Here is a 56838-nt window from a genome sequence, read left to right as displayed (position 1 = left end):
CACTGCTCGGCGGACAGCTCGTCGAACGGGACGCTGTTGAAGATGCCCGCGTTGCTCACCACGGCGTCCAGTCGCCCGAAGCGCTCCACGGCCAGCCCGACGATCGCGTCGCCCCCCTCCGGGCTGGCGACCGAGTCGTGCGAGGCCACCGCAACCCCTCCGGCGCTTTCGATTTCGGCGACGACCTCGTCGGCGACGCTGGGGTCGGCGCCGTCACCGTGCATGGCGCCACCCAGGTCGTTGACGACGACGGCGGCTCCGCGCCGGGCCAGCTCGAGCGCGTACAACCGGCCCAATCCTCGTCCCGCCCCCGTGACGATGGCGACCTGGTCGGTGAAACCGATCATGTGGCGACACCTTTCGCCTGAGTGACGCGCGCGCCGAGCTCGGCGAGGTATTCGTCGGGGCCGCCGAGGAATTCGCTCCAGCCCAGCAGCCGCTTGAGAAAGAGGTGGGCGTCGTGCTCCCAGGTGTAGCCGATCCCGCCGAACACCTGGATCGCGGTGTCGCCCACGGTGGCCAGCCGCCCGGCGAACGCCTTGGCGCGCAGCGCCGCCAGGTGCCGCTCGTCGGGATCCGCGTTATCGGCGGCCCACAACGCGTGGATGACGCCGCTGCGGGCCAGTTCGACGGTTTCGTACATGTCGACGCATAGGTGCTGAACCGCCTGGAACGAGCCGATCGGCTGCCCGAATTGCTTTCGCACCTTGGCGTATTCGATGGCCAGCTGCATGACGGCGCGGGCGGCGCCGAGCGCGTCGGCGGCCATGGCGATGAGCACGTCGTCGACGGCCGCCGTGACGGCCTCTGGGGACGGGCTGGCGAGCAGTCGGGCGGCGGGGTCGTCGAGGCTCACCCGAGAGCGCTTGCGGGTCTGGTCGATCCCGGGTTCGGGTGTCACCGATACGCCGTCGGAGTTTGTATCGACGGCGAAAAGCCCAATGCCGTCGCGGTGTTCGGCGAGCACCAGCAGGATGTCGGCGGCGGCGGCGTCGGGCACGGCCACCGCCGGCGAGCAGACGCAAAAGCCCCCATTTCGGGGCGAAATGAGGGGCTTTTGCTGGGGGCACCTCCCGCTTGCGGGGGACTGCTCGCCAAGGGAAGCGACCGTCGCGATCGTGGTGCCGTCGGCGATTCCGGCGAGTAGCTCGGCGCCCGCGGCGCCCGCGCCGGCCCGGGTCAGCAGCCGCGTCGCGGCCACCGCGCTCGACAGCCACGGCCCCGGATGCAGGGCGGCGCCGAGCTCTTCGGCGACGACGCCGGCCTCGACCATCGTCATGCCCGCCCCGCCGTATGCCTCGGGCACCTGCAGGCCGGTCGCGCCCAGGCCTGCCAGGCCCTGCCACACCGCGTCGTCGACGCCGGTCGGATCGTCCAGCAGCGGCCGCACGTGCCCGGAGATCGGCGCTTTCTCGGCGAGAAAGCGCCGGACGGTGTCGCGCAGCGCGACCTGCTCTTCGCTCAGCTCGAGGTTCATTTGCGCGGCAGCCCCAGGACGCGCTGGGCGGTGATGTTCTTGTTGATCTGCGTGGTGCCGCCGGCGATCGTCAGCGAGCGCGACGTCAGCCGGTAGTCCGCCCAGCGCTTCGGCCCGCGCGCGCCCAGCACGTCGAAGGCCAGCGCGGCCAGGTCCTGCCCGATCTCGCCCCACACCGTCTTGGCCAGGCTCGCGGTTCCGAATGCGGCCATGTCCGAGCCGCCGTGCAGCGTCGCCGAAATCGAGCGCTGGCACAGCACTTCCAGATACTTAATGCGCACCGCCAACTCGCCGAGGCGGCGCACGGTGACGGGGTCCTGCCCGGCGTCGGCCGCGGCGAAGTCCGCCACCAGCTCCTCCAGCCGGACCTGCAGCTCGGCGTACAGCCGTGCCGCCCCGGCGCGCTCGTGGCTGAGCGTGGTGGTGGCGACCTGCCAGCCTCCGTTGAGCGGGCCGAGCAACGCGTCCGCGGGCACGCGCGCGTCGTGGAAGAACACCTCGGCGAAGTCGGCGTCGCCGTTGAGCGTGACCAGCGGGCGGACCTTGATGCCGGGTAGCTTCATGTCGACGATCAGGCAGGAGATCCCCTGGTGCTTGGGGACATCGGGGTCGGTGCGCACGTACAGCTGGCACCAGTCGGCCCGATGCCCCAGCGACGTCCAGATCTTCTGGCCGTTGACGACGAAATCGTCCCCGTCGCGCACCGCACGGGTGCGCAGCGACGCCAGATCGGAGCCGGCCTCGGGTTCCGACATGCCCTGACACCAGATGTCGTCGGCCCGCATCATGCGGGGGAGCAGCGTCTTCTTCTGCGCCTCGGTGCCGTACTGCATGATCGCCGGGGCGATGTTGTTCATGCCGATGACGTTGAGCGGCAACGGCGCCCGTGCACGGGTGGTCTCCTCGGTGTAGACCAGCTGTTCGAGCACCGTCGCGCCGCGGCCGCCGTACTCCTCCGGCCAGGAGACGGCCGCCCATCCGGCATCGGCCATTGTCGCGTTCCAGACGCGCAGCGCCTCGAACGCGGTGTCGTCGCGGCCGGTAGGCCGGCGGGCGGCGATCAGCGCGTCGGTCAGGTTCGCCGACAGCCAGGCGCGCAGCTCATCTCGGAAGCGTTCCACTTCCGGCGGGTAGGAGAAGTCCACGTCTGCTATTCGACCTCACGCGATTGACTGCGGCCAAGCCAAGGCGGACTTTACGTTGGAACAGATATTTGGTCAACGCCGTCACACGCCAGCGGTCGGCCGCAGGGAGGGATCCGCGGTGTCGTGGCGCGGCGTCGCGCACCCAGAGTCGTCGCTCTCATCCACGGCGCGTGGCGTCCTTCCTGATTGACTGCGCTGCCAGCGGACTTTACGGTGGAACAGATATTTGGTCGATCATGATCGGCGCGGCCGGGAGGTTACCAGCGTGGCAGACGACGCGCCCGGCGACCGGTTGCAGGCGCTGGGCATGCTGGCTTCCGTGCTCGCCGGCCGGCCCGTCGCGGTGGCCCCGCTGCCGCCGGGTGAACCCGCGTGGACCGACGGCCGGACGATCCACCTCGATACCGCGGGACGGGCCTTGCAGGCCGTGGCCGTGCAGGCGTCGTTGATCGCCGCGGGCAGCCTGGACGCCGACGTCGTGCGCCCGCTGGTCCGCCATCCGAAGCTGGCCCGGCGCTACCTGGCGATCGAGGGGCACCGCGCGCTGGTCGCCAACGCCGACCTGCTGCCGCGCGGCCTGGCGTCGCTGGGCAACCGCGAGATCGCCGGCCGCAGTGACTCGCCGGCGGCCTCGCTGCGGATCGCCGACGGCCGGTCCGCGATCGACGATCCGGCGCCGGAGTTCGGCGTGATCCGCCCGGCCAAGGTGCTGGCCGCGTACCCCAAACGGCCTGAGCAGCAGGAAGAAACGCGTCCGCAACACGTCCCGCGCAGCCGGGGCAGGACCGAACTCGAGGAGCTCGACGAGCTTGATGATGGCGAGGTCGACGATTCCGACGACCCGGATCTGTTCACCAGCCCGATCGGCGGCGGCGGCTTCATCGGCAAGTGGCTGAAGAAGATGTTGTCGTCCGCACGGAAGACCGGCAGCGGCGGCGGGCCGCCCGGCGCGGACGCCCCGACACATCGCACCAACTCCGCCAAACGCGGCCTGCACGCCGTGTCGTCGCTGGCCTCGTCCTCGAGCGACGACGAACAGGCCGACAAGGCGGCCCAGGCCGCGCAGGCGGACGGTGTGCGGTACCCGGAATGGGACGCGACGCGCAAGCGGTACCGGCCCGCCTGGTGCACCGTGCGCGAGGTCGAACCGGAGATCAAGGCGCACGCGACCCAGGCCATCGAGGGCGCCATCGGCGTCCGGCGGCCGCTGTCACGACTCGGGATGGGACTGCACCGCCGTCATCGCCAGGCGCAGGGCGACGACATCGACATCGACGCGGCGGTCGAAGCCCGCGTCGAGGTGCGGGCGGGCTCGGTGCCCGACGAGGCGGTGTACCTCGACAGCCTGCGGCGCCGGCGTGACCTGTCGGTGTTGCTGCTGCTGGATGTGTCGGGGTCGGCCGCGGAACCGGGCACGGTTGGGCGCACGGTGCATGAGCAGCAGCGGGCGGCCGTCGCCAACCTCGCCGTCGCGCTGCACGACCTCGGTGACCGGGTGGCGCTCTATGCGTACTACTCACAGGGGCGCGGCGCGGTGAGCATGGTGCCCGTGAAGCGATTCGACGACCACCTCGACACCCGCGTCATCCGGCGGCTCAACAGCTTAGAACCCGGCGCGTACTCACGCCTCGGTGCGGCCATCAGGCACGGCTCGACCGTCCTGGAGGCGCGCGGCGGCACCTCCCGGCGGCTGCTGGTCGTGCTGTCCGACGGACTCGCCTACGACCACGGGTACGAGCGGGCCTACGGTGCCGCGGACGCGCGCCGCGCCCTGACCGAGGCCCGCCGCCGGGGCACCGGCTGTGTCTGCCTGACCGTCGGCGCGGGAACGGATGTGGCGTCGCTGCGAAAGGTGTTCGGCAGCGCCGCACATGCGACGGTGGCGCGCCCGGAACAACTCGCCGGGGTGATCGGACCGCTGTTCCGGTCCGCGCTGCGCTCGGCGGAGGTGCGGCGCCGGGTGTCCTGATTGAAACAAACATCTGTTCCGGTTACGCTCTTGAATCAACACGGTGGGAGAAGGGGAGTTATGGCCAACGAGTCCGGACTCGCGCACCGCAATGGCGTGACCGGTGAGGCGGTGCGGGTGCGGCCCTATTACCAGGCGATCGGCAACGAGGAGGCCATCTTCAAGGCGGCCTACCGCCAGGGCCTGGCACTGGTCCTCAAGGGGCCGACGGGCTGCGGCAAGACCCGCTTCGTCGAGGCCATGGCCCACGACCTCGGCCGGCCGCTGATCACCGTCGCCTGCCATGACGACCTCACCACGGCAGACCTGGTCGGACGGTATCTGCTGCGCGGCGACGAGACGGTGTGGGTGGACGGACCGCTCACCAAGGCGGTGCGCGAGGGTGCGATCTGCTACCTCGACGAGGTCGTGGAGGCCCGGCAGGACACCACCGTGGTGCTGCATCCGCTGGCGGACTACCGGCGGCAGCTTCCGATCGAGCGGTTGGGCGTGACCCTGGACGCGGCACCCGGATTCGGTTTGGTGGTGTCCTACAACCCCGGCTATCAGAGCGTGCTCAAGGACCTCAAGGATTCCACCCGGCAGCGCATGGTCGCCGTCGAATTCGGTTTCCCCGCAGCCGATGTCGAGGAGGGGATCGTCGCGCACGAGGCGGATGTGGACGCCGCCACCGCGGCCGAGCTGGTGCGCTTCGGGCAGGCCATCCGGCGCCTGGAAACCGGCGGGCTGCGTGAGGTCGCGTCGACGCGCGTGCTCATCGCGGCGGGCCGGCTGGTCGCCGAGGGCCTCACCCTTCCGGAGGCGGCGCGCGCCGCGATCGCCGGGCCGCTCACCGACGACGTGGCCGTGGGCCGGGCCCTCGGCGAGATGGTCGAGGTGTATCTCGGTGGGGGCGCCGGGAGCTGACACGTCCGAACAAATATTAGGTTTAGCGAGCATTTAACCGGGAGGCCGCCAAATGTCCTACGAGAGCACCGCGGAGCCGATCAAGGTCGGCTACCTGATGGACTTCAAGCTCCCGCCAGGCTTTCCGGAGGACTTGTTCGCTTCGTTCACTCAGACTTTCGACCTAATTTTCGAGGAGGCGGTCGCCCAAGGCGTGATGGACCGCCCCGTGCAGATGATCTATCGCGAGGTCGAAGGCCTGCCCAAGGGGTCGGTCAAAGCGGTGATCGATGCCTATGGCGAATTGGTCGACGAGGGCTGCCTTGTGGTCTTCGGTCCGAACATCACCGACAACTGCGTGCCGTTGCGCGAAGCGATCGAGGAACGGTTCAAGGTGCCCGCGATCAGCGTGACGGGCACCGACGACTGGCTGGGTGAGTGGACCTTCGCATTCCCCCAGGGATCGATGACCGATGAGCCGATCTTCCTGGCCGACCTCATTGCCAAGCGCGGACTCGCCGAAATCGGCGTCCTTGTCGAGCAGAGCCTCATCGGTGAGAGCTACCTCAAGAATCTGCGAAGTGCGTGTCGGCGCAAGGGCATTCGGATCGTGGCGGAAGTCGCCGTCGCACAGACGGCCCAGGACATCAACGACGCGGTCCGCACCCTGCACGATGCCAAGGCTGAGGCGATCGTGCACCTGGGATTCGGCTTCGGGATCGTGTTCATCAACCCTGCGCTGCAGGCGGTCGACTGGGATCCGCCCCGCTTCACCACCACCGCGTGGCAGAACGCGTGGGTCAACCCGATCATGTGGAACGCGTTCATGGGCTGGATCGGTGTCGACCAGTACGACGAGGCGAACAAGATCGGGCAGAACTTCCTCGACGCCTACGCGAAGAAGTACGACGGCAGTCGTCCCGAATTCTGTGTGACGGTGGTCAATCGGGACGTCGCCGCGACGCTGGTGCGGGCTTTCTCCGACGCGCATCCGCTGAGCCCGCGCGGCGTCAAGGAGGCGTTGGAGCGGGTCAAGATGATGCCCGCCGCTTCGGGCGCACCCGGCACCCGGGTGTCGTTCGGCAAATGGACCCGTCGGGCCTGGATGGGCGCCGGCTATCTGGTGGCGCGGACGCTGGACGCCGACGGCACCAACTCCCACCTGGTCGATCGCTTCGGAGAGGACGACTGAACACATGGCAGCACCGGTGAAGTCAGACGAGACGACTGCCAAGACGCGCGAAGGCAGGAGATGGGGCCCGTGGATCGCCGGCGCCGCACTGGCGGCGTTCGCGCTCTTCTTCATCGTGAACTGCCGCACCGCCCTCGACCCGCGCGTCGCCAACCCGAACGTGGAAGGCCGGCCGCGACCGGTCAGATTCACGTTCGGCCTGGACTACATCACGTTCTTGGACAGCGCCACCGCGGTGGCGCTGGTCGTGCTGCTGGTGGTGTTCATCCGGGGCTGGCGGCGCAATCCGGGTAGTCCGGCGATGCTGATGTTCCTGTGCACCACGCTGATCGTCTGGCAGGACCCGATCATGAACTGGTCGCCGTTCGCGGTCTACAACCCCGACCTCATCCACTGGCCGGAGTCGTGGCCGTTGGTGTCGCTTTCGCCGACGGTGGAACCGTTCGTCGTATTCGGTTATGTGATGTTCTATTTCGGCCCCTACTTCCCGGGGGTCTGGATCCTGCGCAAGCTGCAGGCGAGAAAAGGCCCGGAGGCTTTTGTATCGCGGCACCCCCTGGTCTGCCTGGGCACGATAGTCCTGGTGATCGGGTTCGTCATGGATGCCTTGTTGGAGAACACGTTGGTCCACTGGGGGATGTACATCTATTCCCAGGTGATTCCGTGGGGTTCGATATTCACCGGCACGACCTTCCAGTTCCCGCTGATCTGGGAGTCGTTTTCGGTGACCTTCGTGATGATCCCGGCGGCGATCCTGTGCTACCGCGACGACACGGGCAAGTCGGTGGCCGAGAAGCTGGCCGCGAAGGCCAAGGTCTTCCCGAGCCGGCCGGTGCTCGGCACGTTCCTGGTGATGTTCGTCATCATCAACGTGTCCTACTTCGCCTACGGCGCGTGGTTCTGGGCCATCAAAGTGAGCCACGCAGCCACCTCGGTCGCCTGCCCTTGGCCGTATCCGGAAGCCAAAGTGTATGACCCGCAAGGCTATTACGAAAAGGCGGGCGCGCAGGGGCCCTACTCGGTGGGCATCTGGTCGACGTGGGCCAGCGGGGAGCCCAACGGGCGGCCGCACGTCGACCCGCCGCCACCTGGCCAGGGCGCCTGCGCATCCCCGAGCCGGCATGGGTGAGCCGCGCGCCGTCGTCATCACCGGCGCGTCCCGCGGTCTGGGCTTCGCGTCGGCGGTGCGCCTCTACCGGGAGGGCTGGCGCGTGGTGGCGGCGATGCGCACGCCCGAGAAGGGAATGGCGTTGCTGCGCAGCGAAACCGGAGCCGACGCGGACGACGGGCGGCTGATCGGCGTCCAGCTCGACCTCACGGACTTCACGTCGGTCGCGGCCGCCGCCAAGGCGATCGAGGATGCCGTCGGCGCGCCCTACGCCCTGGTCCACAACGCCGGCATCTCGTCGGCCGGCATGGTGGAAGAGACCGATGTGGCGTTGTGGCAGAACATGTTCGCCACCCACGTCATCGGCCCCGTCGAATTGACGAAGGCGTTGTTACCCGCCATGCGGGCGGCGGGTGAGGGCCGCGTCGTAATGGTCGCCAGCACGGCCGGGGTGCGCGGTCAGCCCGGTACCGCGCCGTACTCCGCGGCAAAGGGCGCGCTGGAGCGGTGGGGCGAGTCGCTGGCGTGCGAGATCGCGCCGTTCGGGCTGGGCGTCACCGTCCTGGTGACCGGTACGTACGACACCGACATCATCACCGATGCGGGCACCACCGATGACCGCAACTTCAGCGGCCCCTACGCCCGACTGCACACCACGATGAACACCCGCGGGCGGTTCGCGATGCGCTTCGCCAGGGCGCCCGAACGGTTCACCGACGGCCTGGTCAAGGCGCTCGCCGACACTGGCCCGTTCCGCCGTCGCGGGGTGGGCCCGGACGCCTCGATGCTGTTGGCGTCCAACCGGATTCTCCCCGCCATCGGCATGCACCACATGTCGCGGGTCGTGCTGGGCATCCCCCGGCAGGGTTCGATGCGGGAGGGGGCATGGCCGCTGACGGTCGGCCAGAAAGCGATGGTGGCTGTCGCACGCGTGCTGCCGGCGCCGCTATTGCAGCGCCTGGCCGCGCTGAAGAAGAAGGACTAAGGAGCACTGATGGAACAGCTTTTCGACGACCTGGCGGACTTCGGCGCCTTCGACGACGCGATCTCCGGCGACGTGCGCGACCCGTACACCGAGCTGGCGCGGCTGCGCCGCGAGGAACCGGTGCAGCGGCTCGAGACGTCGGGGGCGCTTCCGCACGAGGAGTCGCTGCCGATGTTCATCGTGTACCGCCACGAGGACGTCCAACAGATGCTGCGCGACAACGAGACGTTCTCCTCGGCGGCCGTCATCGCGGCGTTCGGTCCGGTGCTGGGTGAGGGCGTGATGCTCGGCATGGACGAACCGATCCACGGCCGGCTGCGGTCATTGGTGTCGAAGGCGTTCTCGCAGAAGTCTTTAGCGCGGTATCAAGACGAGCTGGTCGCACGGGTGGCCAACGGCCTGATCGACAAGTTCGCGCCCAACGGCAAGGCGGATCTGGTGAAGGAGTTCACCTTCGACTATCCGAGCCAGATCATCGCGGGCCTGCTGGGCCTGCCGGAGGAGGACTACCCGCAGTTCCAGCGCTGGTCGATCTCGCTGCTGAGTTGGCTGATGAACCCCGAACGCGGACTGGCGGCCGCGGCGGCGCTGTGCGAGTACTTCGCGCCGATCCTCGAGGCGCGGCGCGCCGAGCCGCGCGACGACCTGATCAGCGCCCTCGGCGCGGCCGAGATCGACGGCCAGAAGCTTGCCGACGAGGAAATCTTCTCCTTCCTCCGGCTGCTGCTGCCCGCCGGCGTGGAAACCACGTACCGGTCGCTGGGGAGCCTGCTGCTGGGACTGCTGTCCGATCCCGCGCAGCTGGACGCCGTCCGCGCGGACCGGTCGCTGCTGCCGCAGGCGATCGAGGAGGGCGTGCGCTGGGAGCCGCCGCTGCTCACCATCACCCGGGTGGCGACCCGCGACACCGAACTCGGCGGGGTGGCGATCCCGGCCGGCGCCACGGTGATGCCGATGCTGGGCTCGGCGAACCGGCAGGAGGATCGCTATCCCGATCCCGACACGTTCAACATTCACCGGCAGGCGCGGGCCCATCTGGGCTGGGGACACGGCGTCCACGTCTGCCTGGGCATGCACCTCGCGCGGCTCGAGATGCGCACCGCGATCAACCTGCTGCTGGACCGGCTGCCGAACTTGCGGCTCGACCCCGACGCCGACGACCCGCACGTCCGCGGGCAGGTCTTCCGATCGCCGACGTCGGTGCCGGTGGTGTTCGATCCTCAGTAGTCAGGCCCCGAAAAACCTGGCAGCTTGCCAATCGGCTAGTTTCCAGTAAGGCTCTCCGTAGCCCTTCGTACGAGTCAACAGAGAGTGACAAATATGACCGACGCTGTAAAGGTCCGATTCGAGCCGAAGATGATGATCGACGGCAAGCTCGTCGACGGCCAGGCCGGCACCTTCACGAACATCAACCCCGCGACCGAGGAGTCCCTCGGCGAGGTCGCCGACGCGTCGAAGGAAGACATGCACCGGGCCATCGATGCCGCCCGGCGCGCCTTCGACGAGACCGACTGGTCGACCAACCGCGAGTTGCGCAAGCGGTGCCTGCTGCAGCTGCACGACGCGATCGAGGAGGAGAAGGAGGAGCTGCGCGAGGAGCTCATCCTCGAGGTCGGCGCTCCCCGGGCGATCACGTTCGGCCCCCAGCTGGATGCGCCGCTGGCCGACGGGTTGAAGTACCCGGCCCGCCTGATCGACGAGTACGCGTGGGAGACCGACCTCGGTGACCGGGTGATCAGCCTCACCGGCACGAACACCACCATCAAGGTCTGGCGCGAGCCGGTGGGCGTGGTCGGCGCGATCGTGCCGTGGAACTTCCCGTTCGAGGTCACCATCAACAAGCTCGGCCAGGCGCTCGGGACCGGCAACACCGTCGTGCTCAAGCCCGCGCCCAACACGCCGTTCAACGCGACCCGGCTGGGTCGGCTGATCGCCGAGAAGACCGACATCCCGGCGGGCGTCGTCAACGTCGTCACCGCGTCGGATCACTTTGTGGGTGAGGAACTTACGCTGTCGCCCAAGGTCGACCTGATCTCGTTCACCGGGTCGACGGTGGTCGGCAAGCGGATCATGGAAAAGGGCGCGGCCACCATGAAGCGGCTGTTCCTCGAACTCGGCGGCAAGTCGGCCACGATCGTGTTGGAAGACGCCGACTTCGGGATGGGCTGTGCGATCGGCATTGCCCCCTGCATGCACGCGGGGCAGGGCTGCGCCAACCCGACGCGGATGCTGCTGCCGCGGTCGCGCTACGAGGAGGGGGTGGCGATCCTCAAGAGCATCTACGAGAACGTCACCTGTGGCGACCCGCAGGATCCCGGAACCCTGTGCGGGCCGGTCATTTCGGAGCGGCAGCGCGACCGCGTGATGGGTTACATCCGCAAGGGTGTCGAGGAAGGCGCCACCGCCCTGGTCGGCGGCCCGGACGCCGAAACCGGTTTCGACAAGGGATACTTCGTCCGCCCGACGCTTTTCACCGATGTCGACAACTCGATGACGATCGCCCAGGAAGAGATCTTCGGCCCGGTGCTGTCGGTCATCCCGTTCGACGACGAGGAGGACGCGATCCGCATCGCCAACGACAGCAAGTACGGCCTGGCCGGCAACGTGATGTCGGGTTCGCTGGAACGCTCGCTGGCCGTGGCGCGCCGGATCAAGGCCGGCTTCATGGGCGTCAACGGTGGCGCCGCGTACGCCGCCGACGCCCCCTTCGGGGGGTACAAGGACAGCGGGGTGGGCCGCCAGAACGGCATCGCCGGTTTCGACCAGTACACCGAGATCAAGTCGGTGGGGTATCCCGCCGGGTAAGCGGGGCTAGGGATTTGGCGCCGTCGGCGGCGGGCTGGCTGCGTGTTGGCCGTCGCGAGGGGCCTCAAATTGCATGTCGGCGCCGCGACGGGCCTCAAAATGTGGCGTCGACCGGTGTTTTCCTGCGATTTTGAGCGCCCTCGCGAGGGCTGGCTGCACCCTGGCCGCCGCGCCATACCACCCCCGGCCGCCGCCCGGCCAACCCCTTGGTTGACAATCGATTCAAGTCGCTATTTCCCAAGCATGTGTCAAAGGAGACCCACTCATGGCTGAAGCCGTCATCGTCGAGGCAGTACGTTCACCCGTCGGCAAGCGCAACGGAGGACTGTCGGGGGTGCACCCCGCCGAGCTGTCCGCGCAGGTCCTCAACGGTCTGGTCACCAAGGCCGGCATCGACCCCGAGCTCGTCGACGACGTCATCTGGGGTTGCGTCATGCAGGCCGGTGAGCAGGCCCTCGACATCGGCCGCACCGCGCTGCTGACGGCGGGCTGGCCGGAGACCGTGCCGGGCGTGACCGTCGACCGCCAGTGCGGCTCGAGCCAGCAGTCGGTGCACTTCGCCGCGGCCGGCGTGGTGGCCGGCCACTACGACGTCGTCGTCGCCGGCGGTGTGGAGTCGATGTCCCGCACCCCGATGGGCGCGTCGCTGGCCAACGGCGGACGGCCGTACCCGGACGCGTTCCTGAGCCGCTACGAGGGCAAGATCCCCAACCAGGGCATCGGCGCGGAGATGATCGCCGAGCAGTGGGGACTGTCCCGCCTCGACCTGGACCAGTTCTCCCTGGACTCGCACGAGAAGGCCGCCGCCGCACAGGATTCCGGTGCCTTTGACGACCAGATCGTGGGCATTAAGGACTCCGAAGGCAACACCGTGCTCAAGGACGAGGGCATCCGCCGGGGCACCCCGATGGAGAAGATGGCCTCGCTGAAGCCGGCGTTCAAGGAGGACGGTGTGATCCACGCCGGCAACTCCTCGCAGATCTCCGACGGCTCGGCCGCCCTGTTGTTCATGTCCGCCGAGAAGGCCAAGGAGCTGGGCGCCAAGCCGATCGCCCGGGTGCACACCGCCACGCTGGCCGGTGCCGACCCGGTGATCATGCTGACCGCGCCGATCCCCGCCACCCAGAAGGTGCTCAAGCGCTCCGGCCTGTCCATCGGCGACATCGGCGCGTACGAGGTGAACGAGGCCTTCGCGCCGGTCCCGATGGCGTGGCTCAAGGACATCGGCGCCGACGAGAGCAGGCTCAACCCCAACGGCGGCGCGATCGCGCTGGGCCACCCGCTCGGCGGATCGGGCGCGCGGATCATGACCACGCTGCTTTACCACATGCGGGACAAGGGAATTCAGTACGGCCTGCAGACCATGTGTGAGGGCGGTGGCCAGGCGAACGCCACCATTCTGGAACTCCTGTGACAGATGCCGGGCAACCCGGTGCTCTCGTCGAGCACCGGGGCAACGTCCTGGTCATCACGATCAACCGGCCGGAGGCCCGCAACGCGGTGAACGCGGCCGTCAGCATCGGCGTCGGGGATGCGCTGGAGGCGGCGCAGAACGACCCCGACGTGCGGGCGGTCGTGCTCACCGGTGCCGGTGACAAGTCCTTCTGCGCCGGGGCCGACCTCAAGGCGATCTCGAGACGGGAGAACATCTACCACCCGGACCGCCCGGAATGGGGCTTCGCCGGCTACGTGCACCATTTCACCGACAAACCCACCATTGCGGCGGTCAACGGCACCGCGCTGGGCGGGGGGACGGAGCTGGCGCTGGCCAGCGATCTGGTGGTGGCCGACGAGCGCGCGCAATTCGGGCTGCCGGAGGTCAAGCGCGGGCTGATCGCCGCCGCCGGCGGTGTCTTCCGGATCATGGACCAGCTGCCCCGCAAGGTGGCGATGGAACTGCTGATGACGGGTGAGCCGCTGACGGCGGCCCAGGCCTGCGAATGGGGCCTGATCAACAAGGTGGTCTCGGCGGGTTCGGCGCTGGACGCGGCGCTCGCGCTGGCCGCGCGGGTCACCGCGAACGCGCCGCTGTCGGTGCAGGCCAGCAAGCGCATCGCCTACGGCGTCGACGACGGCGTCATCGTCGCCGACGAGCCGGGCTGGGCTCGCACCATGAACGAGATGCGGACGCTCATCCGGTCCGAAGACGCCCGCGAGGGGCCGCTGGCGTTCGCCGAGAAGCGCGAACCGGTCTGGAAGGCCCGCTAGGACGCCAGAACGTTGACGCCGAAGCGGAACAGCCCGGGCAGCAGCGTGCCCGCCGGAACGATCGTGCGCCGCACCGGGCGGGGCGCGCTGGCCAGCACCAGGCCGCGGGTAAGCCAGCGGTAGTTGCGGGTAACCCGGTGCCACGCAGCCTCATACGACGAAGGTGCATCGTCGACGATGGCGCGCACGGCCGCGCCGGCCTGCTTGACGGCCAGACTGATGCCCTCGCCGGTCAGGGCGTCCTCGTAGCCCGCCGCGTCGCCGACCAGCAGCACGCGCCCGGCGACCCGGCGCGAAACCACTTGCCGCAGTGGGCCACAACCGCGCGCCGGCCCGTGGCTCACCTCGCGCAGTCGCTGGGCTAGCTGCGGAAACCATTCCAGCGAGGGCTGGCCGCGGGACAGAATCGCCACGCCGACAAGGTCCGGTTCCACGGGCGTGATGTATGCCTCGCCCCAGCGGGACCAGTGCACCTCGACGAACTCCGACCACGGCGGCACGCGGTAATGCCAACGCACGCCGTAGCGCCGCGGCGTTCCGGCCTTCGCCTTGATCCCCACGGCCCGCCGGACAGGCGAGTGCAGCCCGTCGGCCGCCACCAGCCACCTGCAGCGCATGCCGGCGGCCGCGACGCCATGAGCGTCCTGCTCGACGTCGGTCACTCGCTCCCGGATCCACTCCGTGTCTTGCTCTTTGGCCCTCGCCGCCAGCGCCGCGTGCAGCGTGGTGCGCCGCACGCCGCGCCCCGGGCCGGTGCGAAACCGCGCCTCGGCCCGACGGCGTTCACTCACGTACGCGATCCCGTGGAACGGCAGGCCGGACGGATCCACGCCGAGCGACGTCAATTCGGCCAGCCCGCCGGGCATCAGGCCCTCGCCGCACGCCTTGTCGATGGGAGTTTCCCGCGGCTCGGCGACGATCACCGAAAGCCCTTGGCTGCGAGCGTGTAATGCCGTGGCCAGACCCGCGGGACCACCGCCGACGATCAGCAGGTCGGCGTCGTAGTCCGTCATCGGTATCGCGCCGTCATCGGTATCCCAATGCGGAGTTCTCGACGCGGATGCGCACGGTCAGCAGGATCGCGTTGGCCACCGTGAAGGCGGCGGCCGTCAGCCACGCGGTGTGTACCAGCGGCAACGCGAATCCTTCGGCCACCACAGCAACATAGTTGGGGTGGTGCAGCCACCGGTAGGGGCCGCCCCGCACCAGGGGTGCGTCGGGCAGGACGATCACCCGGGAGTTCCAGCGTCGGCCCAGCGACGTGATGCACCACCAGCGCAGCCCCTGGCTGAGCACCACCACGGCCAGCATCGGCCAGCCGAGCCAGCCGAGGAACGGCCGATGCAGCAGCCAGGTCTCCAGCACGCAGCCGAGCAACAGCGCGGTGTGGATGGTGACCATCACCGGATAGTGGGCGCGGCCAACCTCCTTGCCGCCGTGGGCAAAAGACCAGTCGGCGTTGCGTTTGGATACCACCAGCTCGGCCAAGCGTTCGAACCCGACCGCCAGGATCAGCAGGTAATACACGGATCTATCACTACCACTCGAGCAGCACCAATTCCGAACAGAAGGCCGGCCCCATCGCGATCATCAGGCCGATCGACCCGGCCGGCGGCGGATCGGCCAGGTTGGCTCGAAGCACGTCGAGCACCGACACCGACGACAGGTTGCCGTTGTCGCGCAGCGAGTTTCGGGTGTGATCAAGCGCGTCCGCCGACAGCTCCAACACGCTCTCGACGGCCTCAATCACGCGCGGCCCGCCCGGGTGGCAGACCCACGTCGTCACGTCGCGTGGCGACAACCCGTGATCGCCGAGGAAGCCGCGGACGTCCTCGCCCAGGTACTTCTCGGTGACGGTTGCGACGTCCACGGACAGCACGATCCGGAAGCCGTCGCCGCCGATCCTCCAGCCCATCACGTCCTCGGTGTCGGGGTAAATGCGGCTGCGGGTGTCCAAAACCCTGGGCCCCGGACGCCCGGGCGACCGCCGCTGCGCGCCTTTGGTGATGACGGCAGCGGCGCCGTCGCCGAACAGGCTGCTCGCGACCAGGTTGGCCACCGAATTGTCCTTGCGCTGGATGGTCAGCGAGCACAGTTCGACGGCCAGCAGCGCCGCCACCTGGTTCGGAAAGGCGAGCAGGTAGTCGTGCATGCGCGCCACCCCGGCGGCGCCGGCCACACAACCCAGGCCGAACAGCGGGACGCGCTTGACGTCCTGGCGCAGCCCAACCCGCGCGGCCAGCCGTGCCTCGAGCGTCGGCACCGACAGCCCGGTCACCGTCGTCGAAAAGACGATGTCCACCTCCGAGGGCTTCACCTTGGCGTCGTCCAGCGCGGAGACCAGTGCCTGCTCGGCCAGATCCAGCGCGACGTCGATGTAGGTGTCGTTGGCCTCGCTGAACCCGCTCAGCCGGCCGTAGCGCGACAGCGGCAGCGCGGTGTGGCGGTGTTCGACCCCGCTGCTCATCGCGAACCGCCGGAACTCCGGACCGGCGAAATTGGTCAGCGCCTTGATGGTCTCGTCTTGGGTGTTGCGGTGTTGCGGAAACTTCACCGCCACTGCGGCCACGGACGGGTGTGCGCTAGTAGTTGCGGTTGATGTGGTTGCAGGCACGGAATTGTGCCGAATCTTCCTCCCCATGTAGGTACCCACGGTGCCGCCGCCGAATGGGTTCAGATGAGTTCACGGGCGTCGGCGCGGCCCCGAAATGGGTATCCGTTTCCCGTCCGCCCGCCCACGCGGGCCGCTCACACCCCAAGATAGGTTGGACTACGTGCGCATTCTCGTCACCGGTGCCACCGGCTACATCGGATCAAGACTGGTCACGGCCCTGCTGGCCGACGGTCATCAGGTGCTGGCCGCGACGCGGAGCCCGGCCCGGCTCAAACGCCTGGGTTGGTACGACGACGTGACGCCGGTGGTGCTCGACGCCACCGACGCCGAGTCGGCGCGGACCGCACTGCAATCGGTGGCTCCCGTCGACGTGGTGTATTACCTGGTCCACGCGATCGGTCAGCCCGACTTCCGCGAGGTCGACAACGCCGCGGCGGCGAACGTCGCGGCCGCGGCCCGGGACGCCGGCGTGAAGCGCATCGTCTACCTGGGCGGCTTCGTGCCCGACGACGAAACGCTGTCCGAACACCTGTCCAGCCGGGCCGAGGTGGCCGCCGCCCTGACCGTCGACGGCGGGCCGGAGCTGGTGTGGCTGGGTGCCGCGGTGATCATCGGCGCGGGGTCGACGTCGTTCGAGATGCTGCGCTATGTCGGCGACCGGTTCCCGCTGATGCCGATACCGAACTGGATGGAAAACCCGATCGACCCGATCTCCGTCCGCGACGTGCTGCACTACCTGGTCGCTGCGGCCGACCCCGACAAGGTGCCGGCGGGCGCCTATGACATCCATGGCCCCGAAACCACGTCCTACCGGGGACTGCTGCGGGCGTACGCGCGGGTCTCCGGCCGGTGGCTCGCGACGTTGCGGGTGCCCGGGGTGCACACCGCGGTGGCGTCCCGGGTCACCGGTGTCGCGCTGCCGGTGCCCCAGAGCCTGGCCGAAGACCTCGTCGAGTCGCTGGACCACCCGATGGTGGCGTCCCCCTCCGACCTGCGCGACCGGGTGCCCGACCCGCCCGGCGGCCTGCTGGGCGTCGACGACGCCATCGCGCTGGCTTTGGCGGGACGCAACAACGCGCCGCGGCCGGTCAACGGCCTGCTGGATCCGCATCAGCTCGCCGACTCCGACCCGGTGTGGGCCGGTGGTGACGCGTTGCGTATCCGGCGGCTCGCCCGGGCGGTGACGCTACCGATCGCGCGGCCCACGCTGGGGCTGGTGAACCTCGTGCCCGGCCCGCTTGCCGGGGCGCTGCGAACCGGCCTGGACATCCTGATCACCCTCACCCCGAAGGTACGTACTGCATGACCCAGACCAGCACCCCGCACCACACCAGCGTCGCCGTCGAGCTGCGCCGCGCGATCACCAACGTCGCGGTGCCGCACCACGAACCACCCGGCGTCGTGCGGCGCAGGCGCGTCGTCGTCGGGATCACGCTGGTGACGGGCGCGGTGCTGCTCGGGTTTTCGCTGCGGCGGCATCCGGGGGAGGCGAGCTTCTACTGGCTGACGCTGGCACTGGCCGCCGTGTGGCTCTCGGGTTCGTTCCTCTCCGGTCCGCTGCATCTCGGCGGCATCTGTTGGCGCGGCCGCAATCAGCGCCCGGTGATCACCGGCACGACTGTCGGGCTGTTGGTCGGGGGCGCCTTCGTGGTGGGCGGGCTGATCGCGCGGGAGATCGCGCCCGTCGCGCACTTGATCACCCAGGTGCTGCGTTACGCCAACCAGGGAGCGTTTTGGCTCGTCGTGGTGATCACGGTGGTGAACGGCGTCGCAGAAGAGGTGTTCTTCCGCGGCGCGCTCTACACCGCGCTGGGCCGGCACTACCCGGTGGCTATCTCCACGGTTTTGTATGTCATCGCCACGCTGGCCAGCGGCAACGTGATGCTGGGCTTCGCCGGGATCATTCTCGGGCTGGTGTGTGCATTCGAGCGCCGCGCCAGCGGCGGCGTGCTGGCGCCGATGCTGACCCACTTCGTGTGGGGCCTGATAATGGTGCTGGTCCTGCCGCCGCTATTCGGAGTCTGACGTCGCGGACCAGAGCCCGCAGCGCGAAGACCCATAGCGGCCGCGCGATCAACAACGACGCCCGGCCACCGATGCCGCCGGGCAGGAAGATGGCCCGCTGCGTGTAGGTGCTGCCGCCACCGATCCGGGGCAACACGGCGATGTCCAACCATGCGCGGCCCGGCAGGTGCGCCCGGATTCGCGCCCCCGGCACGGCGTCCCGTCCGACATCGTCGACGCGGCACCACCGCCGACCGTTCACGGCCTGCCCGGCGGCCTTCACGACGTGCTCACTCCTGGCGGGGAGCACGGCGGTGCGCACGTCGACGTAGACGGTCTCGCCGGCCCAGTCCGGGTCGCTGGGCAACGGTTCGCCCGGTTCCGAGTGCAGCGACGCCCACGTCGCGTCGGGCAGACCCTGCGCCGCCCTCTGCAGCGCCAATTCGACGGCTCGGCGGTAGGGGGTGAGGCCCCGCGGCGGCGGCTCGATGATCTTGTCGATGTCGAAGTCGCCCATTACCGCGTCGCATTCCAGCGATTCGATGAGCGGCCGCGCCAGGTCGGGCGGAATCGGGGTGACCGTCCCGACCCACAGGCTCGCGATCGTCGGCGTCAGGAACGGCAGCACGATCAGACGCCGCTTGCGCAGGCCCGCGACGTCGGCGTAGATGCGCATCATGTCGCCGTACTCCAGCACGTCGGGGCCGCCGATGTCCCACGTGCGCGACTCGGGCACCTCCGCCGTGGCCGCCGCGACCAGGTAATACAGCACATCGCGCGCCGCGATCGGCTGGATGCGGTTGTGCACCCACTTCGGCGTGGTCATCACCGGCAGCCGGTCGGTGAGGTGCCGGATCATCTCGAACGACGCGGACCCCGAGCCGACGACCACCCCGGCCTGCAGCACCACCGTCTCGATGCCCGACTCGATGAGGCGCTCGCCGACGGCCGTGCGGGAGGCGAGGTGCGGGGAGAGCTCACCGTGCGTCGGATGCAGCCCGCTGAGGTAGACGATGCGCCGCACCCCGGTGCGACGCGCTGCGGTCACGACGTTGTCGACGGCGCGGGCTTCCTCGTCGCCGAAGTCCTTGGCCGTGCCCATCGAATGCACCAGGTAGTAGATGACGTCGATGCCGTCGCAGGCCGCGATCAGCGAGTCGACGTCGCCGAGGTCACCCCGCGTCACCTCGGCGTCCGCGCGCCACGGCACGTGGCTCAGTTTGTCCGGATTGCGGGCCAGCGCGCGAACCTGATAGCCCTTCTGAAGCAGACGCGGTACCAGTCGCGCACCGACGTAGCCGGTGGCTCCAGTCACCAGGCAGCGAACTTGTGTCACACCCGGTGGTTCGGAGCCGCGGCCCGGCCGGATGGGTCAGGTGTCGGTGAAGCTGGGGTCTCGGCGCTCTTGGAACGCCTTGGTGCCCTCTTTGAAGTCGGGCGCCTGCAACAGGCCGGACTGCCCCTGGAACTCCCGCTCCAGCGCGACGTCCAATTCGGTCAGCGTGGCCGCGTTGATCGCGCCCTTGGTCTTGGCGAACGCCACCGCGGGGCCGTTTAACAGCCGGGTGATCACCTTGTCCACTTCGGCGTCGAACTCGTCGGCCGGATAGACCGCGCTCACCAGGCCCCAGGACAGCGCCTCGGTGGCGGTCAGCCGCTCCGGCAGCAGGGCCATCCGCATCGCCCGGATGCGGCCGACGGCGGCGGCGACCAGGGCCGAGGCGCCGCCGTCGGGCATCAACCCGATCTTCGTGAACGCGAGCATGAAGAATGCCTTCTCGGAAGCCAACACGACGTCGCAGGCCAACGCGAGGGAGACGCCGACGCCGGCCGCAGGCCCCTGCACGACGGCGACCACCGGGCGTGGCATCGCGGCGATCGCCCGGATCAGCCGGTTGATCTCCAGGATGATCTCGTCCGGCGGGACCCCGCCGCCACCGGACATGTCGTCGGCGCTGATGCCGGCGCCGGAGCTGAAGCCGCGGCCGGCACCGCCGAGTCGCACGACCTTGACCCCGAGGTCGGTGGCGGCGCGCTCCAGCGCGTCGGCCAGGCCGGTGATGACGGGGATGGTCAGCGAGTTGAGGCTGTCGGGCCGGTTGATGGTCACCGACAGGACGCCGTCGGTCAGCTCGACGTCGAGGCCCTCTACGGGGGCGAGAGTGGCAATTCCAATTTCGGACATGCGATTCACACTAAGTGACTGCTCGTTCCCGCCTCCCGCTGCGTCCCCCGCGCGATGCGTGCCCTGCTGCGCGGGTGCTGACGGTCGCGACCCGCGTGGTCCGCTGCGCTGGCGCTCGCGACACTTAAACTGCTGCGACGACACGCCGACGACGTTCGCAGTGGGTTAAGTCTCGCGGCGGGTACCGATGGCGGCGGCCCGCGTCGCCTGGCTGCGCCGCGCTCGCGGCGGGACCCGGCATGCAACCCCACCGACTGCGGCTGCGAAGATGCAATCAACCGGTTGTTAGATCCGAACGGCGTCAAAGTAGACGAAAGGTCGGTACTCCCATGGCGGGACCACTGCACGGATTGCGCGTCATCGAATTGGCCGGCATCGGCCCCGGCCCGCACGCCGCGATGATCCTGGGGGATCTGGGCGCCGACGTGGTCCGCGTCGATCGGCCGTCGGTTAATCCCGCCGGCGCCGTGCGGGACACCACGAATCGCAACCGACGCATTATCGCCGCTGACCTGAAGTCCGACGATGGCCGCCAGCTGATCCTCGACCTCGTCGCCAAGGCCGACGTGCTGATCGAGGGCTACCGGCCCGGCGTCACCGAGCGCCTCGGCCTGGGGCCCGAAGACTGCGCCAAGGTCAACGAGCGGCTGGTGTATGCCCGGATGACGGGCTGGGGTCAGACCGGTCCGCGCAGCCAGCAGGCCGGCCACGACATCAACTACATCTCGCTGAACGGCGTCCTGCACTCGATCGGCCGGGCGAACGAGCGACCGGTCCCGCCGCTGAACCTGACCGGCGACTTCGGCGGCGGCTCGATGTTCCTGCTGGTGGGCATTTTGGCCGCGCTGTGGGAGCGACAGACCTCCGGCAAGGGGCAGGTGGTGGACGCCGCGATGGTCGACGGATCCAGCGTGCTCGCCCAGATGATCTGGCAGTTCCGCGCGTCGGGGATGTGGACCGACACCCGGGGCACCAACATGCTCGACGGCGGCGCGCCCTACTACGACACCTACGAGTGCGCCGACGGTCGCTATGTCGCCGTCGGGGCGATCGAGCCGCAGTTCTACGCGGCAATGCTGACGGGGCTGGGCCTCGACGCCGCCGACCTGCCGGGTCAGAACGACGTGGCCCGCTGGCCCGAGCTACGTGCGGCCTTCACCGAGGCGTTCGGCAGCCGCGACCGCGACCACTGGGCCAAGGTGTTCGCCGAGTCGGACGCCTGCGTCACGCCGGTGCTGGCCTTCGGCGAGGTGCAGACCGAGCCGCACATCACCGAGCGCGACACCTTCTACGACCACAGCGGGAACCTGCAACCGCAGCCGGCGCCGCGGTTCTCCCGGACTGCCAACGACACGCCCCGCCCGGCTGTCGCGGTGAGCGATCCGCAGGACGTGCTCAGGGACTGGGCATAGGCTCGCGCGACGGCTCTACCGCAGTGACTCTGCGTCCAGCGCGCGGCCGAGCCGCCGCGCGACGAGCTCACCGCAGTGACTCTGCGTCCAGTGCGCGGAAGTGCGAGTAGCCATCGCAGTCAATGCAGACTCAACGCGGCGGGGCCGCCGCGCGACGAGCCCACCGCGGTGACTCTGCGTCCAGCGCGCGGAAGTGCGAGTAGCCACCGCAGTCAATGCAGACTCAACGCGGCCGGGCCGCCGCGCGACGAGCTCACCGCAGTGACTCTGCGTCCAGTGCGCGGAAGTGCGAGTAGCCACCGCAGTCAGCGCAGACTCAACGCGGCCGGGCCGCCGCGCGACCAGCCCACCGCGGTGACTCTGCGTCCAGTGCGCGGAAGTGCGAGTAGCCACCGCAGTCAATGCAGACTCAACGCGGCGGGGCCGCCGCGCGACGAGCTCAACGCAGACTCGACGCCCACAGAAAAGGAAGACCCCCCGCATCGCGGGGGGCCTCACAGGGGGAACGCAACCGAACTTATCGACGGAACCATTGCTGGACTCGGGGGTTGGCTATCAATAGCCGCGCAAACATACCCATGGCGGACTCAGCTTGCTGTCGGAAGTGGGTGCCAGTCCTCGAACTGCTCTGAGGTCTCACCCTCGACGAGCATGTCGCCGTGGTAAAGAGCCTCGAAGTCAGCCTTGATGACGTCGGCACTCGTGTCGTCGATCCACATGACCATGAGCCTATGAGCCACTTTTAAGGAATCAGTGAGTCACGATTCGGAAAATGGTGGCAATTATTACCCGTCGGTAGGGTATCGGGGCTTCACGGCCCCGGATGAACCCTCCGAGACCCGGCGTCGTACCCACAGGAGAGTTGTTTGACACCTGTAAGTTAGCGCAGTTAAGTTATCGGGACTGGTCGGTGCCCAGGGGGAGCGCGACAAGCACCGCTGCGGAGGGACGCGAGCATGCTGCAATGGATCGCACGATTGGCCATCCGAGCCCCGCGGCGCATCGTCGCGGTTGCGGTCCTCGTCTTCGTCGGAGCGGCGATCTTCGGCATCCCGGTCGCCAAGTGCCTGTCTCCCGGCGGCTTCCAGGACCCGAACTCGGAATCGGCGCGGGCGATCAACGTCCTGAGCGACAAGTTCGGGCAGAGCGGCCAGCAGATGCTGATCCTGGTGACAGCGCCCGGAGGCGTCAACAGCGAGCAGGCCCGCAAGGTCGGAACCGACCTCGCCGAGAACCTGAAGCGCTCGCCGCTGGTCTACAACGTGTCCTCCGCCTGGACGGCGCCACCCGAGGCGGCGGCGGATCTGATCAGCAAGGACGGTCGGTCGGGACTGATCGTCGTCAACATCAAAGGCGGCGAGAACAACGCGCAGACCAACGCGCAGACACTGTCCGACCAATTCGTCCATGACCGCGACGGCGTCACCGTCCTGGCCGGCGGCGCGGCGATGCAGTACGCGCAGATCAACAAGCAGAACCAGGACGACCTTCTCCTGATGGAGATGATCGCGGGGCCGCTGAGCTTCCTGGTGCTGATCTGGGTGTTCGGCGGGCTGCTCGCGGCGGCGTTGCCGATGGCGCTGGGCGCGCTGGCCGTCGTCGGCTCGATGTCGGTGCTGCGATTCGTCACGTTCTCCACCGAGGTGTCGATCTTCGCGCTGAACCTGAGCACGGCGCTGGGCCTGGCGCTCGCGATCGACTACACACTGTTGATCATCAGCCGCTACCGCGACGAGTTGGCCGAGGGCAGCGACCGGCATGAGGCGCTGATCCGGACCATGGCGACCGCCGGGCGCACGGTGCTGTTCTCGGCGACCACGGTGGCGTTGTCGATGTCGGCGACGGCGCTGTTCCCGATGTATTTCCTCAAGTCGTTCGCCTACGCCGGGGTGGCCACCGTCGCCTTCGTCGCGACCGCCGCCATCGTGGTGACGCCGGCCGCGATCGTGCTGCTGGGTGGCCGGCTGGACTCGCTGGACGTGCGCCGGTTGCTGCGGCGGATCTTCAAGCGCCCCGAGCCGGTCCATAAGCCGGTCGAGGACATGTTCTGGTATCGCTGCAGCAAGTTCGTGATGCGCCGCTGGCTACCTGTCGGCCTGGCCGTCGTCGCCCTGCTGTTGCTGCTCGGCCTGCCGTTCTTCTCGGTCAAGTGGGGTTTCCCGGACGACCGGGTGCTGCCGAGTTCGACGTCGTCACATCAGCTCGGTGACCAGCTGCGCACCAACTTCGCGCACGATTTCGCGATGACGGTGCCTGTCGTCGTCCCCGACGCCCGCAACCTGGACCCCGCGGAGCTGGACCGGTATGCCGCCGACCTGTCCCGGGTGCCCGACGTCGCGGCCGTCGCGAGCCCGACGGGGACGTTCGTCGCCGGGGAGCGCAGGGGTCCGCCGTCCGGCGCCGCCGGGCTGGCCGACGGCAGCGCATTCCTGACCGTCAACAGCACGGCGCCGGAGTTTTCGGCGGCCTCCGACAACCAGCTCAAACGACTGCACGCGGTATCCGGACCCGGCGGGCGTTCCGTCCAGATGGCGGGCGTCGCGCAGGTCAACCGCGACAGCGTCGACGCGGTGACGCAGCGGCTACCGGCGGTGCTGGGAGTGATGGCCGCGACCACGTTCGTGCTGCTGTTCCTGCTCACCGGCAGCGTGGTGCTGCCGGCGAAGGCGCTGGTGTGCAACATGCTGTCGCTGACGGCCGCGTTCGGCGCGCTGGTGTGGATCTTCCAGGACGGGCATCTCGCCGCGTTGGGGACCACGCCCAGCGGGACGCTGGTGGCGAACATGCCGGTGCTGTTGTTCTGCATTGCGTTCGGGCTGTCCATGGACTACGAGGTGTTCCTGCTGTCCCGGATCCGCGAATACTGGCTGAAGTACCGCCCGGAGAAGGCGACCGCGAAAGAGGCGCATGCCGCCAACGACGAGGCCGTGGCGCACGGTGTGGCCCGCACTGGCCGGGTGATCACCGCGGCCGCGCTGGTGATGTCGATGTCGTTCGCGGCGCTGATCGCGGCGCACGTGTCGTTCATGCGGATGTTCGGCCTCGGGCTGACGCTGGCCGTGGCCGCCGACGCCACGCTGGTCCGGATGGTCCTGGTTCCGGCGTTCATGCATGTGATGGGGCGCTGGAATTGGTGGGCGCCCAAGCCGCTGGTGTGGGTGCACGAGCGGTTCGGCATCAGCGAGGCCGGAGCCGAGCCGGCAACCGGTCCCGTGTCCGACGACGCCTCGCCCGAAGGACAGACGACACAGCACAACGGGCGTCCCGTGCACGTCACTGTCACCCGCGATGGTTAGCGTCTCCGTCACGGGCGTGCGCCGCCCCCGAGCCCGCCGCGGATCGGGCGACCGGCTCGGCCACGAAATCCTGGACGCCGCCACCGACCTGCTGCTAGAGACCGGGCAGGCCAGGGCCGTGTCGATCCGGTCGGTGGCCCAGCGCGTCGGCGTCACGCCGCCGTCGATCTATCTGCACTTCGAGGACAAGAACGCCTTGCTGGACGCGGTGTGCGCCCGCTACCTGGCCAGGCTCGACGAGGAAATGGAACGCGCAGCGGAGGGGCAGCCGTCCACGTTCGACGTCCTGCGCGCCCAGGGCCTGGCCTATGTGCGGTTCGCGCTACAGACTCCGGAGCTGTACCGGCTCGCCACCATGGGCGAGTGGCGGTCCAACAGCGACGCGGACCTGGCCCTGGCCAGCTCGGCGTTCAAACATATGCGTGCCTCGGTGCAGACGCTGATGGACGAGGGCGTCTACCGGACCGACGATCCGACCACCATCGCCCTAGAGCTGTGGAGTGCCGCGCACGGCGTCGCGGCCATCGTGATCGCCAAGCCGCACCTGCCATTCGGGGACGTCGAGGCGTTCGCCGACCGGGTAATCGGCGCGGTCCTGTGCGGGCATATGGTCTCAGGACTGGTCGGGCCGCAAGCCACGTCGGGCCGGCTGTTCGACTGGGTGCTCTCGCACCGTCCTATGGAGGGGAGGCCAACGGCATGACAGCGACTGCGGCCCAGCCGGTCAACAACCCGTTCTTCGCACGGATCTGGCCGTTCGTGGCCAGCCACGAGGCGGAGGCGGTCCGGGCCCTGCGGCGGGAGAACCTGGCGGGCTTGTCGGGCCGGGTGCTGGAAGTCGGTGCGGGCATCGGCACGAACTTCGCCTTCTACCCGGAGTCCGTGCAGCAGGTGGTGGCCGTGGAGCCCGAGCCGCACCTGGCCGCGCGGGCCCGCGTCGCCGGGAAGAGCGCGCCGGTTGCCGTTACCGTGACGGGCGAGACGGTCGAGCAGTTCGCCGGCGACACCCCGTTCGACGCGGTGGTGTGCTCGCTGGTGCTGTGCTCGGTGCGCGACCCCGACAAAGTGCTGCGGCAGCTGCAGTCGTTGCTGCGGCCGGGCGGAGAGCTGCGCTACCTCGAGCACGTCGCCAGCGCCGGCGCCCGCGGCCGGTTGCAGCAGTTCGTCGACGCGACATTTTGGCCTCGGCTCCTGGGCAACTGCCACACCCATCGCGATACCGAGCGCTCGATCGTCAACGCGGGGTTCGAGGTGGACTTTTCGCGGCGGGAGTGGACGTTGCCGGTCTGGGCGCCGATGCCGGTGTCGGAGCTGGCCCTGGGCCGGGCGCGTCGGCCGTAGGTTCGCCGCGTCCGGAGCTAGCCAAGCAGCGCCGGCAACCGCTCCAGCAACCCCGGCAGCGCGCGACTCGCCGACTCGCGGATGCTGATCGTGGCGCTTCCCGTCAGCGGCGTGGGCTCCGGGTTGACCTCGATGACGGCGGTCCCGCGCGCCAGCGCCAGATCGGGCAGCCCGGCCGCCGGGTAGACGATCGCCGACGTCCCCACCACCACCATCACGTCGGCGGACTCGGTCGCCTCGACCGCGGCCCGCCATGGGCCCTGGGGTAGCTGCTCGCCGAACCACACGATGTCCGGCCGGATCAGGCCGCCGCAGCGGCACACCGGCGGCTCTACCTCGATCGTCGGCTCAGGCATGTCGGGCAGCGGCTCGGTATAGGCCAGACCGCAATGGTCGCAACGGAATTCGAAGAGGCTGCCGTGCAGGTGATGCACGGGTGAGCTGCCGGCGCGTTCGTGCAGGTCGTCGACGTTCTGGGTGATCACGGTGACGTCGGCCTGGTCCTGCCACGCGGCGATGGCGCGGTGGCCGTCGTTGGGCTCGACGGTGCCCACTAGGTAGTGGCGCCACAAATACCAGCCCCACACCCGCTCGGGGTTGTCGCGCCAGCCCTGCGTGCTGGACAGCTCGTAGGGGTCGAAGCGGGCCCACAATCCGTTCTTGTCGTCGCGGAACGTCGGGACCCCGCTTTCCGCGGAGATCCCCGCGCCGCTGAGCACCGCCACTCGCATCCCACAAAGATAGCTGCGCTAGGGCCATACTGGATGAGTGGACTTGCGGGATTTGTTACGGGTGGACGTGAAAGCGGGCAAGCCGCTGTTCGACCAGCTCAGGACCCAGGTCATCGACGGAGTACGGGAGGGCGCGTTGCCGCCCGGCACCCGGCTCCCGACGGTGCGCGACCTGGCCGGGCAGCTTGGGGTGGCGGCTAACACCGTGGCCCGCGCGTACCGCGAACTGGAGTCGGCGGCGATCGTCGAGACCCGTGGGCGCTTCGGCACGTTCATTTCCCGCTTCGACCCGACCGATGCCGCCATGGCGGCCGCGGCCAAGGAATACGTCGAGGTGGCCAGGGCGCTGGGGCTGACGAAGTCCGACGCGATGCGCTACCTCACCAACGTCCCCGACGATTAGGGCGCGCGACGCTCAAGGATGAAATTCCGCGGGGGTCTGAAGCGGTCCCCGACGATCAGCCGAACTCCAGCAGCGTCAGGCTCGGCCGCAGCGCGTCGAGAATCGGCAGCCGATACGCCGTCGACATCGCGGCGTTGAACAGCAGGCCCCGGCCCGACGGCAACCTCAGGTCACGCGCCGAGCGCACCCCGGGCACCTTGTGCGCCAGGCCCGCGGCCTGCGCCGGGGTGAGGCTGAACGGCATCGGCGGGATCTTGTAGCCGCGCGAGGTTCGCAGCCCCGTCCGGCTGAACAGGGCGAACCAGCGCGGCGGCAGATCGAACAGCAGTCGGCCGCCGGGAAATCTCTTGGCGCACTGCCCGATCAGATCCAGCGACTGCTCGGGCTGCAGATACATCAGCAACCCCTCCGCGGTCACGAATACGCCGTCGGCGGGGTCGACGGAGTCCATCCAGCTGTAGTCCAGCGCGGACTGGGCGCACACCGACACCCGCGGGTCCTCCGACAGACTAGGCAGCAACTGCTCCCGGATATCGATGATCGGCGGCAAATCAACCGTCAGCCAACGGAATTGGCCGTCGGGTATCGCAGCGTCGACGCGCCAGAAGCTCGTCTGCAGGCCCTCCGCCAACGCCACCACCGTGGCCGTCGGGTGCTCCCTCAGATACGCCAGGGTCTGGATGTCGTAGGCCCGCGCGCGCAGCGCGAAGTCCTGGCGCGTCGCGCCGAACTTCGCGAAGTCGAAGTGGATCGAGTCGGCCAGCGTCACCGCCATCGGATCGTCGATGATCGGGTTCGGCCGGCGCGCCTCGGCGGCCCGAGCGTTGAGCGTCAGCAGGGCCGTCTCGGAAACCCCGCTCAGGCTGACCTTCACTTCAGCACCTTATCCAGGGTGCGCAGGTTGCGGGTGGTGGTCGACGACTTGTAGCGCGTCTTGCCCATCGTCTTGCCGATGGTGCTGTCCAGGGTGCTGCCCTTCGGCACCTGCCAGTAGATGACGCCCTCGCCGGGACTGACCTTCTCGTCGGAGCCGGCGCCCAGCGCGGCGAGCTCGTCGTGCACCTTGGGGTCGGTGACGAACGTGACGTACGACTGGTACCCGTCGACCTCGCGATCGAACGGATACCCGTCGGAGATCGCCTGCACGGTGTCGACGGTGTAGGCCAGCACCCACGCGTCGTAGCCGAACGTTTCCCGCAACGCGGCTTCGGCCTTCTTGCGCACGGCGGCGACACCGGATTTCGATGTCAGCAGGACGTTACCGGTGGCCAAGATCGTCCGGACGTCGGTGAATCCGGCGTCGGTGAACGCCGCCGCCACCTCGGCCATCTTCAGGTTGACGCCGCCGACGTTGACTCCGCGCAGGAACGCTGCGTATTTGGCCATGACCCGATTTCAGCAGCCCGCCCGACAGCGACGCAACGCGACGTAGGCTCTTGGCATGGGGCGCCAAGTCTTCGACGACAAGTTGCTGGCCGTGATCAGTGGTAACGCGATGGGGGTGCTGGCCACCCTCAAGAAGGATGGCCGTCCCCAGCTGTCGAACGTGTCCTACCACTTCGACCCGCGCAGGGTGGTGATCCAGGTGTCGATCACCGAACCGCGCGCCAAGACCCGCAACCTGCGCCGCGACCCGCGAGCCTCGCTGCTCGTCGACGCCGACGACGGCTGGTCCTATGCCGTCGCCGAGGGCACGGCGGAGCTGACGCCGCCGGCCGCCGCGCCCGGCGACGACACCGTCGAGGCGCTGATTGCCTTGTACCGCAACATCGCCGGCGAGCATCCGGATTGGGACGAATACCGCGAGGCCATGGTCACCGACCGGCGTGTGCTGCTGACACTGCCGATCTCGCACGTATACGGGCTGCCGCCGGGCGTGCGGTAGGCCGCAACGCTAGGCTTCCCGTATGGCTGAAACGGACCCCCCAGAGGACGAGACCAAGCGCAAGTTTCGTGAGGCCCTCGACCGCAAGTCGGCGAAGTCCGCGGGCGGATCGGATCACAAGGACGGCGGCGGCAAGCAGTCGCGGTCGCATGGCGCGGCTAGCAATCGTCGGGAGTTCCGCCGCAAGAGCGGCTAGCCGCGAAACCTGTTGCGCCAATCCCTGATCGACTAGGCCGAGACGCCGCTCTTTCCGTTGCGCCGAAGAGCAGCCCACCGACACCTCCGACGCCCGGGGTTCCGTTGTGTGCCGAGTTCCCGCCGTCGCCACCGTTGCCGATCAGTCCGCCGTTGCCCCCGTTGCCTCCGCTGTCGGGGATGGCGATCGAAACGCACGCAGTGAGATCCAGATCACACAAATTTGGCTTGTGTCGAGCTTTAGCCACGTCGGTAGGTGACGGCAAGGCCAGCTGGCGTGCCTGTCGCATCGCTAACGTTCTTGGCCCATCTGCGTGGTTCGTCGCGTCGGGCGCGCAGTTCTAGACTGACCGGGTGCCGAAACTGCAGCTTGTCCAAGACCCGGCCGCCGACGCGCTGCTGGACGACAATCCCTTCGCCCTCGTGGTCGGCATGCTGCTCGACCAGCAGGTGCCGATGGAGACGGCCTTCGCGGGACCGAAGAAGATCGCGGACCGCATGGGTAGCTTCGACCCCGCCGAAATCGCCGACTACGACCCGGACAAATTCGCCGCGCTGTGTTCGGAAAGGCCTGCCATACACCGGTTTCCGGGATCCATGGCCAAGCGGATCCAGGCCCTCGCGCAGATCATCGTCGACCGCTACGACGGCGACGCGGCCGCGTTGTGGCGCGACGGCGACCCCGACGGCAAGGAGTTGCTGCAGCGGCTCAAGGCGTTGCCCGGCTTCGGCGAAGTGAAGGCGCAGATCTTCCTGGCGTTGCTGGGCAAGCAATACGGCGTGACGCCGAAGGGCTGGCGGGCAGCCGCCGGTGAGTTCGGCAAGGCGAACACCCACATATCCGTCGCCGACATCGTCGACGCCCAGTCACTGGGCAAGGTGCGGTCGTACAAGAAGCAGATGAAGGCGGCGGCAAAGGCGGCCAAAGCGGCCAAGGAGTAGGTACGCAACTCATAGGGAAGGCGGCAACGTGAAGACACACCTGACGTGTCCGTGCGGAGAGGCCCTCGTCGGCAAGGACGAGGACGAGCTGGTCGAGAAGACCCAGGCGCACCTCGCCAGCGTTCATCCGGGCCTGGAGTACGACCGCGACGCGATCCTTTTCATGGCCTATTAAGACGATGCCGCGAGCGCCCGAGATACTCGGACGCCCGCGGCGGGGGTACGGGTCGTTACGGGACTACCGTCGACCCGATCGTCGGCATGAACTGGCACTGCCTTTCCTTGGTGGTGACCTGCCCGAAGATCGTCGACATGATGCTGCCGGAACCGGTGTCGGCGATCGCCGTCAACGTCGTCGGCCCGTCCCGGTTGATGTCGGGGTGCGGCTTGAGGGCGACGGTTCCGGACTTGCCGGTGGTCAGGTTCACCCATGTCACGTTCAGCGGCAGCTTCTGCACCTCGGCGGGGCCGGGTGTGCCGATCGCAGTGAACACATAGGCGGTCTGCCCGGGCCCGGGGCCGGGCGTCGGGATCTTGGCCGGACCCGCAACCGACAGCGCGGTCGCAATCGCATTGCTGCCGTCCGCAAGGCAATTGGTGCCGATGGACGGATACATGAAGTCCTGCATCGGCGGCGCGTCCGGGCCGAGGTTCGGGGCCGCGGCCGGGGCCGCCGGCGGAGGAGCCGCGGGGGCGGGTGCCGGTGAGGCTGCAGGTGCCGGCGCGGGTGCGACGGCCGGCGCGGGTCCCGGTGCCGCGGGTGCGGCGGCCGCGTGCGGCTCGGGCGCGGGTACCGCGGCGGGCACGACGGCCGGGGCGGCAGGCGCCGGGGCTGCCGCGGGTGCGACGGGCGCCGGGGCGGCCGCGGGCGCGGGTGCTGGGGCTGCCGCAGGTGCGGGGGCGGCGGCGGGCGCGGGCCCGGCCGCGTGGTTGGGGTCGACGCCCGTCGGCAGGTGCGACAGCGTGCCCGGCTCGATACCCGCCGGCGGCAGGTGTGGCGCGTCCGGCTGGGCGAGTCCCACCGGCCCGGCCGGCACCACCGGGGCCGTCGGCTGCTGCACGAACTGGTTCACCGATGCGGCCACGTTCTTGGACTCGCTCGGCGCGCCCGGGTTGTGGGTGAACGCCTGCGCGGCGGCCATGAGCAGCTCTGTGGCCTGCCCGGGGTTGGCGGCCGCCTGCTGAATGATCGGGCTCAGCTGCGACAGCGCGGGCAGGCCCGGCAGTTGCTGAGCGGGGTTCGGCGGCGGCGTCGGGTCAGCCGCCGCGCCCGGGCAGAGCCCGAGCGCGGCAGCCGACGCGGTGACGACAACGGCCAAACCTTTGGACAGGTTCCAGGTGCTTGCCATGGTGTCCTCCGGTTCTCGTTGGTGGGTTAGCCGTTTATCGAATCGCTCAGGGCAGGGCCGCGAGCAGCGACGGCGGCGTCAGCGCCAACGGCGGGGCTACCGGTGCTGCCGGTGCGCCCGGTGCGGGGTGCGCACCCGGAACGGCGCCCGAGGCGAGCGCCGGCAGGTCCCCCGGCAGCGAGATCTGCGGCGGCACGCTCACCGGCAGGCCCGGCAGCGCGGGCATGTCGACCTTCGCCTGCGGGATCCCTGGGGTCGTCGCCGGAACGGCGGCCGACGCGGGAGCGACGGGACTGCCGAGGCCGGGGATGGCGGACAATCCCGGAATCGCCGAGAGCCCCGGGATCGCCGCCGCCGGTGCGGCGGGCGCCCCCGGAACCGCCGGAGCCGCCGGCGCCGCTGCCGCTGGCGCGTTGACCCCCGGAATGGTCGGAACGGTGCCCGGCGCAGCGGCGGGGGCGGGTGACGAGATGCCCGGAATCGGCGCGGTCACCCCGGGCAGACTTGGCGTCGCTGCCGGGGCGGGCGCGGCCGCCGCGGCCGGCGTGAGGCCGGGCAGGGTGGCGCTGATGCCAGGAGCCGACGGCGGCTGGACGGGCGGAGTGGCACCGAGCGCCGTCGCGAGGTTCTGCAGGATCTGCGGAGCGTTGGCGGCCGAGCTGATCAGCTGCTGCGGAATGTTCGGCATAGGCGGCGCCGGGGCGGGCTGGGGGTCGGCGTGTGCGATACCGCCGGTCAGCAGAGCGGCGGACGAACCGACTACGACGGCTGCGGCGCGCACGATGGTCCAGATGGTTGGCATGACTCTCCCTGGTTGTCGATGACTGGTCCCGGCGCCGAAGTTACTTTGATACGGATGTGACTCAAGTGACACATGTGGCATTTATTCGATCGTTATCCAGACGTGTGGCGGCGGTGACCAAGCGGCGACCAAGCGGCGACCGTCGGGCCTGGTGACTAAAGTCGGACCCGTAGACACCACCACGGCCGCCCCGGCGGCAAGCATCTCCCGGCGGCTGGCAACTTGGTTGACCGCTGCCGCGCCCCTGCTGTTGATCGCGAGCATCGCGGCGCGGCTGGGCTGGACGTACCTGACCCCGCACGGCGCCAACTTCGTCGACCTGCACGTTTACCTCGGCGGCGCCGCCGCGCTCGACCACCCCGGCACGCTGTACAGCTACGTGTACGCGGATCAGACGCCGGACTTCCCGCTACCTTTCACGTATCCGCCGTTCGCGGCGATCGTGTTCTACCCGCTGCAGCTGCTGCCGTTCGGTCTGGTCGGCTTCCTGTGGCAGGTCGCCACGATCGCCGCGCTGTACGGCGCGATTCGCGTCAGCCAGCGCCTACTCGGTGTGCCCGGCGGCGAGGGTCAGCGCGTCGCGATGCTGTGGACGGCGGTCACCATCTGGATCGAGCCGCTGCGCAACAACTTCGACTATGGGCAGATCAACGTGTTCCTGGTGCTGGCCGTGCTGTGGGCGGTCTACAGCAACCGGTGGTGGCTGTCGGGGCTGCTGGTCGGCGTGGCGTCGGGGATCAAGCTGACGCCGGCCGTCGCCGGGGTCTACCTGCTCGGCGCCCGGCGCTACGGCGCGGCCGCGTTTTCGGCGGTGGTGTTCCTCGCGACCGTCGGCGTGTCGCTGTTGGTCGTCGGCGACCAGGCCCGCTACTACTTCACCGACCTGCTGGGCGATGCGCATCGGGTCGGGCCCATCGGCACGTCGATCAACCAATCCTGGCGCGGCGCCATCTCCCGGATCCTGGGCCACGACGCCGGCTTCGGGCCGCTGGTCTTGGCCGCGGTCGCCGTCACCGCGGTGGTGGCCGTCCTGGCGTGGCGGGCCCTAGACGGGTCCGACCGCCTTGGAAGGCTGCTGGTGGTCGAGTTGTTCGGGTTGCTGCTCTCGCCGATTTCGTGGACGCATCACTGGGTGTGGCTGGTGCCGCTGATGATCTGGCTCGTCCACGGACCGCTGCGCGAGCGGACCGATGCGCGAATTCTGGGCTTCGGCTGGTTGGTGCTCACACTCATCGGCGTGCCGTGGTTGCTGCTGTATGCGCAGCCGACGATCTGGGTGATCAGCCGGCCCTGGTACCTCGCATGGGCGGGGCTGATCTACGTTGCCGCGGCGCTGGGGACCCTGATCTGGATGGCCGTCGCGTCGAACGTGCAATCAGGGCGAACGAGCCAAAAGGCGGGCGTGACGTAAGTCGACATTCGGCGGCCCGGGCCGGGCCCGGCTGTTGCGAGGGCTGGGCTGCTACCGTCGAGTGTTGGGTTGTGCCACGGGTTTCTGCCGCGGCGCGGGCGTGACGTAAGCCGACACGCCCCTAGTCGACGATCCCGTCGATATCCCGCGCCATCTCGACGTCGTTCTTGGTGATGCCGCCCTCGGAATGCGTCACGAGGGCGAAAGTCACGGTCCGCCAACGGATATCGATGTCGGGGTGATGGTCCTTGCGCTCCGCGTGCTCGGCCACCCGGCGCACGGCGTCGATGCCGTCGAGAAACGCCGGAAACTTGATCGACCGGCGCAGGGCTCCGTCGGCGCGCTCCCAGCCGTTGAGGTCGGGCAGGGCGGCGTCTACTTCCTGATCCGATAACACAGCCATACGCCCGAACATACTCCGGGCGGGCGGCCGCGAGGACATCGCAAGCGAACCGCGTCACGACGCGCTCTAGCGCGTCGTTGCCGGGGGACCGGTGTCGCGGTATAGCGTGACTGGCCATGCTGCACCAGATCGTCGTTGCCGGAGCGGTCATTTCCGGCCCGACGGTCCTGGTGGCCCAGCGTGTTCGACCACCGGAGCTGGCGGGCCGCTGGGAACTTCCCGGCGGCAAGGTCGCGCCCGGCGAAACCGAACCGGAGGCGCTGGCCCGTGAGCTGTCCGAGGAGCTGGGGGTCGAGGTGTCGGTCGGCGACCGGCTCGGTGAGGACATCCCGCTGAACGACACGACAACGCTGCGCGCGTACCGCGTGCGGCTGATCCGCGGCGAGCCCCACGCGCACGATCACCGGGCGCTGCGTTGGGTGACCGCAGCCGAACTGCATGACGTCGACTGGGTGCCCGCCGACCGGGCATGGCTGGGGGACCTGGCCCGGGCGCTCTAAGCACAACCACAGCTGGTGGGCAGCCGGCACACAGCGGAATCGCAGGTATTGAGTGTTAAATACAACAGTACCTGGTAGAAACACTTGACCTGGAGTTGATTTGCCTCACCTCGGCGGAGTGATCGAGGAGTTGCTGGAGCGCAGCGGCCGGTTCTTCACCCCGGGGGAGTTCTCGCCTGACCTGCGCACCGTGACCCGTGAGGGCGGCCGCGAAGCCGACGTGTTCTACCGCGACCGCTGGAGCCACGACAAGGTGGTCCGCTCCACGCACGGCGTCAACTGCACCGGCTCCTGCTCGTGGAAGATCTACGTCAAAGACGGCATCATCACCTGGGAAACCCAGCAGACCGACTATCCGTCGGTGGGCCCGGACCGGCCCGAATATGAGCCGCGCGGATGTCCGCGAGGCGCCTCGTTCTCCTGGTACAGCTATTCGCCCACCCGCGTGCGCTATCCCTATGCGCGCGGCGTGCTGGTCGAGATGTTCCGCGAAGCCAAAGCGCGCCTGGGTGATCCGGTGCTGGCCTGGGCCGATATCCAGGCCGACCCGGAGCGTCGTCGCCGCTATCAGCGGGCGCGCGGCAAGGGTGGCCTGGTTCGGGTGACGTGGGCCGAGGCCACCGAGATCATCGCCGCGGCCCACGTTTACACCATCAAGACGTACGGCCCGGACCGGGTCGCCGGCTTCAGCCCGATCCCGGCGATGTCGATGGTCAGCCACGCCGCGGGATCGCGATTCGTTTCGCTACTCGGCGGCGTCATGACGTCGTTCTACGACTGGTATGCCGATCTGCCGGTGGCCTCGCCGCAGGTTTTCGGTGACCAGACCGACGTGCCCGAATCCGGGGACTGGTGGGACGCATCGTATTTGGTGATGTGGGGCTCCAACGTGCCGATCACCCGAACGCCCGACGCGCACTGGATGGCCGAAGCCCGTTACCGCGGGAGCAAGGTGGTGGTGGTCAGCCCGGATTACGCCGACAACACCAAGTTCGCCGACGAGTGGATGCGCTGCGCGGCGGGCACCGATGCGGCGCTGGCCATGGCGATGGGCCACGTCATCCTTTCGGAATGCTATGTGCGCAAGCCGGTTCCATTCTTCTGCGATTACGCCCGGCGGTACACCGACCTGCCCTTCCTGATCAAGCTGGAACGACGCGGCGAGAAGTTGGTGCCCGGCAAGTTCCTGACCGCGGCCGACATCGGCGAGGAAGTCGACAACGCCGCGTTCAAACCCGCGTTGCTGGACGAGGCCACCGACAACGTCGTCATCCCCCACGGCTCCTTGGGATTTCGCTACGGCGAGGACGGCGTCGGCAAGTGGAACCTGGACCTCGGGTCGGTCGTCCCGGCCCTCAGCGTCGAGGGCACGCACGACGCCGAACTCGTCGAACTGCCCAGCTTCGATACGATCGACGGCCACGGCGAGACCGTCTGCCGTGGCGTGCCGGTGCGCCGGGTCGGCGCGCACCTGGTGTGCACGGTGTTCGACCTGATGCTGGCCCACTACGCGGTGCGGCGCGACGGACTTCCCGGCGATTGGCCCACGGGCTACGACGACCCCGCCCAGCCGAACACCCCGGCCTGGCAGGAGCCGATCACCGGGGTCCCCGCGGCCCAGGCCATCCGCGTCGCGCGGGAATTTGCCCGCAACGCAGAGGAATCCGGCGGCCGCTCCATGGTCATCATGGGCGGCGGCATCTGCCACTGGTTCCACGGCGACGTCATCTACCGCTCCGTGCTGGCGTTGCTGCTGCTGACCGGGTCGATGGGACGCAACGGCGGCGGGTGGGCGCACTACGTCGGTCAGGAGAAGGTGCGGCCGCTGAGCGGCTGGCAGACCATGTCGAACGCCACCGACTGGTCCCGCCCGCCGCGGCAGGTGCCCGGCGCCTCCTACTGGTACGCCCATACCGATCAGTGGCGTTACGACTCCTATGGGGCCGACAAGCTGACCAGCCCGGTGGGGCGCGGCAGGTTTGACGGCAAGCACACGATCGACCTGTTGGCGTCGGCGACCGCGATGGGCTGGAGTCCGTTCTACCCGCAGTTCGACCGGTCCAGCCTGGACGTCGCCGACGAGGCGGCCGCGGCCGGACGCGACGCGGGCGAGTACGTCGCCGAACAACTCGCGAGGCGCGAGCTGAAGCTGGCGGTCACCGATCCCGACAATCCCACCAATTGGCCACGCGTGCTGAGCGTTTGGCGCTCCAACCTGATCGGATCGTCGGGCAAGGGCGGCGAATACTTCCTCAAGCACCTGCTCGGAACCGACTCCAACATTCAGGCCGACGCCCCGCCCGGCGACATTCCCGAGGGCAAGCTCGACCTGATGATGTCCATCGACTTCCGGATGACGTCGACGACGCTGGTGTCCGACGTGGTGTTGCCCGCCGCCACCTGGTACGAGAAGGCGGACCTGTCCAGCACCGACATGCATCCGTACGTGCACGCCTTCAGCCCGGCGATCGACCCGCCGTGGGAAACCCGTTCGGACTTTGAGGCATTCGGCGCCATCGCCCGCGCATTCAGCGCGTTGGCCCGCCGCCACCTCGGGACCCGCAGCGACGTCGTGCTGACCGCGCTGCAGCATGACACTCCCGACGCGATGGCCTATCCCGATGGCACCGAACGTGATTGGCTGCAGAACGGCTCCGTGCCGGTGCCCGGCCGGACAATGGGCAAGGTCACCGTGGTGGAGCGCGACTACGCGGCGATCTACGACAAGTGGGTAACGCTGGGTCCGCTCGTCGACAAGTTCGGGATGACCGTCAAGGGCTACACCGTCCATCCCTTCCGTGAGGTCAGCGAGTTGGCTGCCAAGTTCGGGGTGATGAATTCCGGTGCGGGCGTGGGACGTCCGGCGATCACCACGGCACAGCGGATGGCCGACGTCATCCTCGCGCTGTCCGGAACCTGCAACGGCCGGCTCGCCGTCGAGGGCTTCCTCGAGCTGGAGAAGCGCACCGGTCAGCGGCTGGCGCAGCTGGCGGAGGGCAGCGAGGAACGCCGCGTCACCTATGCCGACACGCAGGCCCGCCCGGTCCCCGTGATCACCAGCCCGGAATGGTCGGGCAGCGAAACCGGCGGACGCCGTTACGCCCCGTTCACCATCAACATCGAGCACCTCAAGCCGTTCCACACCCTCACCGGGCGGATGCATTTCTACCTCGCACACGACTGGATCGAGGAGCTGGGCGAGCAGCTGCCGGTGTACCGGCCGCCGCTGGACATGGCCCGGCTGTTCAACCAGCCGGAGTTGGGCCCGGAAACCGACGGGATCGGGCTCGCCGTGCGGTATCTGACGCCCCACTCCAAGTGGTCGTTCCACTCCACCTACCAGGACAACCTGTACATGCTGTCGCTGTCCCGCGGCGGCCCCACCATGTGGATGAGTCCGGGCGACGCGGCGAAAATCCAAGTCCGCGACAACGATTGGGTGGAGGCGGTGAACGCCAACGGCATCTACGTGTGCCGCGCGATCGTCAGCCACCGCATGCCCGACGGCGTGGTGTTCGTCTACCACGTGCAGGAGCGCACTGTGGACACGCCGCGCACCGAGACCAACGGCAAGCGCGGCGGCAACCACAACGCGCTCACGCGGGTGCGCATCAAGCCCAGCCACCTGGCCGGCGGCTATGGCCAGCATTCGTTCGGGTTCAACTATCTGGGCCCCACCGGAAATCAGCGTGACGAGGTGACGGTGGTGCGCCGGCGCAGCCAGGACGTGAGGTACTGACGTGAAAGTAATGGCGCAGATGGCGATGGTCATGAACCTCGACAAATGCATCGGCTGCCACACCTGCTCGGTCACCTGCAAGCAGGCCTGGACCAATCGCGCGGGGACCGAGTACGTGTGGTTCAACAACGTCGAAACCCGCCCGGGCGTGGGCTATCCGCGCACCTACGAGGACCAGGACCGCTGGCGCGGGGGATGGGTGCGGGACAAGAAGGGCCGCCTGCGGCTGCGCGACGGCGGGCGGATCGCCAAGCTGCTGCGGATCTTCGCCAACCCCCGGTTGCCGACCATCAACGACTACTACGAGCCGTGGACCTACGACTACGAAAACCTGACGTCGGCGCCGGCGGGTGACACCTTCCCGACGGCCGCGCCGCGCAGCCAGCTCAGTGGCGAGCCGATGAAGGTGTCGTGGGGCCCCAACTGGGACGACAACCTGGCCGGCTCGCCAGAGATCGTGCCGCAGGACCCGATCCTGCGCAAGGTCAGTGAGCAGGTGAAGCTGAAACTCGAAGAGACGTTTATGTTTTACCTGCCGCGGATCTGCGAGCACTGCCTCAACCCGTCCTGTGTGGCGTCGTGCCCGTCGGGCGCGATGTACAAGCGCACCGAGGACGGCATCGTGCTGGTCGACCAGGACCGCTGCCGCGGCTGGCGCATGTGCGTATCCGGATGTCCCTACAAGAAGGTGTATTTCAACCACAAGACCGGCAAGGCCGAGAAGTGCACGCTGTGCTATCCGCGCATCGAGGTCGGGTTGCCGACGGTGTGCTCGGAAACCTGCGTGGGACGGCTGCGCTACCTCGGGCTGGTGCTCTACGACGCCGACCGGGTGCTGGAGGCGGCGACGGTGGAGAACGACACCGACCTCTACGAGGCGCAGCGCCGAATCCTGCTGGACCCCAACGACCCCGAGGTGGTCGCGGCCGCGCGAGCCGAGGGCATTTCCGACGAGTGGATCGAGGCCGCCCAGCGGTCGCCGGTGTACGCGCTGATCGAAACCTTCCGGGTGGCGCTGCCGCTGCATCCGGAATATCGGACGATGCCGATGGTTTGGTACATCCCGCCGCTGTCACCGGTGGTCGACGCGGTGAGTCATGACGGCCACGACGGCGAGGACCTGGGTAACCTGTTCGGCGCGCTCGAGGCGCTGCGCATCCCGATCCAGTACCTGGCCGAACTGTTCACCGCCGGTGACACCGACGTCGTCGCAGCGGTGCTGCGCAGGCTGGCGGCGATGCGGTCCTACATGCGCGACATCAACCTGGGCCGCGAGACCCAGCCGCACATACCGCAGGCGGTCGGGATGACCGAGGAGCAGATCTACGACATGTATCGGCTGCTGGCGATCGCGAAATACGAAGAGCGCTATGTGATCCCGACGGCGTTCCCGATGCCGGTCGACCTGCCCCCCGATGAGGCGGGCTGTTCGTTGTCGTCCGACGGCGGCCCGGGAATGTACGAGTCCGGGCCCACCCCCGTCTCGGTGGAGACCTTCCACGCCGTGCAGGCGCGCCAGGTGAACCTGCTGAACTGGGACGGCAAGGGCGCGCCCGTCGGGCTGTTCCCGGAGTCGGTGTCGCGATGAAGCTACTGGCGCGCGTCCGCGAACGCACCGCCACGGTGCAGGACCGGCTGGTGTGGCAGGCCGCCTCGCTGCTGCTGGCCTACCCCGATGGTCGGCTGGACACGGTCGACGAGTTGCTGGGCCACATCGACGGGCCCGCGGCGGCGCTGCTCGGGCGGACGCTCGGCGCGCTACGCGACCGCGACCCGATGGCCGCCGCGACCGACTACGTCGAGACCTTCGACATGCGCAGGCGCGCAACGATGTACCTGACCTACTGGACCGCCGGGGACACCCGCAACCGGGGCCGCGAGATGCTCGCCTTCGCGTCCGCCTACCGCGCCGCGGGTGTCGAGCCGCCGCGCGATGAGGCGCCGGATCACTTGCCCGTCGTACTCGAATTCGCCGCGACCGTCGACCCCGACGTCGGCCGACGGCTACTCGTCGAGCACCGCGTCCCCATCGACGTGTTGCGGGGCGCGCTGGCCGACGCCGGGTCGGTGTACGAACACGCCGTGGCGGCGGTCTGCGCGACGCTGCCGGCCGCGACCGACCAGGACGTGCGGCGCGCGCAGCGCTTGGCCCAGGCGGGCCCGCCCGCGGAAGCCGTTGGTCTGCAACCGTTTACCCTGACCGTCCCGCCGCGACGCGAAGGAGGCGGGTCGAATGTTTAGCAACGTGTTGTTCTGGGACATCGCGCCGTACGTCACGTTGTCGGTCTTGAGCGTCGGCATCTGGTGGCGCTACCGCTATGACAAGTTCGGCTGGACCTCCCGTTCCTCGCAGATCTATGAGTCGCGCCTGCTGCGGGTGGCCAGCCCGATGTTCCATTTCGGCATCCTGGCGGTCTTCGCCGGCCACGTGGTTGGGTTGTTCATCCCGCCGCGTGTGACTCACCTGCTGAAAATCAGCGATCACTTCTACCACGTGCAGGCCGTCGTCGCCGGGTCCATCGCGGGCCTTGCGACGCTGACCGGTATCGGGTTGCTGATCTACCGCCGGTTCACCCGCCCGGCTGTAGCGGGAGCTACCACCGGCAGCGACAAGGTCATGTATGTGGTGCTGGTGCTGGCGATCGTGGTCGGGCTCTACTGCGACCTGATCGGCACGGGGCCGCATGGCGGGGAGTTCCACTACCGCTACACGGTCGGTTTGTGGTTCCGGCGGATCTGGTTACTGCAGCCGCACGGTGAGGTGATGATCAACGCACCGTTGGACTACCAGCTGCATGCCCTGATCGGGATGGTGTTGTTCACGCTGTGGCCGTTCACCCGACTGGTGCACGCGTTCAGCGCGCCGATCGGCTACCTGTTCCGGCCCTACATCGTCTACCGCAGCCGTGCGGTCGCCGACAGGCGCGAGCTGGTCGGCTCAGCGCCACGCCGGCGCGGGTGGTAGCGGCTCCGATCGGGGCGGCGCGATGTCGAGGCGGACTCAACCGGGGGGTGACTGTCGCCGACGAGCCAGCTGCCACGCGACGCCGCTGGAGACCGCCGCTATCAGCCCGATCGCGAGACCTGAGAGCAGGTCGGGCCAACTCGTGTAAGCCGGGGTGCTTTCGCGCAGTACCACTGCGACGAGTGTCAGCGTCAACGCATAGGAGCTAAGGAGTAGACAGCCGCGTGCCAGCCCGCGGGTGGGGCGCTCGAACATGGGAACGAGGAGTAGCACTAAGCCGACCACGCCGGGCAGAGCGGCGGCGAGGACTTCCCACTGCCTGAAGTTGCCTAGAAACCGAAAGACCGTGGTCGTCAGCCCCACCGCTACCAAGGCGAAACCCGCAATGGTCAAATCCGCGCGTCGCAGACCGCGGCCAATCGCCAGTAATGCGATTCCCGCCATCGCGGTGACGACGATCAACCAGCAAACGGTCACCGCCGCCTTGAAGTACAGACCCTGGTCCCAGTATCCCCAGGGTACGACCAGGAGCGTAATCGAAAGGGAGACAAGGGCAGCGCCGGAGAGCACACACGTGAACCTGCCGGCCGTGACGTCCCGCCCCGCCTCGGGCTGCTTCAGCGTGGGTGGGGCGGGGGTCCGCCGCCAGGCGACGCCCGCGGCCACGACGATGATCAAGCCGATCACAGCGCCGCTGATCAAAGATGACGGCGGGATGTCTAAGGCGAAGGAGCTGAGCGAGGTTTCCATGAGGGCCAATGCCAAAATTCCCGCGCCGCAAGCCAGGCTGGCCCCGTTGAGTGCGCGACTGGGGCGCGCGTACAGCGGGATGAGCGTCAGGGGTAGCCCAACAATGCCGGCGACGAGCAGGTAGCCCGCGGGTAAGGAGAAGCCCGCGTCGTCGAGCAGGCACCAGATCAGCGTGCTTAACCCGAAGGTGAAAAGAGCGCAGCCGGTGACCGTTCGATCTGCGAAGGTCCGACCGCGGCCCAGCAACATCAGCACAACTCCCGACAGTGCGCCGAGCATGAGAATCCAGGTGAGGGAGACGTTCACCTGCATGTCGTGGGTGAGTCGCCATCGGGGTGCCCGCGGAGAAAGTATCTTCGCGGCCGCCAACGAAACGAGGACCACCCCGACCAGGACGCTTGCGAAGCTACCGCCGCTAACGGCGGGCGCTTCGCTCGTCGAATCTTGCACTAATGGCGCACGTTGGGTCGCGGCCGCCTGGGTGAGCTGATGGGGGGAGACCGGCATTGGCGGGCGGAGTGGCGCGGGTCCAGGGGATCGCCGGTCGGTGACGGGCGGCGGAGGTGAAGGCGGGGTCGGGGGTGGCGCGGGGGCCGCGTGCAGCGCGTCCTGCGCGGCGGCGGAAAATTCGGCGGCGGTCTGATAGCGCTCGCCGGGTTGTTTTGCCATGCCGCGGGCGATGACCTCGTCGAAAGCCGCCGGAATAGCCGGGTTGATGGCGCTGGGCCGCGGCGGCTCCATCGTGAGGTGTCCGGCGATCTGTTGCTCCATGCTGTCACCGGGGAAAGGCCTTGCGCCGGTAAGGCATTCGTGTAGCACGCAGGCCAGCGAATAGACGTCGGCACGGGCGTCGGCGGTTCCGGCCATGAACCGTTCGGGGGCCATGTAGGAGAAGGTGCCGACCATCATGCCGGTCTGGGTCAGCCGGGTCGCCGAGGCGTCGTGTGCGATGCCGAAGTCGATCAGATAGACGTGCTCGTCGGGGGTCATCAGCGCGTTGGACGGCTTGATATCGCGGTGCACCAACCCGTTTCGGTGGGCGGCGTTCAGCGCGGCGGCCAGCTGCTTGATCACCTGCACGGCCCGCGGCGGCGTCATCGGCCCGTGGCGCTCCAGCAGCGTGTGCACGTCGATACCCTCGATGATCGGCATCACCAGATACAGGCGGCCATCGATCTCCCCGGTGTCGTGGATGGGGATGATGTGCGGTTCGGTCAGCCGGGCCGCGACTTGGGCCTCGCGGCGGAATCGCTCCTGATAGCCGGGGACCGTGGCCATCTCGGGCGGCAGGACCTTGACAGCGACGTCGCGCCCGATCACGGTGTCGTGGGCCCTGAACACCTGGCCCATTCCGCCTTCGCCGATCAGCTCGACCAGCCGGTAGCGACCGAACGCCGCCTCTTCCATAGGCGGGGATGTTACCCACCGGAGGCGCCGCCGACCGTGCATAGACGGAATTTCACGCTACGATGAAACTCGTGCCGACGAAGACCAAGAAGTCCGTGACGCCGGGGCCCCGCGACGAGCGCGGTGTCCTGCAGGCCCGGATCCTCAGCGCCGCGCGGCAGGAGTTCGCCACCCACGGCTGGGCCGGAACCACGATTCGGGCCGTCGCGCGCGCGGCCGACGTCGACCCTGCGCTGGTCTACCACTACTTCGGTTCCAAGGAGGCCCTGCTGGACGCGGCGACGGAGCCGCCCGCGAAGTGGCTGGAGTCCGTCGTCGCGGCGTGGGCGACGCCGATTCCCGAACTGGGCCGCCAGCTGGTGCGCACCATGCTCGCGGCCTGGGCCGACGACGAGATCGGCCCGGTGCTGCGCGCGGTCCTGCTCACCGCCGCGCACGACGACCACATCCGAGACAAGCTGCGAACGGTCGTGGAGCGCAGCCTGATCGGTGAGTCGACGCTGGGCACCGACGAGGCGGACCGGCTGCGGCGCAGCGGTCTGATCGCCAGCCAGCTGATGGGCTTCGCGATGCTGCGCTATGTGTGGCAGATCGAGCCCGTCGCCTCGATGTCCGACGACGAAGTGGTGGCCGCCGTCGCGCCCAACATCCAGCGCTACATCGAGGCGGACCTGTCGCCGTCGGGGGCGCGTTGAGTCTGCGCCCAGCGCGCAACCCACTCGCACTTTGTCGCGGTGGACGCAGACTCAACGCGGCGGGCTGGCGTGCTGCGGCCCCCGGCGTTGAGTCTGCGCCCAGCGCGCAACCCACTCGCACTAAGCAGTAAGCGCAGAGTCAACGAAGCGAACAGCGGCCGTCACCGGCGAGGCCAGTTCGCTATCTGCGGCACTCGCTGCCACAATCACGGCGTGTCATTCCGCAATGTCGCCATCGTCGCGCACGTCGACCATGGCAAGACGACGCTGGTCGACGCGATGTTGCGGCAGTCCGGCGCGCTGCACGAACGCGGCGAAGTGCAGGAACGCGTGATGGACTCCGGCGACCTGGAGCGTGAGAAAGGCATCACAATCCTGGCCAAGAACACCGCCGTGCACCGCCATAACCCGGACGGGACGGTGACTGTAATTAATGTCATCGACACCCCGGGCCACGCGGACTTCGGCGGCGAGGTGGAACGCGGGCTGTCCATGGTCGACGGCGTGCTGCTGCTGGTCGACGCGTCGGAAGGTCCGCTGCCGCAGACGCGGTTCGTGCTGCGCAAGGCCCTGACGGCGCACCTGCCGGTGATTCTCGTCGTCAACAAGACCGACCGGCCCGACGCGCGCATCGAGGAAGTGGTCCACGCCAGCCACGACCTGCTGCTCGACGTCGCGTCCGACCTCGACGACGAAGCCGCCAAGGCTGCCGAGCACGCGCTCGGCCTGCCCACGCTGTACGCGTCCGGACGCGCGGGCATCGTCAGCACCACCCAGCCGGAAGACGGCCAGGTCCCCGACGGCACCAACCTGGACCCGCTGTTCGAGGTGCTGCTCGAACACGTACCGCCCCCGAAGGGCAATCCGGAGGCGCCGCTGCAGGCCCTGGTGACGAACCTGGACGCGTCGGCGTTTCTCGGCCGCCTCGCCCTGGTCCGGATTTACAACGGCAAGCTGCGCAAGGGCCAGCAGGTGGCCTGGATGCGCGAGGTCGACGGGGTGCCCGTCATCACCAGCGCCAAGATCACCGAGCTGCTGGCCACCGAGGGTGTGGAACGCAGCGCCACAGACGAGGCAACGGCGGGCGACATTGTCGCCGTCGCGGGTCTGCCGGAGATCATGATCGGCGACACGCTGGCCGACCCGGACCATGCGCACGCCCTGCCCCGCATCACCGTCGACGAGCCGGCCATCTCGGTGACGATCGGCACCAACACCTCCCCGCTGGCAGGCAAGGTATCGGGCCACAAGCTGACCGCCCGCATGGTCCGCAACCGCCTGGACACCGAGCTGGTGGGCAACGTCTCGATCCGCGTCGTCGACATCGACCGGCCCGACGCGTGGGAGGTGCAGGGACGTGGCGAACTGGCCCTGGCCGTGCTGGTCGAGACGATGCGCCGGGAAGGTTTCGAGCTCACGGTCGGCAAGCCGCAGGTGGTCACCAAGACCATCGACGGCAAGCTGCACGAACCCTTCGAGGCGATGACGATCGACTGCCCCGACGAGTTCGTCGGCGCCATCACACAGCTGATGGCCGGCCGCAAGGGCCGCATGGAAGAGATGACGAACCACGCCGCCGGCTGGGTCCGGATGGACTTCATCGTGCCCAGCCGTGGCCTGATCGGCTTTCGCACCGACTTCCTCACCCTGACCCGCGGCACCGGCATCGCCAACGCCGTGTTCGACGGCTACCGGCCGTGGGCCGGGGAGATACGCGCGCGCCACACCGGGTCGCTGGTGTCCGACCGGACCGGCACCATCACGCCGTTCGCGCTGCTCCAGCTGGCCGATCGCGGCCAGTTCTTCGTCGAGCCCGGTCAGGACACCTATGAGGGCATGGTCGTCGGGATCAACCCGCGTCCCGAGGACCTCGATATCAACGTCACCCGGGAGAAGAAGCTGACGAACATGCGGTCGTCGACCGCCGACGTCATGGAGACCCTGGCCAAGTCGCTCGAGCTCGATCTGGAACAGGCGATGGAGTTCTGCGCGGCCGACGAGTGCGTTGAGGTGACGCCGGAGATCGTGCGCGTGCGCAAGGTCGAGCTGGACGCAACCTTGCGCGCGCGGAGTCGGTCGCGCGCCAAGGCCCGGGGTTAGCTTGGCGTCGCCGCGCGAGCGTAACGACCCTGCGAAATCCGACGAGGATTCTCGCGACCCCGTTGCGGTCGCGGGAAACCCGGCCAAACGGGGTGCCCTCGATACCCTGATGGGCGTGCTGCACCGGGCCCGCCATCTTCTTGTGCTGGTCGGAGTACTGGTCGCGCTGGTGGGGTTGGGCCTTGCGGCGTGCACGGTCAACCCGCCGCCCGCGCCGCAAAGCACCGATACGCCGCACAACTCGGCGCCGCCACCGCAGCGTCCGACCCAGATCATCATGGGCATCGACTCGATCGGCGCCGGGTTCAATCCGCATCTGTTGTCGGACCTGTCGCCGGTGAATGCGGCGATCAGCGCGCTGGTGTTGCCCAGCGCGTTCCGCCCAGTGCCCGACCCCGCCTCGCCGACGGGCTCGCGCTGGGAGATGGACCCGACGCTACTGGTGTCCGCCGAGGTGACCAACCAGAACCCGTTCACCGTGACCTACAAGATCCGGCCGGAGGCGCAGTGGACCGACAACGCCCCTATCGGCGCCGACGACTTCTGGTACCTGTGGCGTCAGATGGCCAGCCAGCCGGGCGTCGTCGACCCGGCCGGTTATGACCTGATCACCGGGGTGCAGTCGCTGGAGGGCGGCAAACAGGCCGTCGTTACGTTCGGGCAACCGTATCCGGCCTGGAAGGAACTGTTCAGCAACATCCTGCCGGCGCACATCGTCAAGGACGTGCCGGGCGGTTTCGCGGCCGGGCTGGCGCGGTCGCTGCCCGTCACGGGCGGGCAGTTCCGGGTGGAGAACATCGACCCGCAGCGCGACGAGATCCTGATCGCCCGCAACGACCGCTACTGGGGACCGCCCGCCAAGCCCGCGCTGATCCTGTTCCGCCGCGCCGGGGCGCCTGCCGCGCTGGCGGATTCGGTGCGCAACGGCGACACCCAGGTGGCCCAGGTGCACGGCGGCTCGGCGGCTTTCGCGCAGCTGTCCGCGATTCCCGACGTGCGGACCGCGCGCATCGTGACGCCGCGGGTCATGCAGCTCACGATGCGCGCCAATAAGACCAAGCTGGCCGACGCGCAGGTCCGCAAGGCGATCGTCGGGCTGCTCGACGTCGACCTGCTGGCCGCCGTCGGCGCCGGCAGCGACAACACCGTCACGCTGGCCCAGGCCCAGATCCGGTCACCGAGCGACCCGGGCTACGAACCGACGGCGCCGCCCGCGTTGTCCAAGCAGGCCGCGCTCGCTCTGCTGACGGCGGCCGGCTACCAGATCGAGCCCAACGTGACGGCCACGCCTTCCGCTACGCCGTCCGGAACGCCCAACGCCGGCCCGCCGGAGGTCATCCACGGCCGGATCAGCAAGGACGGCCAGCAGCTGACGCTGGTCATCGGCGTCGCGACCAATGACCCGACCTCGGTGGCGGTGGCCAACACCGCCGCGGACCAGTTGCGCAGCGTCGGCATGGCCGCGACGGTCATGGCGCTGGACCCGGTGACCCTGTACCGCGACGCCCTCAACGACAACCGGGTGGACGCCATCGTCGGCTGGCATCAGGCCGGCGGGAATCTCGCGACGCTGCTGGCGTCGCGGTACGGCTGCCCCGCCTTGGAGGCGACGCAAGTTTCGCCGACCAAGAGCCCTGCGCCGGCGACCAGCCTTTCCGGCGGCCCCAAGCCGTCTGGCGGACCACCGACCACCGCGCCACCGCCGCCGAGCAGCCGCCCGCCCGAGCCCGGCGCCCTGGTGCGCGCGCCGTCGAACCTCACCGGAATCTGCGATCCCAGCATCCAATCCAACATCGACGCCGCGCTCAACGGCACCAAGAGCATCAGCGACGTGATCGCCGCCGTCGAACCGCGGTTGTGGAACATGTCGACCGTGCTGCCGATCCTGCAGGACACCACCATCGTCGCGGCCGGGCCCAGCGTGCAGAACGTCAGTTTGTCGGGTGCGGTGCCGGTCGGCATCGTCGGCGACGCCGGTCACTGGATCAAGACGGGCCCCTAGGGCTAATTGACGCCGTCGAACAATATATACAAGTCGAATTCATCGAAACTGCATGTATTCGCGTTGCCATCGCGCTACGATCCCCTGGTCGCTAGATAGCTGCGCGATGGTCTAGGGAGAGGCCGTCGTGCTGTGCCGGGGAGGCAAAGTATGTCGTATTTGACGACCGTTCCACAATTGATTTCTGATGCCGCAACGGATTTGGCGGGTATCGGCTCGACGATCACCGAGGCCAACGCGGCGGCGTCGGGCGCGACGACGGGGGTGTTGCCCGCGGCCGCCGACGAGGTGTCGGGGGCGATCGCGGCGCTGTTCGCCGGTCACGGCCAGGCGTACCAGGCCCTCGGTGCCCAGCTAACACGGTTCCACGACCAGTTCGTCGCGCTGATGAGGTTCGGTGGCGCGCAATATGCCAGCGCGGAGGCCGCCAACACGAGCCCGTTAGGCGGGATCGAGCAGGGGCAGATCGGATTCGGTACCAACCTGATCACCCGGGAGCTGGCGTTCAACCAGAGTCTGGTGAGCAACGAGGTTGCGTTGGAGCGGGCCATCTTTGGCAACGACAGCGCATTGAACGGTGTGGTTAACCGCAGCTTCAACGTCGGCAACCTGTTGTTGGGGACCGTCGAACAGACCGGAAACAGTCTGCTGGGTGTCACGGCTCCGGCCGGCTTCACGTCCAGCCTGTTGACGGGCAGCGCGGCGCAGACCTTCAACGACGGCCGGATCGGTGGCCTGGTCGGCGCCTTCGACCAGAGCCTGGCGGCGGGCGCCGACTTCGTGGGACTGCTTGGCGGTGACGGAATTTCGCCGTTGCAGGCGCTGACCGGCGGTGGTGCCGCGGCCGCGACGACCCTCAGCCCGCTACAGCAGCTGCAGGCAGCCGAGCTCAACTTCAACTCCAACCTGGTCAACCACCAGATGGCGTTCCACCAGCAGTTGTTGGCCACCGAAGTGGGGTTTGAGCAGCGGGTCTTCGGGACCGACAGTGCGTTGAACGGCGTGCTCAACCGCGGCTTCAACGCCGGCAACCTGTTGCTGGGCACCGGCGAGCAGACGCTGGACAGCCTGCTGGGCGCGCAGGTTCCGGATAATTTCACCGCCAGCCTGCTGACCGGTAGCGGCGCGCAGGTGTTCAACGGCGGCGAGATCGGCGGCCTCGTCGGGGTCCTGGACCAGAGCGTGGCGGGCGGCGCTGACTTCGTGGGTTTGCTTGGCGGTGACGGGCTTTCGCCCGCACACCTGCTGAGCGCGGCGGCCGCGCCGACGAGCCCGCTGGGCGGGATCGAGCAGGGGCAGATCGGCTTCGCGCACAACCTGGTCAACGGCGAGTTGGCGTTCAATCACCAGCTGGTGACCGCCGAGGTGGGCCTCGAGCAGCAGATCTTCGGCACCGACAGCGCGTTGAACGGCGTCGTCAACCGCAGCTTCAACGTGGGCAACCTGTTGGTGGGCACGGTGGAGCAGACCGCGAACAGCCTCATCGGTGTCCAGGTGCCCGCCGACTTCACCTCCAGCCTGCTGACCGGCAGCGCGGCGCAAACGTTCAACGGTGGCCAAATCGGTGGTCTGGTAGGCGCTTTCGACCAGGCCCTGATGGTGCCGACGGACTTTGTGGGCTTGCTGGCCGGTGATGGGGGAACGTCCGCGCAGGCGCTGGGTGTCTTCGGCGCGGCAGCGGCGGCACCGGCCAGCCCATTGCAGCAGTTGGAGGCGGCCGAGATCGCCTTCAACACCAACCTGGTCAACAGCCAGATGGCGTCCCATCAACAGTTGTTGGCCACCGAGGTCGGACTCGAGCAGCAGATCTTCGGCAACGACCACGCGTTGAACGGCGTGCTCAATCGCGCCTTCAACGCCGGCAACCTGATGCTGGGGATCAACGAGCGGACCTTCGACGCCCTGCTGGGCGCGCCCGTTCCGGACAACTTCACCTCCAGCCTGCTGACCGGCAGCGACCTGCAGGTGTTCAACGGCGGCGAGATCGGCGGCTACGTGGGCGTCGTCGACCAGGGCCTGGCCGGTCTCACCGACTTCGTCGGATTGCTCTCCGGCGACAGCTGACGTCTCAGTACTCCTGTGCCGCCGGTGCTTTCGGCGGGATGACGGTGTCGACGATCAACGCCAGCTCCCGCTTGTTGGGCGCCAGCCCGGTGAGCAGGAAGTGCTGATTGATCAGCGCCGGCCCGACCCGCGCGGTCATCGGGGTCAGCGTGGCGGGGTTGATGTCGCCGTCACGGACGGCGGTGCGCAGGATCGACTCGACGAGGGTCAGGCGGGGCGCGACCACGGCGTCGGCGAAGATCGCGCGCAGCTCGGGTTCGTGGATGAGTTGACCGATGATGTCCAGGCCGGGGAAGGCGGTCTTGCCGGCCAGGACGTCGCGGTGGGCGGTGAAGACCGCCAGCAGGTTCTCCCGCGGCGACCGGCCCGGGCGCGGTACGGCCAAGGGCGGCAACACATGATGCAGCGCCGCATGCACCAGGTCGTGCTTGCTGGTCCAGCGCCGATACAGCGCCGCCTTGCCGGTCTGGGCGCGCGCCGCGATACCTTCCATCGTCAGCCTGCCGTACCCGACGGTGGCGAGTTCGGCCAACGTTGCCTCGTAGAGCGCACGTTCGAGCACTTCGCCGCGTCGGCGGCTGCGGGCGGCGGGAGGGGGCTGCGTCAGCTGCGCCATTTTTTGATAGTAGCCGCCTGCGTTCCTAGTCGACGAAGCCGGACCAGGCAACGGTTGCCCGACGGGTAGGGTGCGACCATGCCAGAGACTCCACGGCTGTTGTTCGTGCACGCACATCCCGACGACGAAACCATCTCCACCGGAGCAACCATCGCGCACTACGCCGCCCGCGGGGCGCAGGTGCACGTCGTCACGTGCACGCTGGGCGAGGAGGGCGAGGTCATCGGCGACCGTTGGGCCGCACTGGCCGTCGACCACGCGGACCAACTTGGCGGCTACCGGGTCGGCGAGCTCACCGAGGCGTTGCGCGCGCTAGGCGTCGGTCCGCCGGACTATCTGGGCGGCGCCGGCCGCTGGCGCGACTCGGGCATGGCGGGGACCGAGCCCCGGGGCCGCCAGCGCTTCGTCGACGCCGACGACACCGAGGCGGTGGGTGCCTTGGTCGCGATCATCCGGGAGCAGCGCCCGCACGTCGTCGTCACCTATGACCCCAGGGGCGGCTACGGCCACCCCGACCACATCCACACCCACACCGTCACCACCGCCGCGGTCGCCGCGGCCGGCACCGCCAACTCGTACCCGGGGGACCCGTGGACGGTGCCGAAGTTCTACTGGACGGTCATGGCCGAGAGCGCGATGACGGCGGGGTGGAAGGCGCTGGGTCCCGACGATCTGCAGCCCGACTGGTCGATCCCGCCGCCGGAACTGTTCGACTTCGGCTACTCCGACGAGGACATCGACGCCGTCGTCGAGGCCGGCCCGGACGCGGGCGCCGCCAAGACGGCCGCGCTCTTCGCGCATGCCACCCAGGTCACCGTCGGCCCCACCGGACGGGCGTGCGCGCTGTCGAACAGCATTGCTCTGCCGATCCTCAGCCAGGAGCACTACGTTCTGGCCGCGGGTTCCCCGGGGGACCGCGACGAGCGGGGCTGGGAAACGGATCTGCTGGCGGGACTGGGTTTCGGCGGGACGCAAACGCGGTAAGCTGCCAAACAGGCAGCGTCACACGGACCCCGTAAGGATCTCGCATGGACCCCGACATGGACCCGAACATGCAGCACTGGCAGGACCGGCTGGACAGCCTGCAATGGGTGATCGGGTCGATTCTCTCCCAGGTCGACAGCGTCCCGACCTGACCGAAACCAAACCGCGCGTCGCACCCGTCGAGGACAGCGGCGCGGCAGATCCCGCCATCCGGGTCGTCGTCCTGGCATTGTTGGCCGTCGACGGCGTGTTGTCCGCACTGACCGCGGCGCTATTGCTGCCCTTCTACATCGGTTCTGTTCCGGTTCCGATCAGCGCACTGATCAGCGGGTTGGTCAACGCGGCCCTGGTGTGGGCGGCCGGGCGCTGGACCAGCTCGCCCCGGCTGGCCGCGCTGCCGCTGTGGACGTGGCTGTTGACGGTGGCGGCGCTGAGCCTCGGCGGTCCCGGGGGCGACGTGATCCTGAGCGGCAACGGGCTGATGGCATATGCGGCCTTGCTGCTGATCGTGCTGGGGGTTGCGCCCCCGGTGTGGGTGCTCTGGCGCACCCGCCGGCACATCTGACCGGTTACGGCAGCGGCGGGAACGGCGGGAACGGCGGCAGGAAGCCGCGAATCCAGTTGATTTCGTTCTGGATGAACGCGCTGATCGATCCGGTGAAGTCGACCCAGAAGTTGCTCAGCGCGGTGCCCAGGTTGATGCTGCCGGTGATCCAATCGAGGGTGTTGAACAGGGCGCTCTGCACCATCGGTTCGAAGAGGGCGTAGAAGATGTTGATCTGCGGACCGAGGAGGCCGATCCACGGCAGCCAACCCACGGCCCACGCGGCGACGCTGAAGCCCCACTGCACATACGGCTCGACGAAGTTGTAGATGTTCTCGATCGCGGTGGCGATGCCTTGAAAGGCCGCCGGCGCCGCCACCGCGGCATTGGTGAGGCCGCTGCCGGCGCCGATGGCGCGCAGCAGCGGGTTGAGGCTGGTGAGCGAACCCAGGCCGCCCGTGGGCCGCAGCCCCAGCGCACTGACAGCGGCGCCCAGGCTGGGTGCCGCGCCGCCGCCGCCGAACAGGCTCGCGCTGATGCTGTTGATCAGCCCGCCGCCGGCCGAACCGCCGCCGACCAGCGAGTGACCCAGCACCTTCTCGGCGGAGGAGTTCAGCGCCGTCGTCAGGGTCTGCGCGGCGCCGGCCTCGGCCGCCGCGTACCGGCTCGCGCTCGCGGTCAGCGTCTGCACGAGCTGCGAGTGAAACGCCGTGGCCTGCCCGGCCAGCCGCTGAAAGCCCTGACCGTGCTGCGAGAACAGGGCGGCGATCTGCTCGGACACCTCGTCGGCGGCCGCGGCGAGCACCCCGGTGGTGGGTGCGGCCGCCGACGCGTGGGCGGCCTCCAGCGTCGAACCGATGCCGGCCAGATCCGAGGCCGCCGCGACAAGCGCCTCCGGCGCAGCGATTAGGTACGACATCCGACACCCCCTGTGTGACAGCCCCGCGGCGATCGCTCGGTCGTCACCGATCGACAGCCATCTTTCGGATGCTAGCGCGATCCGGCCGAAATTACGTCGGTATGGTCGGGGACGTGGCCGCCGCGACCTGCCGCTAGTGTTGCCAGAGCTTCAAGTTGTTCCAGATGCGCGGATGAAATTCGATCGTGGGGAAGTTACACCAACGTGCCGCTGACTCCGGGTGAGGAGCCCACCGCTCTGCCTAGCCCCGTCGTTCCGGCTGCGGCCGTGTCGAAAGCCGTGTCGGGGGTCCCCGCCTCGGCCCTGCGGCGGGTGCTGCGACGGGCGCGTGACGGTGTCGCGCTGAACGTCGACGAGGCGGCGATCGCGATGACGGCACGCGGCGACGAGCTGACCGACCTGTGCGCGAGCGCGGCGCGGGTGCGCGACGCGGGCCTGGAGTCGGCCGGACGCCGCGGGCCGCAGGGCCGGTTGCCGATCACCTATTCGCGCAAGGTGTTCGTCCCCGTCACGCATCTGTGCCGGGACACCTGCCACTACTGCACCTTCGTCACCGTGCCGGGCAAGCTGCGCGCCCGGGGCGCCGGCATGTACATGGAACCCGACGAGATCCTCGACGTCGCGCGGCGCGGGGCCGAACTCGGTTGCAAGGAAGCGCTATTCACCCTCGGCGACCGCCCCGAGGCCCGCTGGCCGGAAGCGCGCGAGTGGCTGGACGAGCGGGGCTACGACTCCACGCTGTCCTACGTTCGGGCGATGGCGATCCGGGTGCTCGAGGAAACCGGCCTGCTGCCGCATCTGAACCCCGGCGTCATGAGCTGGTCGGAGATGGCGCGGCTCAAGCCGGTGGCGCCGTCGATGGGCATGATGCTGGAGACGACGTCGCGGCGGCTGTTCGAAACCAAGGGCCTCGCGCACTACGGCAGCCCGGACAAGGATCCGGCGGTGCGGCTGCGTGCCCTGACCGACGCCGGCCGGCTGTCCATTCCGTTCACCACCGGGCTGTTGGTGGGCATTGGCGAGACGCTCGCCGAACGGGCCGAGACGCTGCACGCAATCCGCAAGTCGCACAAGGAGTTCGGGCATATCCAAGAGGTGATCGTGCAGAACTTCCGGGCCAAGGAGCACACGGCCATGGCCGCCGTGCCCGACGCCGGGATCGACGACTACCTGGCAACCGTGGCGGTGGCGCGGCTGGTGCTGGGGCCGGGGATGCGCATCCAGGCCCCGCCGAACCTGGTGTCGGCCGACGAATGCCTGGCGCTGGTGGCCGCGGGCGTCGACGACTGGGGCGGCGTCTCGCCGCTGACGCCCGACCACGTCAACCCCGAACGGCCCTGGCCCGCTCTCGACGACCTGGCCGACGTCACCGCGAAGGCCGGCTACGACCTGGTCCAGCGCCTCACCGCGCAGCCGCGGTACGTGCAGGCGGGTGCCGCGTGGATCGACCCGCGGGTGCGGGGACACGTTGCGGCGCTTGCCGACCCGGCGACGGGCCTGGCGCGCGACGTCAACCCGGTGGGCCTGCCGTGGCAGGAGCCCGACGACGTGGCGTCCTCCGGCCGGGTGGACCTGAACGCCGCCATCGACACGCAGGGCCGCAACACCGAGGCGCGCAGCGACCTCGACAGCGCCTTCGGCGACTGGGAATCCATCCGCGCGCACGTGCACGAGCTGGCCGCCCAAGGCGCCCAGGGCGCCTTGGCGCCCGAACGTCTTGCCACCGACGTGCTGGCCGCGCTGCGCTCCGCGGAGCGCGATCCCGGCGGCTGCACCGATGACGAATATCTGGCGCTGGCCACCGCCGACGGTCCCGCGCTGGAAGCCGTTGCCGCGCTCGCGGACTCGCTGCGCCGCGACGTCGTCGGCGACGACGTGACCTTCGTGGTGAACCGCAACATCAACTTCACCAACATCTGCTACACCGGCTGCCGGTTCTGTGCGTTTGCCCAGCGCAAGGGTGACGCCGACGCGTACTCGCTGTCGGCCGAGGAGGTGGCGGACCGCGCCTGGGAGGCGCATGTCGCCGGCGCCACCGAGATCTGCATGCAGGGCGGCATCGACCCCGAACTGCCGGTGACCGGTTACGCGGATCTGGTCCGCGCCGTCAAGGCGCGGGTGCCGTCGATGCACGTGCACGCGTTCTCCCCGATGGAGATCGCCAACGGCGTGACCAAGAGCGGCCTCAGCGTGCGCGAGTGGCTTACCGGCCTGCGCGAGGCCGGCCTGGACACCATCCCCGGCACCGCCGCCGAGATCCTGGACGACGAGGTGCGCTGGGTGCTCACCAAGGGCAAGCTGCCGACGTCGGAGTGGATCGAAATCGTCACCACCGCACACGAAGTGGGCCTACGGTCGTCGTCGACCATGATGTACGGCCACGTCGACAGCCCCAAGCACTGGGTGGGTCACCTCAACGTGCTGCGCGGCATCCAGGACCGCACCGGCGGATTCACCGAGTTCGTCCCGCTGCCGTTCGTCCATCAGAATTCGCCGCTCTACCTGGCCGGGGCGGCCCGTCCCGGGCCCACCCACCGCGACAACCGCGCGGTGCATGCGCTGGCGCGGATCATGTTGCACGGCCGCATCTCCCACATCCAGACCAGCTGGGTGAAGCTCGGCGAGCAGCGCACTCAGGTGATGCTGAAAGGCGGTGCCAACGACCTCGGCGGCACGCTGATGGAGGAGACGATCTCGCGGATGGCCGGCTCGGAACACGGGTCGGCGAAGTCCGTCTCCGAGTTGGTCGCGATCGCGGAGGGGATCGGCCGTCCGGCGCGACAGCGGACTACCACCTACGCGCCGC

The 56838-nt window shown here is 68.8% G+C and carries 50 protein-coding genes and 1 pseudogene (1 of these 51 only partly in view); 33 read left to right on the top strand and 18 right to left on the bottom strand.

Features of this window, described 5'->3' with window-relative positions:
* The 3 genes in view from AC5Y5V_RS24610 to AC5Y5V_RS24600 are tightly spaced (each overlapping or abutting the next) and all read right to left on the bottom strand, a layout consistent with a single transcriptional unit that may run on beyond the window.
* Window positions 1–347, bottom strand: the 5' portion of a protein-coding gene (locus AC5Y5V_RS24610; protein WP_499940565.1) for an SDR family NAD(P)-dependent oxidoreductase. Its footprint begins 586 nt before the window's first position; only the first 347 of its 933 coding nucleotides appear in the window; it begins with the start codon at window positions 345–347; the stop codon falls past the left edge of the window.
* Complete coding sequence (locus tag AC5Y5V_RS24605; protein ID WP_499940564.1) at window positions 344–1477, bottom strand: acyl-CoA dehydrogenase family protein; 1134 nt, start codon at window positions 1475–1477, stop codon at window positions 344–346. Before AC5Y5V_RS24605 ends, AC5Y5V_RS24610 begins: the two co-directional genes overlap by 4 nt.
* On the bottom strand, window positions 1474–2622 hold the full coding sequence (locus AC5Y5V_RS24600; RefSeq protein ID WP_499940563.1) for an acyl-CoA dehydrogenase family protein: 1149 nt from the start codon (window positions 2620–2622) through the stop codon (window positions 1474–1476). Before AC5Y5V_RS24600 ends, AC5Y5V_RS24605 begins: the two co-directional genes overlap by 4 nt.
* 265 nt (window positions 2623–2887) lie before the next feature.
* On the opposite strand from AC5Y5V_RS24600, the gene AC5Y5V_RS24595 reads away from it, so the two are divergent.
* The 9 genes from AC5Y5V_RS24595 (at window position 2888) to AC5Y5V_RS24555 (ending at window position 13774) form a co-directional block, all read left to right on the top strand.
* Window positions 2888–4591 carry a nitric oxide reductase activation protein NorD gene (locus AC5Y5V_RS24595; protein WP_499940562.1) on the top strand — a complete coding sequence of 568 codons (1704 nt, stop codon included), beginning with the start codon at window positions 2888–2890 and terminating at the stop codon, window positions 4589–4591.
* A 60-nt stretch (window positions 4592–4651) separates the two neighbouring features.
* Complete coding sequence (locus AC5Y5V_RS24590; RefSeq protein ID WP_499940561.1) at window positions 4652–5497, top strand: CbbQ/NirQ/NorQ/GpvN family protein; 846 nt, start codon at window positions 4652–4654, stop codon at window positions 5495–5497.
* 52 nt (window positions 5498–5549) lie between these two features.
* The gene (locus AC5Y5V_RS24585; RefSeq protein WP_499940560.1) at window positions 5550–6668 is read left to right on the top strand and encodes an ABC transporter substrate-binding protein; all 1119 of its coding nucleotides are present in this window, start codon (window positions 5550–5552) and stop codon (window positions 6666–6668) included.
* Between the two features lie 4 nt (window positions 6669–6672).
* Window positions 6673–7797, top strand: a complete 1125-nt coding sequence (locus tag AC5Y5V_RS24580) for a spirocyclase AveC family protein (protein WP_499940559.1) — start codon at window positions 6673–6675, stop codon at window positions 7795–7797.
* Complete coding sequence (locus AC5Y5V_RS24575) at window positions 7790–8761, top strand: SDR family oxidoreductase (RefSeq protein WP_499940558.1); 972 nt, start codon at window positions 7790–7792, stop codon at window positions 8759–8761. The genes AC5Y5V_RS24580 and AC5Y5V_RS24575 overlap by 8 nt, the downstream gene beginning before the upstream one ends.
* A gap of 9 nt (window positions 8762–8770) precedes the next feature.
* Window positions 8771–9988 (top strand): cytochrome P450, encoded by a 1218-nt coding sequence (locus tag AC5Y5V_RS24570; RefSeq protein ID WP_499940557.1) that lies wholly within the window; start codon window positions 8771–8773, stop codon window positions 9986–9988.
* Between the two features lie 93 nt (window positions 9989–10081).
* The gene (locus tag AC5Y5V_RS24565) at window positions 10082–11566 is read left to right on the top strand and encodes an aldehyde dehydrogenase family protein (RefSeq protein ID WP_499940556.1); all 1485 of its coding nucleotides are present in this window, start codon (window positions 10082–10084) and stop codon (window positions 11564–11566) included.
* A gap of 265 nt (window positions 11567–11831) precedes the next feature.
* Window positions 11832–12980, top strand: coding sequence for a thiolase family protein (locus tag AC5Y5V_RS24560; protein WP_499940554.1), 1149 nt, complete (start codon window positions 11832–11834; stop codon window positions 12978–12980).
* The gene (locus tag AC5Y5V_RS24555; RefSeq protein ID WP_499940553.1) at window positions 12977–13774 is read left to right on the top strand and encodes a crotonase/enoyl-CoA hydratase family protein; all 798 of its coding nucleotides are present in this window, start codon (window positions 12977–12979) and stop codon (window positions 13772–13774) included. Before AC5Y5V_RS24560 ends, AC5Y5V_RS24555 begins: the two co-directional genes overlap by 4 nt.
* On the opposite strand, the gene AC5Y5V_RS24550 is transcribed toward AC5Y5V_RS24555, so the two are convergent.
* The 3 genes from AC5Y5V_RS24550 to AC5Y5V_RS24540 are packed head-to-tail and all read right to left on the bottom strand — an operon-like array spanning window position 13771 to window position 16415.
* Window positions 13771–14787, bottom strand: coding sequence for an NAD(P)/FAD-dependent oxidoreductase (locus AC5Y5V_RS24550; RefSeq protein WP_499940552.1), 1017 nt, complete (start codon window positions 14785–14787; stop codon window positions 13771–13773). The genes AC5Y5V_RS24555 and AC5Y5V_RS24550 overlap by 4 nt on opposite strands.
* Window positions 14788–14800: 13 nt before the next feature.
* Window positions 14801–15301 (bottom strand): isoprenylcysteine carboxyl methyltransferase family protein, encoded by a 501-nt coding sequence (locus AC5Y5V_RS24545; protein WP_499940550.1) that lies wholly within the window; start codon window positions 15299–15301, stop codon window positions 14801–14803.
* A 10-nt stretch (window positions 15302–15311) separates the two neighbouring features.
* The gene (locus AC5Y5V_RS24540) at window positions 15312–16415 is read right to left on the bottom strand and encodes a type III polyketide synthase (RefSeq protein WP_499940549.1); all 1104 of its coding nucleotides are present in this window, start codon (window positions 16413–16415) and stop codon (window positions 15312–15314) included.
* 133 nt (window positions 16416–16548) lie between these two features.
* On the opposite strand from AC5Y5V_RS24540, the gene AC5Y5V_RS24535 reads away from it, so the two are divergent.
* Window positions 16549–17694: an NAD(P)H-binding protein gene (locus AC5Y5V_RS24535; protein WP_499940548.1), complete on the top strand. Its 1146-nt coding sequence runs from the start codon at window positions 16549–16551 to the stop codon at window positions 17692–17694.
* Window positions 17691–18413 carry a CPBP family intramembrane glutamic endopeptidase gene (locus AC5Y5V_RS24530; protein ID WP_499940545.1) on the top strand — a complete coding sequence of 241 codons (723 nt, stop codon included), beginning with the start codon at window positions 17691–17693 and terminating at the stop codon, window positions 18411–18413. The genes AC5Y5V_RS24535 and AC5Y5V_RS24530 overlap by 4 nt, the downstream gene beginning before the upstream one ends.
* A 70-nt stretch (window positions 18414–18483) precedes the next feature.
* Here AC5Y5V_RS24530 and AC5Y5V_RS24525 read toward each other — a convergent pair.
* Both AC5Y5V_RS24525 and AC5Y5V_RS24520 read right to left on the bottom strand, forming a co-directional pair.
* Window positions 18484–19728, bottom strand: a pseudogene (locus AC5Y5V_RS24525) (NAD(P)H-binding protein); the annotation flags it as partial.
* A gap of 36 nt (window positions 19729–19764) precedes the next feature.
* A complete protein-coding gene (locus AC5Y5V_RS24520) occupies window positions 19765–20577 on the bottom strand; it encodes an enoyl-CoA hydratase (protein WP_499940544.1) in 813 nt (270 codons plus the stop codon).
* A gap of 329 nt (window positions 20578–20906) precedes the next feature.
* On the opposite strand from AC5Y5V_RS24520, the gene AC5Y5V_RS24515 reads away from it, so the two are divergent.
* Window positions 20907–21989, top strand: coding sequence for a CaiB/BaiF CoA transferase family protein (locus tag AC5Y5V_RS24515; protein ID WP_499940543.1), 1083 nt, complete (start codon window positions 20907–20909; stop codon window positions 21987–21989).
* 587 nt (window positions 21990–22576) lie between these two features.
* Here the strand turns inward: AC5Y5V_RS24515 and AC5Y5V_RS24510 are convergent.
* Complete coding sequence (locus tag AC5Y5V_RS24510; protein ID WP_499940542.1) at window positions 22577–22708, bottom strand: hypothetical protein; 132 nt, start codon at window positions 22706–22708, stop codon at window positions 22577–22579.
* 237 nt (window positions 22709–22945) lie between these two features.
* Here AC5Y5V_RS24510 and AC5Y5V_RS24505 point away from each other — a divergent pair, with 237 nt between their 5' ends.
* From AC5Y5V_RS24505 to AC5Y5V_RS24495, 3 genes are read left to right on the top strand one after another with little or no spacing between them, the layout of a single operon-like run.
* The gene (locus AC5Y5V_RS24505) at window positions 22946–25285 is read left to right on the top strand and encodes an MMPL family transporter (RefSeq protein WP_499940541.1); all 2340 of its coding nucleotides are present in this window, start codon (window positions 22946–22948) and stop codon (window positions 25283–25285) included.
* On the top strand, window positions 25278–25988 hold the full coding sequence (locus AC5Y5V_RS24500) for a TetR/AcrR family transcriptional regulator (RefSeq protein WP_499940540.1): 711 nt from the start codon (window positions 25278–25280) through the stop codon (window positions 25986–25988). Before AC5Y5V_RS24505 ends, AC5Y5V_RS24500 begins: the two co-directional genes overlap by 8 nt.
* Window positions 25985–26626: a class I SAM-dependent methyltransferase gene (locus tag AC5Y5V_RS24495; RefSeq protein ID WP_499940539.1), complete on the top strand. Its 642-nt coding sequence runs from the start codon at window positions 25985–25987 to the stop codon at window positions 26624–26626. The genes AC5Y5V_RS24500 and AC5Y5V_RS24495 overlap by 4 nt, the downstream gene beginning before the upstream one ends.
* 17 nt (window positions 26627–26643) lie before the next feature.
* On the opposite strand, the gene AC5Y5V_RS24490 is transcribed toward AC5Y5V_RS24495, so the two are convergent.
* Window positions 26644–27357, bottom strand: a complete 714-nt coding sequence (locus tag AC5Y5V_RS24490; protein WP_499940537.1) for an SIR2 family NAD-dependent protein deacylase — start codon at window positions 27355–27357, stop codon at window positions 26644–26646.
* Window positions 27358–27394: 37 nt separating this feature from the next.
* On the opposite strand from AC5Y5V_RS24490, the gene AC5Y5V_RS24485 reads away from it, so the two are divergent.
* Window positions 27395–27760, top strand: a complete 366-nt coding sequence (locus AC5Y5V_RS24485) for an Rv1152 family transcriptional regulator (protein WP_499940535.1) — start codon at window positions 27395–27397, stop codon at window positions 27758–27760.
* A 55-nt stretch (window positions 27761–27815) separates the two neighbouring features.
* On the opposite strand, the gene AC5Y5V_RS24480 is transcribed toward AC5Y5V_RS24485, so the two are convergent.
* The gene (locus AC5Y5V_RS24480) at window positions 27816–28634 is read right to left on the bottom strand and encodes a class I SAM-dependent methyltransferase (protein ID WP_499940534.1); all 819 of its coding nucleotides are present in this window, start codon (window positions 28632–28634) and stop codon (window positions 27816–27818) included.
* Entirely contained in the window at window positions 28631–29146 is a 516-nt protein-coding gene (locus tag AC5Y5V_RS24475; protein ID WP_499940533.1) for a DUF1697 domain-containing protein, read from the bottom strand. Before AC5Y5V_RS24475 ends, AC5Y5V_RS24480 begins: the two co-directional genes overlap by 4 nt.
* 55 nt (window positions 29147–29201) lie before the next feature.
* On the opposite strand from AC5Y5V_RS24475, the gene AC5Y5V_RS24470 reads away from it, so the two are divergent.
* The 4 genes from AC5Y5V_RS24470 to AC5Y5V_RS24455 all read left to right on the top strand — a co-directional run bounded on the left by AC5Y5V_RS24470 (window position 29202) and on the right by AC5Y5V_RS24455 (window position 30957).
* The gene (locus tag AC5Y5V_RS24470) at window positions 29202–29645 is read left to right on the top strand and encodes a PPOX class F420-dependent oxidoreductase (RefSeq protein ID WP_499940532.1); all 444 of its coding nucleotides are present in this window, start codon (window positions 29202–29204) and stop codon (window positions 29643–29645) included.
* Between the two features lie 22 nt (window positions 29646–29667).
* On the top strand, window positions 29668–29841 hold the full coding sequence (locus tag AC5Y5V_RS24465; protein ID WP_499940531.1) for a DUF5302 domain-containing protein: 174 nt from the start codon (window positions 29668–29670) through the stop codon (window positions 29839–29841).
* 353 nt (window positions 29842–30194) lie between these two features.
* Complete coding sequence (locus tag AC5Y5V_RS24460) at window positions 30195–30782, top strand: HhH-GPD-type base excision DNA repair protein (RefSeq protein WP_499940530.1); 588 nt, start codon at window positions 30195–30197, stop codon at window positions 30780–30782.
* 28 nt (window positions 30783–30810) lie between these two features.
* A complete protein-coding gene (locus tag AC5Y5V_RS24455) occupies window positions 30811–30957 on the top strand; it encodes a DUF1059 domain-containing protein (protein ID WP_499940528.1) in 147 nt (48 codons plus the stop codon).
* A gap of 55 nt (window positions 30958–31012) precedes the next feature.
* Here AC5Y5V_RS24455 and AC5Y5V_RS24450 read toward each other — a convergent pair whose 3' ends face one another.
* Together AC5Y5V_RS24450 and AC5Y5V_RS24445 are read right to left on the bottom strand one after the other, a co-directional pair.
* On the bottom strand, window positions 31013–32131 hold the full coding sequence (locus AC5Y5V_RS24450; protein ID WP_499940526.1) for an Rv1157c family protein: 1119 nt from the start codon (window positions 32129–32131) through the stop codon (window positions 31013–31015).
* Between the two features lie 46 nt (window positions 32132–32177).
* Window positions 32178–32933, bottom strand: a complete 756-nt coding sequence (locus AC5Y5V_RS24445; RefSeq protein WP_499940525.1) for a hypothetical protein — start codon at window positions 32931–32933, stop codon at window positions 32178–32180.
* A gap of 148 nt (window positions 32934–33081) precedes the next feature.
* On the opposite strand from AC5Y5V_RS24445, the gene AC5Y5V_RS24440 reads away from it, so the two are divergent.
* The gene (locus tag AC5Y5V_RS24440; protein ID WP_499940578.1) at window positions 33082–34344 is read left to right on the top strand and encodes a mannosyltransferase; all 1263 of its coding nucleotides are present in this window, start codon (window positions 33082–33084) and stop codon (window positions 34342–34344) included.
* 121 nt (window positions 34345–34465) lie between these two features.
* Here the strand turns inward: AC5Y5V_RS24440 and AC5Y5V_RS24435 are convergent, their stop codons facing one another.
* Window positions 34466–34747: a 4a-hydroxytetrahydrobiopterin dehydratase gene (locus AC5Y5V_RS24435; RefSeq protein WP_499940524.1), complete on the bottom strand. Its 282-nt coding sequence runs from the start codon at window positions 34745–34747 to the stop codon at window positions 34466–34468.
* 116 nt (window positions 34748–34863) lie between these two features.
* Here AC5Y5V_RS24435 and AC5Y5V_RS24430 point away from each other — a divergent pair, with 116 nt between their 5' ends.
* The 5 genes from AC5Y5V_RS24430 to narI all read left to right on the top strand — a co-directional run bounded on the left by AC5Y5V_RS24430 (window position 34864) and on the right by narI (window position 41951).
* A complete protein-coding gene (locus tag AC5Y5V_RS24430; RefSeq protein ID WP_499940523.1) occupies window positions 34864–35247 on the top strand; it encodes a (deoxy)nucleoside triphosphate pyrophosphohydrolase in 384 nt (127 codons plus the stop codon).
* Between the two features lie 100 nt (window positions 35248–35347).
* Window positions 35348–38986 (top strand): nitrate reductase subunit alpha, encoded by a 3639-nt coding sequence (locus AC5Y5V_RS24425; protein ID WP_499940522.1) that lies wholly within the window; start codon window positions 35348–35350, stop codon window positions 38984–38986.
* A gap of 1 nt (window position 38987) precedes the next feature.
* Entirely contained in the window at window positions 38988–40574 is a 1587-nt protein-coding gene (gene narH, locus AC5Y5V_RS24420; protein ID WP_499940521.1) for a nitrate reductase subunit beta, read from the top strand.
* Complete coding sequence (gene narJ / locus AC5Y5V_RS24415) at window positions 40571–41227, top strand: nitrate reductase molybdenum cofactor assembly chaperone (protein ID WP_499940519.1); 657 nt, start codon at window positions 40571–40573, stop codon at window positions 41225–41227. Before narH ends, narJ begins: the two co-directional genes overlap by 4 nt.
* Window positions 41220–41951 (top strand): respiratory nitrate reductase subunit gamma, encoded by a 732-nt coding sequence (gene narI / locus AC5Y5V_RS24410; RefSeq protein ID WP_499940518.1) that lies wholly within the window; start codon window positions 41220–41222, stop codon window positions 41949–41951. Before narJ ends, narI begins: the two co-directional genes overlap by 8 nt.
* A 36-nt stretch (window positions 41952–41987) precedes the next feature.
* On the opposite strand, the gene AC5Y5V_RS24405 is transcribed toward narI, so the two are convergent.
* Window positions 41988–44108, bottom strand: coding sequence for a serine/threonine-protein kinase (locus tag AC5Y5V_RS24405; RefSeq protein ID WP_499940517.1), 2121 nt, complete (start codon window positions 44106–44108; stop codon window positions 41988–41990).
* A gap of 62 nt (window positions 44109–44170) precedes the next feature.
* Here AC5Y5V_RS24405 and AC5Y5V_RS24400 point away from each other — a divergent pair, with 62 nt between their 5' ends.
* The 4 genes from AC5Y5V_RS24400 (at window position 44171) to AC5Y5V_RS24385 (ending at window position 50969) form a co-directional block, all read left to right on the top strand.
* On the top strand, window positions 44171–44803 hold the full coding sequence (locus AC5Y5V_RS24400; RefSeq protein ID WP_499940516.1) for a TetR/AcrR family transcriptional regulator: 633 nt from the start codon (window positions 44171–44173) through the stop codon (window positions 44801–44803).
* Between the two features lie 213 nt (window positions 44804–45016).
* Entirely contained in the window at window positions 45017–46903 is a 1887-nt protein-coding gene (gene typA / locus AC5Y5V_RS24395; protein ID WP_499940515.1) for a translational GTPase TypA, read from the top strand.
* A 109-nt stretch (window positions 46904–47012) separates the two neighbouring features.
* Window positions 47013–48905 carry an ABC transporter family substrate-binding protein gene (locus AC5Y5V_RS24390; RefSeq protein ID WP_499940514.1) on the top strand — a complete coding sequence of 631 codons (1893 nt, stop codon included), beginning with the start codon at window positions 47013–47015 and terminating at the stop codon, window positions 48903–48905.
* Window positions 48906–49055: 150 nt separating this feature from the next.
* The gene (locus tag AC5Y5V_RS24385) at window positions 49056–50969 is read left to right on the top strand and encodes a PE family protein (RefSeq protein WP_499940513.1); all 1914 of its coding nucleotides are present in this window, start codon (window positions 49056–49058) and stop codon (window positions 50967–50969) included.
* Window positions 50970–50973: 4 nt separating this feature from the next.
* Here AC5Y5V_RS24385 and AC5Y5V_RS24380 read toward each other — a convergent pair whose 3' ends face one another.
* A complete protein-coding gene (locus AC5Y5V_RS24380) occupies window positions 50974–51585 on the bottom strand; it encodes a TetR/AcrR family transcriptional regulator (protein WP_499940512.1) in 612 nt (203 codons plus the stop codon).
* 78 nt (window positions 51586–51663) lie between these two features.
* Between AC5Y5V_RS24380 and mshB the strand changes: the two genes are divergently transcribed.
* Window positions 51664–52569: an N-acetyl-1-D-myo-inositol-2-amino-2-deoxy-alpha-D-glucopyranoside deacetylase gene (gene mshB, locus AC5Y5V_RS24375; RefSeq protein ID WP_499940511.1), complete on the top strand. Its 906-nt coding sequence runs from the start codon at window positions 51664–51666 to the stop codon at window positions 52567–52569.
* Between the two features lie 103 nt (window positions 52570–52672).
* Window positions 52673–53134 (top strand): hypothetical protein, encoded by a 462-nt coding sequence (locus AC5Y5V_RS24370; RefSeq protein WP_499940510.1) that lies wholly within the window; start codon window positions 52673–52675, stop codon window positions 53132–53134.
* A gap of 4 nt (window positions 53135–53138) precedes the next feature.
* Here AC5Y5V_RS24370 and AC5Y5V_RS24365 read toward each other — a convergent pair whose 3' ends face one another.
* Complete coding sequence (locus AC5Y5V_RS24365; protein ID WP_499940508.1) at window positions 53139–54032, bottom strand: PE family protein; 894 nt, start codon at window positions 54030–54032, stop codon at window positions 53139–53141.
* 204 nt (window positions 54033–54236) lie between these two features.
* Between AC5Y5V_RS24365 and AC5Y5V_RS24360 the strand changes: the two genes are divergently transcribed.
* Window positions 54237–56838: bifunctional FO biosynthesis protein CofGH (locus AC5Y5V_RS24360; protein ID WP_499940506.1), on the top strand; the 2602-nt coding region annotated here is incomplete at its 3' end.

This window comes from Mycobacterium sp. NGS68, from assembly GCF_059812195.1.
Note: the sequence above shows the minus strand (reverse complement) of the source record. Positions and strands in the feature narration are given on the sequence as shown.

Bases quoted from the DNA above. Each gene is read 5' to 3' on its own strand.
- AC5Y5V_RS24605 (WP_499940564.1), bottom strand. From the start codon at position 1,477: ATGAACCTCGAGCTGAGCGAAGAGCAGGTCGCGCTGCGCGACACCGTC.
- AC5Y5V_RS24590 (WP_499940561.1), top strand. From the start codon at position 4,652: ATGGCCAACGAGTCCGGACTCGCGCACCGCAATGGCGTGACCGGTGAG.
- AC5Y5V_RS24585 (WP_499940560.1), top strand. From the start codon at position 5,550: ATGTCCTACGAGAGCACCGCGGAGCCGATCAAGGTCGGCTACCTGATG.
- AC5Y5V_RS24580 (WP_499940559.1), top strand. From the start codon at position 6,673: ATGGCAGCACCGGTGAAGTCAGACGAGACGACTGCCAAGACGCGCGAA.
- AC5Y5V_RS24575 (WP_499940558.1), top strand. From the start codon at position 7,790: ATGGGTGAGCCGCGCGCCGTCGTCATCACCGGCGCGTCCCGCGGTCTG.
- AC5Y5V_RS24570 (WP_499940557.1), top strand. From the start codon at position 8,771: ATGGAACAGCTTTTCGACGACCTGGCGGACTTCGGCGCCTTCGACGAC.
- AC5Y5V_RS24565 (WP_499940556.1), top strand. From the start codon at position 10,082: ATGACCGACGCTGTAAAGGTCCGATTCGAGCCGAAGATGATGATCGAC.
- AC5Y5V_RS24560 (WP_499940554.1), top strand. From the start codon at position 11,832: ATGGCTGAAGCCGTCATCGTCGAGGCAGTACGTTCACCCGTCGGCAAG.
- AC5Y5V_RS24550 (WP_499940552.1), bottom strand. From the start codon at position 14,787: ATGACGGACTACGACGCCGACCTGCTGATCGTCGGCGGTGGTCCCGCG.
- AC5Y5V_RS24540 (WP_499940549.1), bottom strand. From the start codon at position 16,415: ATGGGGAGGAAGATTCGGCACAATTCCGTGCCTGCAACCACATCAACC.
- AC5Y5V_RS24530 (WP_499940545.1), top strand. From the start codon at position 17,691: ATGACCCAGACCAGCACCCCGCACCACACCAGCGTCGCCGTCGAGCTG.
- AC5Y5V_RS24520 (WP_499940544.1), bottom strand. From the start codon at position 20,577: ATGTCCGAAATTGGAATTGCCACTCTCGCCCCCGTAGAGGGCCTCGAC.
- AC5Y5V_RS24515 (WP_499940543.1), top strand. From the start codon at position 20,907: ATGGCGGGACCACTGCACGGATTGCGCGTCATCGAATTGGCCGGCATC.
- AC5Y5V_RS24510 (WP_499940542.1), bottom strand. From the start codon at position 22,708: ATGTGGATCGACGACACGAGTGCCGACGTCATCAAGGCTGACTTCGAG.
- AC5Y5V_RS24505 (WP_499940541.1), top strand. From the start codon at position 22,946: ATGCTGCAATGGATCGCACGATTGGCCATCCGAGCCCCGCGGCGCATC.
- AC5Y5V_RS24500 (WP_499940540.1), top strand. From the start codon at position 25,278: ATGGTTAGCGTCTCCGTCACGGGCGTGCGCCGCCCCCGAGCCCGCCGC.
- AC5Y5V_RS24495 (WP_499940539.1), top strand. From the start codon at position 25,985: ATGACAGCGACTGCGGCCCAGCCGGTCAACAACCCGTTCTTCGCACGG.
- AC5Y5V_RS24490 (WP_499940537.1), bottom strand. From the start codon at position 27,357: ATGCGAGTGGCGGTGCTCAGCGGCGCGGGGATCTCCGCGGAAAGCGGG.
- AC5Y5V_RS24475 (WP_499940533.1), bottom strand. From the start codon at position 29,146: ATGGCCAAATACGCAGCGTTCCTGCGCGGAGTCAACGTCGGCGGCGTC.
- AC5Y5V_RS24470 (WP_499940532.1), top strand. From the start codon at position 29,202: ATGGGGCGCCAAGTCTTCGACGACAAGTTGCTGGCCGTGATCAGTGGT.
- AC5Y5V_RS24465 (WP_499940531.1), top strand. From the start codon at position 29,668: ATGGCTGAAACGGACCCCCCAGAGGACGAGACCAAGCGCAAGTTTCGT.
- AC5Y5V_RS24450 (WP_499940526.1), bottom strand. From the start codon at position 32,131: ATGGCAAGCACCTGGAACCTGTCCAAAGGTTTGGCCGTTGTCGTCACC.
- AC5Y5V_RS24445 (WP_499940525.1), bottom strand. From the start codon at position 32,933: ATGCCAACCATCTGGACCATCGTGCGCGCCGCAGCCGTCGTAGTCGGT.
- AC5Y5V_RS24435 (WP_499940524.1), bottom strand. From the start codon at position 34,747: ATGGCTGTGTTATCGGATCAGGAAGTAGACGCCGCCCTGCCCGACCTC.
- AC5Y5V_RS24430 (WP_499940523.1), top strand. From the start codon at position 34,864: ATGCTGCACCAGATCGTCGTTGCCGGAGCGGTCATTTCCGGCCCGACG.
- narJ (WP_499940519.1), top strand. From the start codon at position 40,571: ATGAAGCTACTGGCGCGCGTCCGCGAACGCACCGCCACGGTGCAGGAC.
- narI (WP_499940518.1), top strand. From the start codon at position 41,220: ATGTTTAGCAACGTGTTGTTCTGGGACATCGCGCCGTACGTCACGTTG.
- AC5Y5V_RS24405 (WP_499940517.1), bottom strand. From the start codon at position 44,108: ATGGAAGAGGCGGCGTTCGGTCGCTACCGGCTGGTCGAGCTGATCGGC.
- AC5Y5V_RS24400 (WP_499940516.1), top strand. From the start codon at position 44,171: ATGAAACTCGTGCCGACGAAGACCAAGAAGTCCGTGACGCCGGGGCCC.
- AC5Y5V_RS24390 (WP_499940514.1), top strand. From the start codon at position 47,013: ATGGGCGTGCTGCACCGGGCCCGCCATCTTCTTGTGCTGGTCGGAGTA.
- AC5Y5V_RS24385 (WP_499940513.1), top strand. From the start codon at position 49,056: ATGTCGTATTTGACGACCGTTCCACAATTGATTTCTGATGCCGCAACG.
- AC5Y5V_RS24380 (WP_499940512.1), bottom strand. From the start codon at position 51,585: ATGGCGCAGCTGACGCAGCCCCCTCCCGCCGCCCGCAGCCGCCGACGC.
- mshB (WP_499940511.1), top strand. From the start codon at position 51,664: ATGCCAGAGACTCCACGGCTGTTGTTCGTGCACGCACATCCCGACGAC.
- AC5Y5V_RS24370 (WP_499940510.1), top strand. From the start codon at position 52,673: ATGGGTGATCGGGTCGATTCTCTCCCAGGTCGACAGCGTCCCGACCTG.
- AC5Y5V_RS24365 (WP_499940508.1), bottom strand. From the start codon at position 54,032: ATGTCGTACCTAATCGCTGCGCCGGAGGCGCTTGTCGCGGCGGCCTCG.